Annotated in this window: 73 protein-coding genes, 1 rRNA gene and 1 pseudogene (1 of these 75 running past the window's edge); 9 read left to right on the forward strand and 66 right to left on the reverse strand. The window is 65.1% G+C overall.

All coding sequences use genetic code 11. The annotated features are described in order from the left end of the window. Positions 1–61 (reverse strand): 16S ribosomal RNA (locus AB1824_03450); the annotation flags it as partial. Positions 62–478: 417 nt separating this feature from the next. Here AB1824_03450 and AB1824_03455 point away from each other — a divergent pair. From AB1824_03455 to AB1824_03480, 6 genes are all read left to right on the forward strand, one after another. Continuing rightward, complete coding sequence (locus tag AB1824_03455; protein ID MEW5764011.1) at positions 479–949, forward strand: bifunctional nuclease family protein; 471 nt, start codon at positions 479–481, stop codon at positions 947–949. A 26-nt stretch (positions 950–975) separates the two neighbouring features. Beyond that, positions 976–1,518, forward strand: coding sequence for a DUF4416 family protein (locus AB1824_03460; GenBank protein MEW5764012.1), 543 nt, complete (start codon positions 976–978; stop codon positions 1,516–1,518). Position 1,519: 1 nt separating this feature from the next. After that, a complete protein-coding gene (locus tag AB1824_03465; GenBank protein MEW5764013.1) occupies positions 1,520–1,795 on the forward strand; it encodes a hypothetical protein in 276 nt (91 codons plus the stop codon). A 440-nt stretch (positions 1,796–2,235) separates the two neighbouring features. Next, complete coding sequence (locus AB1824_03470; GenBank protein MEW5764014.1) at positions 2,236–3,132, forward strand: DmsE family decaheme c-type cytochrome; 897 nt, start codon at positions 2,236–2,238, stop codon at positions 3,130–3,132. Between the two features lie 16 nt (positions 3,133–3,148). Beyond that, entirely contained in the window at positions 3,149–4,879 is a 1,731-nt protein-coding gene (locus AB1824_03475; protein ID MEW5764015.1) for a GSU2204 family CXXCH-containing (seleno)protein, read from the forward strand. Positions 4,880–4,924: 45 nt separating this feature from the next. After that, complete coding sequence (locus AB1824_03480) at positions 4,925–5,293, forward strand: MtrB/PioB family outer membrane beta-barrel protein (GenBank protein MEW5764016.1); 369 nt, start codon at positions 4,925–4,927, stop codon at positions 5,291–5,293. A gap of 179 nt (positions 5,294–5,472) precedes the next feature. Here the strand turns inward: AB1824_03480 and AB1824_03485 are convergent, their stop codons facing one another. The 4 genes from AB1824_03485 to rpiB form a co-directional block, all read right to left on the reverse strand. Further along, positions 5,473–6,510, reverse strand: coding sequence for a DNA polymerase III subunit (locus AB1824_03485; protein MEW5764017.1), 1,038 nt, complete (start codon positions 6,508–6,510; stop codon positions 5,473–5,475). Between the two features lie 87 nt (positions 6,511–6,597). Continuing rightward, positions 6,598–7,659, reverse strand: coding sequence for an Mrp/NBP35 family ATP-binding protein (locus AB1824_03490; GenBank protein ID MEW5764018.1), 1,062 nt, complete (start codon positions 7,657–7,659; stop codon positions 6,598–6,600). 100 nt (positions 7,660–7,759) lie between these two features. Further along, positions 7,760–8,401, reverse strand: coding sequence for a hypothetical protein (locus AB1824_03495; GenBank protein ID MEW5764019.1), 642 nt, complete (start codon positions 8,399–8,401; stop codon positions 7,760–7,762). Continuing rightward, entirely contained in the window at positions 8,398–8,847 is a 450-nt protein-coding gene (gene rpiB, locus AB1824_03500; GenBank protein MEW5764020.1) for a ribose 5-phosphate isomerase B, read from the reverse strand. The genes AB1824_03495 and rpiB overlap by 4 nt, the downstream gene beginning before the upstream one ends. 632 nt (positions 8,848–9,479) lie before the next feature. Here rpiB and AB1824_03505 point away from each other — a divergent pair. From AB1824_03505 to AB1824_03515, 3 genes are all read left to right on the forward strand, one after another. Then, positions 9,480–11,147: a methylmalonyl-CoA mutase family protein gene (locus AB1824_03505; protein MEW5764021.1), complete on the forward strand. Its 1,668-nt coding sequence runs from the start codon at positions 9,480–9,482 to the stop codon at positions 11,145–11,147. A 112-nt stretch (positions 11,148–11,259) separates the two neighbouring features. Next, positions 11,260–11,814 carry a DUF4126 domain-containing protein gene (locus AB1824_03510; protein MEW5764022.1) on the forward strand — a complete coding sequence of 185 codons (555 nt, stop codon included), beginning with the start codon at positions 11,260–11,262 and terminating at the stop codon, positions 11,812–11,814. 85 nt (positions 11,815–11,899) lie between these two features. Next, on the forward strand, positions 11,900–12,319 hold the full coding sequence (locus AB1824_03515) for a cobalamin B12-binding domain-containing protein (protein ID MEW5764023.1): 420 nt from the start codon (positions 11,900–11,902) through the stop codon (positions 12,317–12,319). A gap of 74 nt (positions 12,320–12,393) precedes the next feature. Here AB1824_03515 and AB1824_03520 read toward each other — a convergent pair whose 3' ends face one another. The 61 genes and pseudogenes from AB1824_03520 to AB1824_03820 form a co-directional block, all read right to left on the reverse strand. Beyond that, the gene (locus AB1824_03520) at positions 12,394–12,696 is read right to left on the reverse strand and encodes a hypothetical protein (GenBank protein MEW5764024.1); all 303 of its coding nucleotides are present in this window, start codon (positions 12,694–12,696) and stop codon (positions 12,394–12,396) included. Positions 12,697–12,846: 150 nt separating this feature from the next. After that, positions 12,847–13,056, reverse strand: coding sequence for a TOBE domain-containing protein (locus tag AB1824_03525; protein MEW5764025.1), 210 nt, complete (start codon positions 13,054–13,056; stop codon positions 12,847–12,849). A 25-nt stretch (positions 13,057–13,081) separates the two neighbouring features. Continuing rightward, a complete protein-coding gene (locus AB1824_03530) occupies positions 13,082–13,480 on the reverse strand; it encodes a DUF2177 family protein (GenBank protein ID MEW5764026.1) in 399 nt (132 codons plus the stop codon). A 70-nt stretch (positions 13,481–13,550) separates the two neighbouring features. After that, positions 13,551–14,006 (reverse strand): thioesterase family protein, encoded by a 456-nt coding sequence (locus AB1824_03535; GenBank protein ID MEW5764027.1) that lies wholly within the window; start codon positions 14,004–14,006, stop codon positions 13,551–13,553. A gap of 16 nt (positions 14,007–14,022) precedes the next feature. Further along, positions 14,023–14,658 carry a hypothetical protein gene (locus AB1824_03540; GenBank protein MEW5764028.1) on the reverse strand — a complete coding sequence of 212 codons (636 nt, stop codon included), beginning with the start codon at positions 14,656–14,658 and terminating at the stop codon, positions 14,023–14,025. 34 nt (positions 14,659–14,692) lie between these two features. Further along, entirely contained in the window at positions 14,693–15,226 is a 534-nt protein-coding gene (locus AB1824_03545; protein ID MEW5764029.1) for a hypothetical protein, read from the reverse strand. Positions 15,227–15,242: 16 nt separating this feature from the next. Beyond that, on the reverse strand, positions 15,243–15,530 hold the full coding sequence (locus AB1824_03550) for a hypothetical protein (protein MEW5764030.1): 288 nt from the start codon (positions 15,528–15,530) through the stop codon (positions 15,243–15,245). Positions 15,531–15,604: 74 nt separating this feature from the next. After that, positions 15,605–16,276, reverse strand: coding sequence for a class I SAM-dependent methyltransferase (locus AB1824_03555; GenBank protein MEW5764031.1), 672 nt, complete (start codon positions 16,274–16,276; stop codon positions 15,605–15,607). Further along, a complete protein-coding gene (locus tag AB1824_03560; GenBank protein ID MEW5764032.1) occupies positions 16,273–16,626 on the reverse strand; it encodes an MGMT family protein in 354 nt (117 codons plus the stop codon). Before AB1824_03560 ends, AB1824_03555 begins: the two co-directional genes overlap by 4 nt. 559 nt (positions 16,627–17,185) lie before the next feature. Then, entirely contained in the window at positions 17,186–17,515 is a 330-nt protein-coding gene (locus AB1824_03565) for a DUF2007 domain-containing protein (protein ID MEW5764033.1), read from the reverse strand. Positions 17,516–17,532: 17 nt separating this feature from the next. Next, the gene (locus AB1824_03570) at positions 17,533–18,081 is read right to left on the reverse strand and encodes a CoA pyrophosphatase (protein MEW5764034.1); all 549 of its coding nucleotides are present in this window, start codon (positions 18,079–18,081) and stop codon (positions 17,533–17,535) included. Next, positions 18,078–19,142, reverse strand: a complete 1,065-nt coding sequence (locus AB1824_03575) for a TerC/Alx family metal homeostasis membrane protein (protein ID MEW5764035.1) — start codon at positions 19,140–19,142, stop codon at positions 18,078–18,080. The genes AB1824_03570 and AB1824_03575 overlap by 4 nt, the downstream gene beginning before the upstream one ends. After that, positions 19,139–19,705 (reverse strand): DUF1697 domain-containing protein, encoded by a 567-nt coding sequence (locus tag AB1824_03580; GenBank protein MEW5764036.1) that lies wholly within the window; start codon positions 19,703–19,705, stop codon positions 19,139–19,141. The genes AB1824_03575 and AB1824_03580 overlap by 4 nt, the downstream gene beginning before the upstream one ends. After that, positions 19,702–20,085 carry a hypothetical protein gene (locus tag AB1824_03585; protein ID MEW5764037.1) on the reverse strand — a complete coding sequence of 128 codons (384 nt, stop codon included), beginning with the start codon at positions 20,083–20,085 and terminating at the stop codon, positions 19,702–19,704. The genes AB1824_03580 and AB1824_03585 overlap by 4 nt, the downstream gene beginning before the upstream one ends. Positions 20,086–20,093: 8 nt before the next feature. Continuing rightward, positions 20,094–20,423, reverse strand: a complete 330-nt coding sequence (locus AB1824_03590; protein MEW5764038.1) for a DHCW motif cupin fold protein — start codon at positions 20,421–20,423, stop codon at positions 20,094–20,096. Between the two features lie 39 nt (positions 20,424–20,462). After that, the gene (locus AB1824_03595; GenBank protein MEW5764039.1) at positions 20,463–20,843 is read right to left on the reverse strand and encodes a VOC family protein; all 381 of its coding nucleotides are present in this window, start codon (positions 20,841–20,843) and stop codon (positions 20,463–20,465) included. Beyond that, complete coding sequence (locus AB1824_03600; protein MEW5764040.1) at positions 20,843–21,280, reverse strand: PaaI family thioesterase; 438 nt, start codon at positions 21,278–21,280, stop codon at positions 20,843–20,845. Before AB1824_03600 ends, AB1824_03595 begins: the two co-directional genes overlap by 1 nt. Positions 21,281–21,314: 34 nt before the next feature. Continuing rightward, the gene (locus tag AB1824_03605; GenBank protein MEW5764041.1) at positions 21,315–21,566 is read right to left on the reverse strand and encodes a hypothetical protein; all 252 of its coding nucleotides are present in this window, start codon (positions 21,564–21,566) and stop codon (positions 21,315–21,317) included. Between the two features lie 25 nt (positions 21,567–21,591). Further along, positions 21,592–21,990: a hypothetical protein gene (locus AB1824_03610; protein MEW5764042.1), complete on the reverse strand. Its 399-nt coding sequence runs from the start codon at positions 21,988–21,990 to the stop codon at positions 21,592–21,594. Positions 21,991–22,047: 57 nt separating this feature from the next. Beyond that, on the reverse strand, positions 22,048–23,049 hold the full coding sequence (locus AB1824_03615; GenBank protein MEW5764043.1) for a dienelactone hydrolase: 1,002 nt from the start codon (positions 23,047–23,049) through the stop codon (positions 22,048–22,050). Between the two features lie 48 nt (positions 23,050–23,097). Next, positions 23,098–23,490: a nuclear transport factor 2 family protein gene (locus AB1824_03620; protein MEW5764044.1), complete on the reverse strand. Its 393-nt coding sequence runs from the start codon at positions 23,488–23,490 to the stop codon at positions 23,098–23,100. Positions 23,491–23,521: 31 nt separating this feature from the next. Continuing rightward, entirely contained in the window at positions 23,522–24,142 is a 621-nt protein-coding gene (locus tag AB1824_03625; protein MEW5764045.1) for a carbonic anhydrase, read from the reverse strand. A 126-nt stretch (positions 24,143–24,268) separates the two neighbouring features. Then, positions 24,269–24,511: pseudogene (locus AB1824_03630) on the reverse strand (GlsB/YeaQ/YmgE family stress response membrane protein). Positions 24,512–24,906: 395 nt separating this feature from the next. After that, positions 24,907–25,524 carry a DUF3592 domain-containing protein gene (locus tag AB1824_03635; GenBank protein MEW5764046.1) on the reverse strand — a complete coding sequence of 206 codons (618 nt, stop codon included), beginning with the start codon at positions 25,522–25,524 and terminating at the stop codon, positions 24,907–24,909. Positions 25,525–25,586: 62 nt separating this feature from the next. Continuing rightward, the gene (locus AB1824_03640) at positions 25,587–26,168 is read right to left on the reverse strand and encodes a hypothetical protein (protein ID MEW5764047.1); all 582 of its coding nucleotides are present in this window, start codon (positions 26,166–26,168) and stop codon (positions 25,587–25,589) included. Positions 26,169–26,212: 44 nt separating this feature from the next. After that, complete coding sequence (locus tag AB1824_03645) at positions 26,213–27,061, reverse strand: MBL fold metallo-hydrolase (GenBank protein MEW5764048.1); 849 nt, start codon at positions 27,059–27,061, stop codon at positions 26,213–26,215. Between the two features lie 70 nt (positions 27,062–27,131). Then, positions 27,132–27,572, reverse strand: a complete 441-nt coding sequence (locus tag AB1824_03650) for an N-acetyltransferase (GenBank protein MEW5764049.1) — start codon at positions 27,570–27,572, stop codon at positions 27,132–27,134. Between the two features lie 144 nt (positions 27,573–27,716). Beyond that, a complete protein-coding gene (locus tag AB1824_03655) occupies positions 27,717–28,100 on the reverse strand; it encodes a sulfite exporter TauE/SafE family protein (protein ID MEW5764050.1) in 384 nt (127 codons plus the stop codon). A gap of 30 nt (positions 28,101–28,130) precedes the next feature. Continuing rightward, positions 28,131–28,502 (reverse strand): VOC family protein, encoded by a 372-nt coding sequence (locus tag AB1824_03660; protein MEW5764051.1) that lies wholly within the window; start codon positions 28,500–28,502, stop codon positions 28,131–28,133. A gap of 71 nt (positions 28,503–28,573) precedes the next feature. Continuing rightward, a complete protein-coding gene (locus tag AB1824_03665) occupies positions 28,574–29,437 on the reverse strand; it encodes a hypothetical protein (GenBank protein MEW5764052.1) in 864 nt (287 codons plus the stop codon). Positions 29,438–29,530: 93 nt separating this feature from the next. Beyond that, positions 29,531–29,977 (reverse strand): SRPBCC family protein, encoded by a 447-nt coding sequence (locus AB1824_03670; protein ID MEW5764053.1) that lies wholly within the window; start codon positions 29,975–29,977, stop codon positions 29,531–29,533. A 163-nt stretch (positions 29,978–30,140) separates the two neighbouring features. Beyond that, the gene (locus tag AB1824_03675; protein ID MEW5764054.1) at positions 30,141–30,518 is read right to left on the reverse strand and encodes an SdpI family protein; all 378 of its coding nucleotides are present in this window, start codon (positions 30,516–30,518) and stop codon (positions 30,141–30,143) included. Between the two features lie 28 nt (positions 30,519–30,546). Next, a complete protein-coding gene (locus AB1824_03680) occupies positions 30,547–30,834 on the reverse strand; it encodes a superoxide dismutase (protein ID MEW5764055.1) in 288 nt (95 codons plus the stop codon). Between the two features lie 87 nt (positions 30,835–30,921). Further along, positions 30,922–31,992 (reverse strand): ribosome small subunit-dependent GTPase A, encoded by a 1,071-nt coding sequence (gene rsgA / locus AB1824_03685; GenBank protein MEW5764056.1) that lies wholly within the window; start codon positions 31,990–31,992, stop codon positions 30,922–30,924. A gap of 100 nt (positions 31,993–32,092) precedes the next feature. Then, positions 32,093–32,866: a hypothetical protein gene (locus tag AB1824_03690; protein MEW5764057.1), complete on the reverse strand. Its 774-nt coding sequence runs from the start codon at positions 32,864–32,866 to the stop codon at positions 32,093–32,095. After that, complete coding sequence (locus AB1824_03695; GenBank protein MEW5764058.1) at positions 32,764–33,516, reverse strand: hypothetical protein; 753 nt, start codon at positions 33,514–33,516, stop codon at positions 32,764–32,766. The genes AB1824_03690 and AB1824_03695 overlap by 103 nt, the downstream gene beginning before the upstream one ends. Positions 33,517–33,597: 81 nt before the next feature. Continuing rightward, entirely contained in the window at positions 33,598–33,993 is a 396-nt protein-coding gene (locus AB1824_03700; GenBank protein MEW5764059.1) for a GFA family protein, read from the reverse strand. Between the two features lie 171 nt (positions 33,994–34,164). After that, a complete protein-coding gene (locus AB1824_03705; protein MEW5764060.1) occupies positions 34,165–34,701 on the reverse strand; it encodes a DUF6144 family protein in 537 nt (178 codons plus the stop codon). A 102-nt stretch (positions 34,702–34,803) separates the two neighbouring features. Next, the gene (locus AB1824_03710; protein MEW5764061.1) at positions 34,804–35,235 is read right to left on the reverse strand and encodes a PaaI family thioesterase; all 432 of its coding nucleotides are present in this window, start codon (positions 35,233–35,235) and stop codon (positions 34,804–34,806) included. Between the two features lie 67 nt (positions 35,236–35,302). Beyond that, positions 35,303–35,668: a hypothetical protein gene (locus tag AB1824_03715; protein ID MEW5764062.1), complete on the reverse strand. Its 366-nt coding sequence runs from the start codon at positions 35,666–35,668 to the stop codon at positions 35,303–35,305. Between the two features lie 436 nt (positions 35,669–36,104). Continuing rightward, positions 36,105–36,842 (reverse strand): hypothetical protein, encoded by a 738-nt coding sequence (locus tag AB1824_03720; protein MEW5764063.1) that lies wholly within the window; start codon positions 36,840–36,842, stop codon positions 36,105–36,107. 164 nt (positions 36,843–37,006) lie between these two features. Next, positions 37,007–37,732 (reverse strand): hypothetical protein, encoded by a 726-nt coding sequence (locus tag AB1824_03725; protein ID MEW5764064.1) that lies wholly within the window; start codon positions 37,730–37,732, stop codon positions 37,007–37,009. A 420-nt stretch (positions 37,733–38,152) separates the two neighbouring features. Beyond that, the gene (locus AB1824_03730) at positions 38,153–38,677 is read right to left on the reverse strand and encodes a DUF1697 domain-containing protein (protein ID MEW5764065.1); all 525 of its coding nucleotides are present in this window, start codon (positions 38,675–38,677) and stop codon (positions 38,153–38,155) included. Between the two features lie 175 nt (positions 38,678–38,852). Further along, on the reverse strand, positions 38,853–39,401 hold the full coding sequence (locus tag AB1824_03735) for a flavin reductase family protein (GenBank protein ID MEW5764066.1): 549 nt from the start codon (positions 39,399–39,401) through the stop codon (positions 38,853–38,855). 50 nt (positions 39,402–39,451) lie between these two features. Next, a complete protein-coding gene (locus tag AB1824_03740) occupies positions 39,452–39,892 on the reverse strand; it encodes a hydrogenase (GenBank protein MEW5764067.1) in 441 nt (146 codons plus the stop codon). A gap of 334 nt (positions 39,893–40,226) precedes the next feature. Next, on the reverse strand, positions 40,227–40,997 hold the full coding sequence (locus AB1824_03745) for a hypothetical protein (protein ID MEW5764068.1): 771 nt from the start codon (positions 40,995–40,997) through the stop codon (positions 40,227–40,229). Positions 40,998–41,237: 240 nt separating this feature from the next. After that, entirely contained in the window at positions 41,238–41,723 is a 486-nt protein-coding gene (locus AB1824_03750) for a DUF3124 domain-containing protein (GenBank protein MEW5764069.1), read from the reverse strand. A gap of 156 nt (positions 41,724–41,879) precedes the next feature. Continuing rightward, complete coding sequence (locus AB1824_03755; GenBank protein ID MEW5764070.1) at positions 41,880–42,107, reverse strand: GDCCVxC domain-containing (seleno)protein; 228 nt, start codon at positions 42,105–42,107, stop codon at positions 41,880–41,882. A gap of 78 nt (positions 42,108–42,185) precedes the next feature. Next, entirely contained in the window at positions 42,186–42,554 is a 369-nt protein-coding gene (locus tag AB1824_03760; GenBank protein MEW5764071.1) for a hypothetical protein, read from the reverse strand. Positions 42,555–42,719: 165 nt separating this feature from the next. Beyond that, complete coding sequence (locus AB1824_03765; protein ID MEW5764072.1) at positions 42,720–43,256, reverse strand: DUF6794 domain-containing protein; 537 nt, start codon at positions 43,254–43,256, stop codon at positions 42,720–42,722. Between the two features lie 251 nt (positions 43,257–43,507). Beyond that, a complete protein-coding gene (locus tag AB1824_03770; GenBank protein MEW5764073.1) occupies positions 43,508–43,879 on the reverse strand; it encodes a VOC family protein in 372 nt (123 codons plus the stop codon). Positions 43,880–44,049: 170 nt separating this feature from the next. Then, a complete protein-coding gene (locus AB1824_03775) occupies positions 44,050–44,958 on the reverse strand; it encodes a hypothetical protein (protein MEW5764074.1) in 909 nt (302 codons plus the stop codon). Between the two features lie 208 nt (positions 44,959–45,166). Next, positions 45,167–45,898, reverse strand: a complete 732-nt coding sequence (locus AB1824_03780) for a hypothetical protein (GenBank protein ID MEW5764075.1) — start codon at positions 45,896–45,898, stop codon at positions 45,167–45,169. 346 nt (positions 45,899–46,244) lie between these two features. Beyond that, entirely contained in the window at positions 46,245–46,409 is a 165-nt protein-coding gene (locus tag AB1824_03785; GenBank protein ID MEW5764076.1) for a tyrosine-type recombinase/integrase, read from the reverse strand. 39 nt (positions 46,410–46,448) lie between these two features. After that, a complete protein-coding gene (locus AB1824_03790; GenBank protein MEW5764077.1) occupies positions 46,449–47,231 on the reverse strand; it encodes a hypothetical protein in 783 nt (260 codons plus the stop codon). 185 nt (positions 47,232–47,416) lie between these two features. Then, a complete protein-coding gene (locus AB1824_03795) occupies positions 47,417–48,748 on the reverse strand; it encodes an alpha/beta fold hydrolase (protein ID MEW5764078.1) in 1,332 nt (443 codons plus the stop codon). A 163-nt stretch (positions 48,749–48,911) separates the two neighbouring features. Then, positions 48,912–49,670, reverse strand: coding sequence for a nucleotidyltransferase domain-containing protein (locus tag AB1824_03800; GenBank protein MEW5764079.1), 759 nt, complete (start codon positions 49,668–49,670; stop codon positions 48,912–48,914). 152 nt (positions 49,671–49,822) lie between these two features. Next, positions 49,823–50,668: an alpha/beta hydrolase gene (locus tag AB1824_03805; protein MEW5764080.1), complete on the reverse strand. Its 846-nt coding sequence runs from the start codon at positions 50,666–50,668 to the stop codon at positions 49,823–49,825. Between the two features lie 707 nt (positions 50,669–51,375). After that, a complete protein-coding gene (locus AB1824_03810; GenBank protein ID MEW5764081.1) occupies positions 51,376–51,966 on the reverse strand; it encodes a hypothetical protein in 591 nt (196 codons plus the stop codon). Between the two features lie 135 nt (positions 51,967–52,101). Continuing rightward, a complete protein-coding gene (locus AB1824_03815) occupies positions 52,102–53,082 on the reverse strand; it encodes a DUF3644 domain-containing protein (protein MEW5764082.1) in 981 nt (326 codons plus the stop codon). A gap of 198 nt (positions 53,083–53,280) precedes the next feature. Continuing rightward, positions 53,281–53,684, reverse strand: partial view of an integron integrase gene (locus AB1824_03820; protein MEW5764083.1) — the final stretch only. It continues 754 nt past the right edge of the window; only the last 404 of its 1,158 coding nucleotides appear in the window; the start codon falls outside the window, past its right edge; it ends in the stop codon at positions 53,281–53,283.

Raw genomic sequence — 53,684 nt, forward strand, 5'->3', positions numbered from 1 at the left:
CTTGCATGTGTTAAGCACGCCGCCAGCGTTCGTTCTGAGCCAGGATCAAACTCTCCAGTTGATTTTGGAGGTTTGAATAGGTTCGGATTCGGTCGTGGACTGTTTTATGGTCCGCACGATCTCGCGTCTTCTGCCACCTAGTTTTCAAAGAGCCGCGCCAAGTCCCCGCGTTGGGGCCGGCAATTTTATAATTTAGCAACTTTTGCCCGGCTTGTCAACCCCTCGAACCTTCCGGCGGGGATTGTCGCCATCGGCCGCCCGTTGCCCACTTCCGGCCGACGAATAGAGATTGTATTCCAAACTCGCTCCCGTGTCAAGAGCCCTTGGCCCCTCGGATCGGTGGCTTGCCTCGAGCGCTCCGATCCGGCCGATCTCGGACTCACTTGACTTGGCCCGGATGGGGAGATGTTGAATCCGGTTCCTTGACGCGGACGGAAGCCGGTTCCTATATTGGAACCTGAAGGAGGGGGCGCCGGACATGCTCCAGAAGGTCGTCATCCACGGTCTCGTCCTCGATCCCATCACCCAGTGGCCCATCCTCGTCCTCAAGGAAGAGGCGGCCAGCCGGCTGGTTCCCATCTGGATCGGGACCTCGGAGGCCAACGCCATCGCCCTGGAACTGGAATCCATCAAGGTCCCCCGCCCCATGACCCACGACCTGCTCTGCGGCATCCTGGAAAAGGTGCACGCCCCGATCAAGGAGGTGAGGATCACGGACGTGCGGGACAACACCTATTTCGCCGACCTCGTCCTCAGCCCTTCGGCGGGCGAACTTCACGTGGACGCCCGACCTTCGGACGCCATCGCCCTCGCCCTGCGGGCGCACGTACCGATCTTCGTAGAGGAATCCATCTTCGAGAAGTGTTACGAGCTAGAGGACAACACGGAAGCCCTCCGCCAGTGGCTCGAAAAACTTTCTCCGGAGGAGATGGGCCGCTTCGAGATGTGATCACTCCGCCAGAACGGAGGTTGGGGATGGGATCGGTGGGTCCGGAGTCGCCGGCAGCTCTGGTTTGCGCCATCCTCTATAAAGAAGACTCCTTTCGGGACCAGGCCCTCGAGGGGCTCAAGGAGGATTTCGGGCCCGTCGCCCGGGTGCAGTCCCCATTTCCCTTCGATTTCACCTCCTACTACCATAAAGAGATGGGCGCGCCCCTCTTCAAGCAGATCGCCGTTTTCGAGGAGCTCGCGCCCCAGGGGTTCCTGGCGGAGATCAAGCACCTGACGAACCGGCGGGAGGAAAACCTCTCCCGCTTCGGCGCTCGGACGGTCAACCTGGATCCCGGACTGCTCCTGCCCTCCCGGCTCGTTCTGGCTTCCACCAAGGACCGAGCCCACCGGATCTACCTGTCCGGTGGGATTTATGGGGAGGTGACCCTCCTCTACCACGAGGACGCCTTCACCCCCCTTCCCTGGACCTATGCCGATTACCGCCTCCCGTCCACCCTGACCTTCCTTCGCGAGGTCCGGGAGTGGTACCTTGGCCGCACGAAACGTCTGAAGGAAGCGGAGGGGTGACATGGCGTTCATGGGTGGATCCGCTCTCGCGATGGCCTCGTCCCTCATGGAGGGATACCTTCTGCCCTCGCCGACGAACCTCAAGCGCCTCACCGTGGAGGAACTTCGGGCGCTCCAGTTCGAGGTGGAGAGGCTCTTGAGGGACCAGAGGGGAATCGTCCCCGACCAGTCCGACACCCTGGCCCTCCAGAAGCGAAACCAGCGCATCCTGAAGCTCTCCCAGTCCCAAACCGTACTCGGCAACTTCCTTTCCTTGAAGACCAAAGGTCGGGTCTGACCGCCTTCACGGGCGACCGTGGGAAATGCCCCACGGGCCTCTCGTGTCCATAGATGGACGTCCAGGCCGCGGACGGAGGTCGAACCATGGATGGAGATGCGATCCAGAGATTTCTTGGTGTTCAGAGAGAAGAACCTTAGCGGAATGCTGTGGGAAAAATGCCCCTTCATAGATACCACCATGGTTTAAGGCTGGCAGACCACGGTGCACCGAGGTATATTCCCGTTCGACTGGGAATCAGGGGGTAATGCCATGGACGCAGATTTGAGGATCTTTCGCCGCCCGCGCTGACCGCCCGGCGCCCGGAGAGTCGTGAACTCTCGAGGGTACCGGAGCGGAGTTCCGCTCCGGGGACGATCGCCGTGGAGTCCCATGGCCGATGGTTCCCCAGATCGAACTTCCTCCAGACGAACTTGAAGCTGAATCGAGTAGGAGAGGGTATGAAATCCAAGTGCCTGACGCTGGTACTCGCCGTGGCACTGGGGTGCGTGGGGGCGTGGGCGGCCGATCCGGGCGCGTGCGTGGCCTGCCACGAGGGAATCGCCATGGGCGCCCTCGGACAGTCGCACATGCGGCTGGAGCCCTTCGAAGTGATGGGCCATTCGGTCGGCTGCCTGGGCTGCCACGACGCGGGCAAGGCGGACGCCCACGTGGACTCCGGCGACGTCGAGGCCATCCGCGCCTTCGGCAAGGACGAGGCGGTGGACAACGCCGCGTGCATGTCCTGCCATGCCGCCAAAGGGATGGGCGAATGGCCCGCCTCGCGCCATGCGGGTGAGGACCTGGCCTGCACCACGTGCCACCAGGTCCACAAGGCCTCCCGTCCCCAGGACGCCTGCGCTGGCTGCCATGCATCCGTGGCCGCCAGCTTCCGCCTCCCGTCGCGCCACCCCGTCGAATCCGGCAAGATGTCCTGTGCGAGCTGCCACGACGTCCACGCCTCCACCGAGGGCGCCTTGAAGGTGAAGACCCGCAAGAACGACCTGTGCCTGAGCTGCCACCCTGCCCAGGAAGGTCCCTTCATCTTCGAGCACTCCCCCGTGAACGAAGACTGCAACCTCTGCCACTCCCCTCATGGGGCCGTGGCCAACAACCTTCTCGTGGCCAACGAGCCCGCCCTGTGCCTCCAGTGCCACGAGTTCCATTTCCAGGCCAACCACGAGGGCCAGCCCTCGGGACCGCAGACCGTCGGCGGCCGGGTCTTCCGCAACCCGTACGGGGAGTACGGCATGAACCGGGCCATGACCACCAAGTGCACCACCTGCCATCCGCGCGTCCACGGCAGCGACCTGCCGTCCCAGGGCGTCCCCACCAGCGGATGGGGACTCACGCGGTAGAGGGAGGGAAGACGCCATGAGAACCTTGACCCTCTTCGCCCTCGCCTCCGTCCTGATCCTCCTTCCTTGGGCCGCGGCCCGGGCCGAGGAGGCTCCGCCCGCTGGATCCGGCTCTTATGTAGCCGTGGGCGCGTGGCACTCCGAGGACAGCGGGAACCAGGAACAGGTGAGCGAGTATTCCCCCATCGGATCGGGCCCCGAGTTCGACCTCAGGCTGGTCAACGCGGCTCCCGGCTCTCACTTCCTGCTCTCCGCCCACACGGTAGGTGGAAACACGCAGGACATGACCCTGACCTTTGACGTTCAGCGAATGCTCAGGAGCCGCACGGAGTACACCAAGTTTGTCCATCGGCTACCCCACGATCCGCTCTCTTACATGAACGCCGTGGCCTCCCCAAAGGTGCTCCAGGGCACGGACCTGAGCCCCAACGACGAATACAAGATCAACTACTCGCTTCTGGAAAGCCGCCTCGAATTCCAACACCCGGACATCCCCCGGCTCACGCTGGGTCTGCTGGTCCGCGACCAGCACCGGGACGGTACCCATCAGTCCCTGTCCCTCGGCCACTGCTTCGGGTGCCACGTGACGGGTCAGACTCGCGGCGTGGACGAGCACACCTACGACCTCGGATTCAAGGCCGAGATGAACCTCACCAAGGCCGTGGTGGCCCTCAGCTATACCGAGCGGTCCCTGGCCCAGGGCGTGGACAGCGCCTTCCTGCTCTATCCCCGCGCCAGACATCCCGTGCTCCGCACGGACATCTTTTCCAATAGGGTCCAGTACGACGCCCGGAGTGGGATCCTGCCCTCGGACCTCCAGCCCGAGTTGGACAAGCGGACGACCAAACTCGACGTGACGGTCCCCAGCGCCTACGGCTTCGCCCTGGACGCCGGCGGCGTCTGGTCCACCACGGAGAACCGCCGAACCGACATCTCCTACGACTACGAAGGGTATCGGCTCTCCACGGCCCGGCGCTTCGGGGGACACAAGAAGTGGTCCTTCCGCTGGCGCAGCAACTACTACACCCTCGACAGCGACCCCTACTTCATCGACACGGCGGAGCCCGTGGCCGCCGCGGGTCCCCACGTCGGGCGGACTTACCGGGACGTGTACGGAGTCAATCCCGACTACTGGCGCTACTCCTCCATGGATCGAAGGGTCTACGACTCCAACCTGAACCTCGGGTACCGCTTCGGCAAGAAGGCGGGAAGCCTCGATCTCGAGTGGCTTTACCGAATCGAGGACCGGGACACCTTTACGGTGCTCGGCGATTCGACGAAGACCACGACGAACCGGTACCGCCTCACCTACCGGGCAAAGCCCTGGAAGGGAGGACAGGTCCGCGGCACCTTCGAGCGCCTCGAGGCCAACCACACATACGGGAACCCCAACGGGACCTGCACGACCTACGAGGCCCCTGGCAACCCGAGCGCCTTCGCGGCGACCCAGTACTACCAGTGGCGAGCGGCCCGCGTGTCGGATCCCTCCATGTCCCCCGAGACTCAGGACCGCTACAGCCTGTTCCTCTCCCACAACTTCGGGACCAAGGCCTCCCTGACCGCCGCCACCCGCTGGAGTTCGGCGGACAACCGCGAGGGCGACAACACCGACTGGTCCCGCGATCAGATGGCTGCGGATCTCACCTTCTGGCACGCGCCCCTCCCGAAGCTGGAGTGGTTTGCGAACGTGGCGATTCAGCGCGTCAAGTCGGACTTCCCGACCTGCATCGCGCTGATGGATGGGTGAGCGGCGGGGGCCACTGGGGGCCTGTATGGCTCCGCGCGGAACCTGCTGCACTACGAGACCCGCAACACCTCCTACTCGGCCGGCCTCACCTACAAGCCCATCGAGGAGCTGGCCCTCAATCTCGAGTACGTCTACTCCGATTCGGACGGGGGCCTGGACCTCTTCGAACTCCTTCAGCCCTCCGACTTCAACATCCCGGGGATCCACTTCCTGCCGATGACCCGCGTCTACTCCTACTCCGACCTGGACATGTCCCAGGCCTGGCTTCGCTTCGGGGCCCGCTACACCTTCACCGACGCCTGGTGGCTCCAGGCCCGTTATGAATACGGCGACTACTCGGACAACGATCCTTACCTTTACGACAAGGCCGGACGGTCGCACTTCTACAGCTTGATGGTGGGCCACTCCTTCTAGGACGGCCCGCGAATTCCCCTCCTCGGCCCCGCCTTCGGGCGGGGCTTTCTTTTTGGGCTCCGCTTGGGAGTTTCCGCGCCCGGTGGGGTGGGGCCGGCCTGCCGAGCGCTCGCCGCGCCTGGCCTCGGGCGGAAGGCGCCGGGGAGGGATTCCAGGGCGGGCCCTGGAGGGGAGATCCGTCAGGGAACGAGGAAGAGCCGATCGAGGAGGAGCCGGGGATTCACGTTGTGCGCGAGCTGTGCGGGGGCCTGGGCCAGACGCTCGGCCAGTTCGTCCAGGCCCGCCGCGCCCCGGGCGGCCACCGCGGCCCTCAAATGCGCGGCGACATCGCGATGACGGAGGGGCTCTCCACCCGACGCGATTCGCGCGGCGTCCCGCACGAGCCCGACGGCCATGGACACGACTTCACGGGGGTTTTCCTTCGCCAGGGTTTCGAGGATGGGGTGAAGGGACGGGTACGAAGACAGGTTCAGCCCCTCGGAAAGGAGACGGAGGACGACCTCCCTCCGGGCCGCTCCCTCCCCTCCCTGCAAGGCCAGAAGCTGGCCGGGGGACCCTCCGGCGGCGGCCAGGGCCGGCTCCTCGATCCCCTCCAGGCCCGCCCTTTCGCAGAAGGCGCGCATTTCCCCGGGATCGAGGGAGGAGAAGACCACCTCGTGGCATCTCGATCGAACCGTGGGGAGCAAGCTGGACAGATTTGACGCGATCAGGAAGAACTGGGCGTAAGAGGGGGGCTCCTCGAGCGACCGGAGCAGGGCGTTCTGGGCGTTGGCGTTGAGGGCCTCGGCGGGATCGATGAGAAAGACGAGCCGCCTCCCTTCGTACGGGGGCAGGGCCAGGGGCTGGAGCACCTGGGTCCTCACTTGCTCCACGACAATCTGCGTCCGCGCTTTGCCCGAGCCTTCCACGAGCTCCAACCCGACCTCGCGCACGTCCGGGTGGATGCCCCGGGACACCTTCCGGCAGGGAAGGCACTCTCCGCAGGGTCCCTGGTTCCCCTTCTCGCAGAGGAGGCCCGCCGCGGTCATCATGGCCGCCGTCGCCTTCCCGACACCCCGCGGACCGGAGAAAAGCAGAACTTGTGGAAGGACGCCCTTCTGGAGAGCCTTCCGGAGGAAGCGGAGGGCGGCGGCCTGCCCCACGAGGCCCTCGAAGCGGACCTCCAGGTTTCGGCGGACGACCTGGGGCTCCTCTTGCCTCTCCCTTTTGCGCGCCATGGTTACCCCCTGGACCCGGGCGCCCTTCCGGGGGCGCACCGGGAACTTCCCCGACGGCACTCCCGGCTTTCCCCGTCCGGACGCCGGCTAGCCCTGGCGGAGGGCCGCGATGCTGGATTGCTGGGCGACCCGCCCGGCGAGGTCCCGGAAGGCGCGCGCCACCGGGGAGTCCGGCGAGCCGATGACCACGGGAGTGCCGCCGTCTCCCGCCTCGCGCACGCTCGGGTCCAGGGGAACCTCCCCGAGGAAGGGCACGCCCATCTCCCGGGCGCAGCGTTCTCCTCCTCCGCGGGAGAAGATGTCCGACACACCCTGGCAGTGCGGGCACACGAACCACGACATGTTCTCCACGATCCCCAGCACGGGCACCTGGACCTTCTGGAACATGGCGAGGCCCTTTCGAGCGTCGATGAGGGCCACCTCGTTGGGCGTGGTGACGATGACCGCGCCGGTGAGCGGAACCTTCTGCGTCAGCGTCAGTTGCGCGTCCCCGGTGCCCGGCGGAAGGTCCACGACCATGTAGTCCAGCTCCGGCCAGGCCACGTCCTTGAGGAGTTGTTCGAGGGCCTTCATCACCATGGGGCCCCTCCAGATCACGGGCATGTCGGGGTCCAGGAGGAAGCCGAGGGACATGACGTGCATGCCGTGGGCGAAGATCGGGAGCATCTTCTCCTGGGCCTCGTCCACCTTGGGCTTCTCCGTGACTCCGAGCATGATTCCCATGGAGGGCCCGTAAATGTCCGCGTCCAGGAGCCCCACCTTGGCTCCCGTCAGGGCCAGCGCAGCGGCGAGGTTCGAAGCCACCGTGGACTTGCCCACCCCGCCCTTTCCCGAGGCCACGGCGAGGGTGTTCTTCACCTGGGGAAGGAGGTTCTCGATGAGCGGCCCCGTGGTCCCGGCGGCAACCTTGGCGTCCATGGTGACGGCCACCTCCGTCACCCCGGGGATGGCCCGGACCGCCTCCTCGGCCTGCTGTCGGAACCTCTCCCGCACCGGGCAGGCCGGCGTCGTGAGCACGATCCGGAAGGAGGCGCGCCCTCCTTCCACCTTGAGGTCGTGGACGAATCCGAGTTCAACGATGTCCTTGTTGAAATCCGGGTCCACGACGGCCCGGAGGGCATCGAGGATTTGCTGTTCCGTCACAGCCATGGTGTCTGCTCCACGTGAAGGGCGTCCCGGCGGGCCGGCACCTCCGTGCCCGCCCTGGAACCGGTCGCCCGATGGGTTGCGTTGGGTTCCTCCACGGGCCTCAATCCAGCGACCGCGTCGTGCTCCCCACGATTTTCTGGGCCATGGCGCGGGCCCGGTCGTACTCGCCCCTCACCAGCAGGGACAGGAGTTCCGGGTTGGCCAGTTGGGCGGCCACCTTCCGACGGAATCCCTCCTCGCCCTCTCCGGCCAGGATCCACTGCCGGATTTCTCCGGCGAGCCGCAGGAACGAACCCGCGAAGGACTCGTGGGCCCTCAGGAAATCCTCGGCGAGGTCCTTCTCCCAGCCCTTCAGGCCGCCCGAAGACCACGCCGCGAAGGAAAGGACCTCGCCCGGCACCCACATGGGCAGGGCCAGGCTCGACCCCTTCGGGTCCGCCTCGTCCCAGAAGGGGATGCCCGCCCCCTTCAGGTCGGACAAGGCCTGTTCCCGCCAGTCCGGCGGGCAGGTCGCTCCCAGCAGGACCAGGGACGACTGGCGGAGCCCCGGACCGGCCGGAGGATAGTTCACGACCTGGGCCCCGGGAAGGCCGGCCAGCTGGGCCTGACCTGCCGGCTCGTGGACGACCACCGGCCACGAGGCTCGCACCAGCCCCTGGACGGCGGCCCTCAGGTGCGGCCCTCCCCCCAGGGCCCGTGCGGGCCGCCCCGACGGAGCCTCCAACAAGACGGGGATTTTCATGCGGACCCTCCGCGATTCAGATCGTCCAGCTTGGCCACCCGCCGGGCGTGCCGCCCGCCCTCGAAGGGGGTTTCGAGCCACACACGCAGGACTTCCTCGCAGAGCCCCTTGCCCATGAGGCGCCCCGGCAGGCACAGGACGTTGGAGTCGTTGTGCAGGCGGGAGAACCGGGCGAGGTAGAGGTCCGTGCAAAGAACGGCCCGGATCCCCCTGAACCGGTTGGCCGCCATGCTCATCCCCACGCCCGAGCCGCAGACGAGCACGGCCCGGTCGGCCTCGCCCGACAGGACCTTGGCGCACGCCGGTCCGGCGAAGTCGGGATAGTCCACGGAGGCCTCCGAGAAGGCCCCCACGTCCGCGACGTCGTGTCCCGCCTCGGCCAGCCAGCGCCGGACGAACTCCTTCATCTCGTATCCCGCGTGGTCCGCGGCCACCGCGATGCGCATGGGTCGCCTCCCGAGGGGGGAGCATAGCAGAGAACCCGGGGCCGGGGCCAACGAGGAGCAAGAAACGGGGCCCGCCTTTCGGCGGGCCCCTTCTGCCGCGCGGATCATGAGGTGAAGTTACGGGGTGGGCGCGGCAGGGGCGGACGCCGCCGGGACCTGAAGCGTCTCGGGCTGGGGTGCACGGGGTCGGGGTCGGCTCCTGTCTCCGGCGGCGTGGGTCGATCGAAGGGGAAAGATCGGGCAACCATCCGGAGGGACCCATCGCCACGAGGCCCTCCGCGGAAGACTCGGAGACAGGAAAGCGGTCAGTAGGGAAGCCATCCGGACCACCGGGCGGATTCTCTTCATGGCCGAACCTCCTTTCTCCGACCCTCCGCCCAACGCACGGTCCGTGCCAAGTCCCCCTGGCCGGCTTCGAATCCTCTGCGGGAGCCGCCCGGCGCGGGAATGCATGCTTTCTGGTCGGGAGGTCCGCCCCATGCCGCCTTGGCGCGCCGCGCCGTTTCGGCCTGCCGATCGGGCCCGCCGAGGGCCCGCTGCCCCGTTGCACCGGCGGCGCCCACCATGGAGAATGGAAGCGTGGCGAAAAAGGGCGCGGACCGCTCCGTCCGGCCCTGGGCCAAGGAGCGACCATGGGCGATTCTCGCACGGCGGGCGGACGGAAGCGATGGGAAAAGGAGACCCTTGAACCGCACCTCAAGAAGCACCCGGAGCGGGAGGTGGACTTCTCCTCCGTGTCCTCGCTCCCCTTCGACCGCATTTACGGCCCCGAGGATCTGAAGGACCTCGACTACGACCGGGACCTCGGCTGGCCCGGCGAATACCCCTTCACCCGCGGCGTCCAGCCCACCATGTACCGCGGGCGCCTCTGGACCATGCGCATGTTCGCGGGGATGGGAACGGCGGAGGACACGAACGCCCGGTTCAAGTACCTCCTGAGGGAGGGCCAGACGGGCCTCTCCACGGCCTTTGACCTTCCCACCCTCATGGGCCGCGACGGGGACAGCCCCCTCGCCGACGGAGAGGTGGGCAAGGAGGGCGTGGCGGTCTCGACCCTGCGCGACATGGAGATCCTTTTCGACGGGATCCCCCTGGGCGAGGTCTCCACCTCCATGACCATCAACGCCCCCGCCGCCGTCCTCTATGCCATGTACCTCGCGGTGGCCGAAAAGCAGGGCGTCCCCTTCAAGAAGCTCCGGGGCACCATCCAGAACGACATCTTCAAGGAGTACATCGCCCAGAAGGAGTGGATCTACCCGCCGGAGCCGAGCGTCCGCCTCATCGTGGACACCATGGAGTTCTCGGCCCGGGAAGTGCCCCAGTGGAACACGATCTCCATCAGCGGCTACCACATCCGCGAGGCGGGCAGCACGGCGGCGCAGGAGCTGGCCTTCACCCTCGCCGACGGCATCGGCTACGTCCAGGCCGGGATCGCACGGGGCCTGCCGGTGGACGAGTTCGCCCCGCGCCTGAGCTACTTCTTCAACTCCCACAACGATTTCTTCGAGGAGGTGGCCAAACTGCGCGCCGCCCGTCGGATCTGGGCCCGCCAGCTGAAGGAGCGCTTCGGCGCGAAGGACCCCCGCTCGTGGATGCTCCGGACCCACGTCCAGACCGCCGGGTGCTCCCTGACCGCCCAGCAGCCCCTCAACAACATCGTCCGGGTCACGGTGCAGGCCCTCGCCGCCGTTCTCGGCGGGTGCCAGAGCCTTCACACCGATTCCATGGACGAGACCCTCTGCCTGCCGTCCGAGCAGGCCGTCACCGTGGCCCTGAGAACCCAGCAGATCCTCGCCGAGGAGAGCGGCGTCGCCCACACCATCGACCCTCTGGCCGGGTCCTATTTCGTGGAGTCGCTCACGAACGAGATGGAGCGCCAGGCCCTGGCTTACATCGCCAAGATCGACGAGATGGGCGGAATCATCCGGGCCATCGAGCAGGGCTACCCCCAGCGGGAGATCGCCGAGGCCGCGTACCGGTACCAGAAACAGGTGGAAAGCGGGGAGAAGACCATCGTGGGCGTGAACAAGTACGTTTCCGCCGACGAGGTCCCCATCCCTCTTCTCAAGATCCCCCCGGAGGTGGAGGCCCGCCACAAGGCCCGCCTCGCCGAGGTCAAACGGACCCGGGACGGAAAGGCCGTTTCGTCGGCCCTCCGGGACCTCACGGCCAAGGCTCGCACTTCCGAGAACCTCATGCCCGCCCTCCTGGACTGCGCGCGCGCCTACTGCACCCTCGAGGAAACTTGCAACGCCATGAAGGAGGTTTTCGGCGAGTACCGGGAGGAGAGCGTGATCTGATTTCGGATTCGAGATTTCGAAATTCGGATTTCGGAACTCGGGTGTCGGATCTCGAGATTCGTATTTCGGAGCGAGGCCTGGATCTCCTGAATCCGTGTACGAGGAGACAGACATGGAAGCGGCGTTGAGCGTCCTGCTGGGCATCGGGCTGGCGGCGGCCTGCGGCTTCCGCGTCTTCGTGCCGCCCCTCGTCCTCTCCATCGCCGCCCTGTCCGGCCACCTGACCCTCGCCAAGGGCTTCGCGTGGATGGGCACGTGGCCCGCCCTCCTCGCCTTCGCCACGGCCACGGTCCTCGAGGTGGCCGCTTACCACGTCCCTTGGCTGGACCACCTCCTGGACACCGTGGCCTCTCCCGCCGCCGTGGTGGCGGGGACCGCCGTGGCGGCTTCAGCCATGGGAGATTTGGATCCCTTCCTCAAGTGGACCCTCGCCCTCATCGCCGGGGGCGGTGCGGCGGGCCTCGTTCAGGTAGCCACGGTGAAGGGCCGGATCCTCTCGGCCCTGACGACCCTCGGCATCGCCAACCCCCTGGTGGCCACGGTGGAGACCGCCGCCTCCGTCGCCGTGTCCGTCCTGTCGGTCCTGGTGCCCATCCTGGCGGGCCTCCTGCTCCTGGGCACGCTCTCCTTCGCGGCCTGGCTCCTGCTCCGCCGGCGAACCGCCTGATCGCCGCCCCTCCGGGGCCGCAGGTTTCGCACCGCTGGCCGGCCCGCCCGAGCACGGTGTATACTTTTTCCTTGCGAGGTGGTTCATGAGCGAGCGGAAACTGCGTCTCCTGATCGGCAAGGTCGGTCTCGACGGCCACGACCGCGGCGCGAAGATCATCGCCCGGGCCCTGCGCGACGCGGGATACGAGGTGATCTACACGGGCCTCCACCAGACTCCCGAGCAGGTGGTCGCCACGGCCATCCAGGAGGATGTGGACGCCATCGGGCTCTCCATCCTATCCGGCGCCCACAACACCCTTTTTCCCAAGGTCATCCGGCTCCTCAGGGAACAGAACGCGCAGGACGTGGTGGTCTTCGGCGGGGGCATCATTCCGGACGAAGACATCCCCTTCCTCCAGGAATCGGGGGTGGCGAGGCTCTTCACGCCGGGGACCCCCACGACGGAGGTGGTCCGCTTCCTCAAGGAGGAGGTGGAGCCCCGGCGCATGGCCCTGGCCACCTGATTCTCGACCTGCTCCAAACAACACGGCGGGCGCCCCGAAGGGCGCCCGCCGTCTTTTCTCCTGCGCCTGCTCCCTCAGGATTCCCGAAGGCGGTAATGCTCCGGGTGACGCCAAACGTGGGCCGCCCAGGCCAGCCAGGCCAGACCGAAGAGGACGCGAAACAAGGTCCGGATCCACGAATCTGGCCCCGCCGCGTCCAAACCCGCGGCGAGGAGCCAGAACAGCCCGAGGCCCGCGTACACCCCGGCCATGGTCCCCTTTCGGAAGCGTAAGTCGAAAGACCTTTTTGTCCAGAGCAGGCCCAGGGTCACGAGGACCGCCAGGGCGGAGACCCCGAACCCGATTCCCAAAAGCACCTTCGCCGTTCCCGGTTCCATACGGTCCCTCCCCTGCGGGCCGATCTTTCCCCCGCGCCCGGTGCACCGGTCTTCTTGCGGGTTTTCTACGCCGGCGGCCCCGCGCCTGTCAAGAGGACCCCGGCCGCAATCTCCGGCTCGTTTCCCTCGCACGGGAGACGAGCCGGAATCTCACGCCTTGACCACGAGCACGTGCACGGCCTTCACGATCAGCTCCACCCGGTCGCCGGGCCGGAGGTCGAGGTCGCGCACGGATTCCGTGGTCAGGACCGAGGCCATCTCCACGGGCCCCTCGGTCTGGAACTTCGCCAGGGACATGATGTCGTCGCTCTTCACCGATACCACCTTCGCCAGGATCCGGTTCCGCGCTCCCGCTTTCATGGTCCGCCTCCCCTGCGCTCCGCCGTTATCGCGAGGCCGCCCACGCCGCCGCCAGGCTGGCGAGGGCCGTGACGGCCGCTCCCCATGTCATGTCCACCACCGTCACCACCACGGGCCAGCGCGCCACCGTGGCCTGATTGGTCAGGTTGTAGGCCCCGTAGGCCAGGAGCCCCAGGAGGGCCCCCTTGAGAAAGGCCCCCGTCAGGTCCCCTCCCCGCGAGGAGGGGCCGGCGGTGAGGACGGCGATCCCCGCGGGATAAAGGGCGTAGAAGGCCGCCACCGCCCACCAGGTGAGCCTCTCCCCCATCAGGTAGCCGATGTGCTTGACATAGAACGCCCGGGCCACCACCCCCAGCCAGAGACCGTCGAGCAGGAGGAGCACCGCGAGGGCCGAAAGGTAGAGGCGCCAGAAAGGGAAAGACATGGGCGATCTCCTTTTCCCGCGGCCGGGTCCTGCCGTGACCGCGATGCCCGGAGGGTCCGGCGCCGGCGGGTTAACGGCTCTTCTTGGTTGCCAGGACCTCGAAGTCGTCGCTTCGCGGAAGTCTGGCGACCAGATCCTTGAGCGCCTCCGGAGGGGTCGTCCATCGGCGGGCCCCAAGGTCCATCCAGCCTCCCGTGCTCGTCAGGCGGGCCGCCGGCTGTCCGTCCTCCCGAAGGAACTCGTTCCTCAGCCGGAATCGGGACCCGTCGCCGCTGGCGCCCGCCAGGAGGAGCGCCACCGTGAACGGCTCGAGGAGCCTCAACTCCCGAAAGTACTCCACCTCGTCCCGCACGATGACCGGGCCCAGGCGGAGGCGCTCGAACTCGCGCATGGAGAACCCCCCCGCTTCGAAGTAGAGCATCCGCGCGTCGCCCGAGACGTCCAGGTAGGCCGTGTTGCGCATGTGGCCGTTGAAATCCACGTCTGCCCAGCGGACGAAGAACGACCTTTCGATGTTCCCGGCCATCGCGATCCTCCGCCCGTCAGATCCAGCCGAGCACGGCGCCGAAGAGCACGAGGCAGGCCGCGTCGAATCCAAGAATCCCTCCCGTCACCGCCGCCTTTTTCCCGAGGCTCTCCATGTCGTGGACCCAGTAGGAGACGAGGAAGAAGGGCAGATAGCCCACGAGGAAGATGAGCCACGGAGCGCGGGCTCCCCACCAGGGCCAGTCCCACGTGAGGGCTCCTGCGGCGTTGAGGAGCACTTCCACGAAGACGCAGAAGATCGAGTTGGCGACGGCGAAGAACAGGCGGTTGGGCACGCCGAGCACCTTCCACTTCCGATCGGCGGGGAGGAGCTTGGCGAAGGCCACGCCCGCCACGGCGAACATGAAGCAGATCTCGATGTTGAGCCCCACCAGGAGCAGGTAGGCGGTCTTTCCCGGCGCTCCCCAGACGGGGGCCCTGTCGGTGAAGTGAAAGACCAGTCCGTTCCAGATCTCGTTGAACCAGTCCATGCCCCAGTAGGCCAGGCCCGCGAAGAACACGTTCCAGTTCCGGCGCTCGACCTCCGCGGCGTAGACGTACACGACCAGGGCGAAGAGAGCGATCACGTACCACTGGAACTGGCTGGGATCCCTGAGAATGGATGCGGCCTGGGCCGCGGCCTCCGTGTTCATGGTCCCTCCTCCTCCGGAGCGCCCCTCGGGCGCGTCACTCGTCCTTTTCCGCCCGTTCCCGCGCCAGCTCCCGCTGCCATTCTTCCGACCAGGCGGCGTTCGGCCAGAGTTCCAAGCCCCCGACGAAGATGGCCTTGGGGTTCTTCTTGTCCACGCCCGCCACCCGAACGCCGCCCTCCCCCTCCCGGAAGGGAGCGGTGACCGGCCGCTCCTCCTCTTCGTCGATCTCCGATTCGGCGGGAGGCTTCAAGCCCATGGCTTCGAACGCTTCCTCCTCGGTCATCAGGCCGTTGAAGCGCACCCGAAGCGCCACGAGACCATCCTTCCAGAAAACCGCCGTGACGGTGTAGTCCCCGCAGGAAGCGGTCAGGCTGGTTTCGGTCGCCCCAGTCGATTCCTCCACTTCCGCCCCGCATTCCCCCTCCAGAAGCGCCCGCGCCTCCTCCGGCTTGCACCGAGCGAGGTCGGACACGGGAAAGGGCCCGGTGTCGGCGCCGAAGGCCGCCGATGCGCCGATCAGTGCCAGTGCCGCCGCGCCCGTCCAGATTCGCCCCGCCTTCATTTGCATGCCCCCCTCCGCCTCTCTAGCCTTTAGCCCGGCCGCCTCGCCACACACCCAAGGCCGCCCCGATTCCCCTGGACAGGAACACCAGGAAGACGGCGCCCGCCAAGGCAAGCGCCATGAGGGAGCCGGTTCCCGTCTTGGGAGCGAAGGCGTACACGAGAAAGGCCGCGATCAAGGCGAGCCCGAGGCCCAGGAGCGCGTGGCCGATCAAAAAGAAGACCGCGAGGGCAAGCCGCACCCAGGCCGGGGCCGCCTCTCCCTCGGATGCCGTCCTTGACAGACCGAAGAACTCCTTCGGATCCCGCATCGCTTCCTCGTCCCAGCCAGAACCTGTCACCCGCCCCCCATGGTCTCACGCTCGGGGCCTCGAGGCGACCGTCTTCACTTCCCCCGAGCCACCGCGAAGATCCTTCCCTCGGCGATTTCGAAGTCGTAGGGATCGCGCCGTTCGAGACGCTCCACCCGGAACCCTCCTCCTTCCAGCACGCGCGCCATTTCCTCCAGGGTGAATCGGGAGAAGTAGATGGGGACGGGTGCGCCGAGCAGTTCCGGCTCGTACCCCTCCGATGTCCCCTCCTTGACGGCCAGGAGCAGGCGGCCACCCGAAGCCAACGTCCGGCGGAACTCCTGAAGGAGGCGGCGGAGGAAGCGCTTCGGCGTATGGATCAGGGAGTAGTAGGCCACGACGCCGGCGAAGACCGAGGACCCGAAGGGCAGACGGGCAAGGTCTCCCGCCGCCACGGGGATGAGCGGCTGGCACCGTCTGGCCGTTCGGAGGCAGGAAACGGAAAGGTCCACGCCCACCACCGCCAGGCCGCGATTCCTCAGGTAACGGCTCACGTGGCCGCAGGGCCCGCACCCCGCATCCAGAACCCGCCCGCCGACGCCGAAGGACCTGGCGAATTCGTCCAGAAGGTCCCGGTCGTATTCCTTTCCTATGAGTTCGTCGCGGAAGAGCTCGTGGTACCGGTCGGCGACGGCGTCGTAGGCGCTTCGTGTTCGGCCATGGACCGACTCCAGGGAGCCCTCGCCGGTGATTCGAATCTCGTTCATGTCCTCTCGCCCGTCCTTCCGCCGTCCGGTTGCCACTGGAACCGGTTCAGGTCCAACCGGCCGTCCTCTCCGAAGGACACTCCCTCGCACTCCAGGAGGTGCCTCTGAATGGCCCTCAACGTGGGCCCCGAATGGAGGCTGATCCGACCGCCGGCGTTCACCACCCGGTGCCAGGGCACCACCGAATCGTCTGGCAGGACGTGGAGCGCGTAGCCCACCTGACGCGCGCGGCGCGGGATGCCCGCGAGGAGGGCCACTTGGCCGTACGTGGCGACCCTCCCCCGTGGGATCCGCTTCACCACGGAGTAAATTCGCGAATAGGCGTCTCCGACTGTGGGTCCATCCTTCACGGGTCCACCGCCCGAGCACGAGGAATCGAGGCGGTGAAACCTCCGGCCGCATTCCAGGCAAAGGTCCCTCGCCGGTCGGTGGGCTCGGAAGTCCTTTTCGGATCGGCCTGTTTGGAACTTGTCCAGTTCGGTTCGGGATGTGCCTTCGAGTTCACACCTTCCTCCCTTACCACGGTGCTGAAACTCCATTGAAACCTGGATCAAGGCGCTCTCTCTTTTCCACCGAGGCTGTGGAAAGTCCTGTGGAAAGCCCTGTGAATAATTCATGAAGGTCTTGAAATAGAAAGGCGATCGAGCGCTTTGCACGGCCGTTCAGCAAGTGCGCGTTTTAGCATTCTAATTGAATGCAGTTTAACGAAATCGGAGGAAAAATATGGCCGTTTTTGGACCGAACCCGGACCGTCGTACTCTTCCGAACCCCATGTGAAAATCTTCGGGAACACACGGCACCAAAAGGTTTCACTTGAACGATCTCCGTGATCTTGTTGAACTTCCCGGGCGGCGCTCGGGGTCCGCGGACACCCGGGGCCCGGGGCGATCGCCGCCTCTCCGGTGCGGGCTAACGCGCCAGTTCCCCCAAGACCTCCCGAGCGAAGTCCGCATCCTTTTCTTTCACTTGAACCTCCACCGGCCCCACGAGGACGTTGAAGCCGCCCAGCTCTCCCGCCCCGAAGAGGCCCTGCACTCCCTCGTTTCGGACGACGAAGGGCACGCCCGCGTCGGAGAGGAGCGTCTTGGCCAGGCCGAGCCGAAGCGGATCCGCGGCCGTGAGGACCGTCACCAGGATCAGCGGCGCGCCGGGGTCGCGGCCCGAAGGAGGCCCCGCGCCGCACCGGGGGCACTCGCCCAACTCGTCCTCGAAGGGACCGCCGCATTTCGGACAGAACACCGCCTCCTCCTTTCGGGTCAGACTTCCCATTCCATGGACAGGAGCCGCGGGAGAAGGGGCTCCAGAATGCGAAAGGTGGCCCCCCAGAGCTTGTGGGGGCCTATCCGGATGAATGCGAAGCGCCGGGCCTCGGGCCACTCCGGCCACGCGAACCATTCCTCCCCCCGCGCCGACGGGTCCGACAGATCCGTCAGGCGGACCTCGATCACCTCCGACACCTCGGCCGGGTCGGGTCTCCAAGCAGGCGGCGGCACGATGCGCGCGAGGAACGGATGGACGCGGTAACCGCTCACCAGCGTGGTGACCGGAGGCAGGACCGCGAGAAGAGACACGGATTCGGAAGGGAGCCCCACCTCCTCCCACGCTTCGCGGCGGGCGGTTTGAAAGAGGTCTTCGTCGTCGGGCTCCCACCGCCCTCCCGGAAAGGCCAGCTGTCCTCCATGGACGCCGTGCGGGGCGCGCCGGACCAGCACCACTCGCGGCTCCCCGTCGCCGCCCCGGAAGACGGGGACGAGGCAGGAGGCCAGGGCCGGGGACCCAGGCGGCCCGATCTGCTCCTCGCTCACGCCGATTCCTTCTTCGGGGGAAACAGGAGCGAGGCCGCCACGCCCGCCGCCAGGAGGAGAAGCACCGCGCCCAGCAGGTAGAAATTGAAGGCCTTGCCGAGAAACGACTTGAGCCAGGTCGCGCCGAGCATCTTGCCGCCCACGAGAACGAGAACTAGGGCCAGGGAAACCTTGAGGTAGCGGAATCGGTCCATGAGGCCCGCCAGGGCGAAGTAGAGGGACCGCAGTCCCAGAATGGCGAAGACGTTGCTCGTAAAGACGAGGAAGGGGTCGGCCGTGATGGCGAAGATGGCGGGGATGGAGTCCACGGCGAAAATGAGGTCCGTCGTCTCCACGAGGATCAAAGCCAGGGCCAGCGGCGTGAGGAGAAGCGCTCCAGGGCGCGCCGCCGCCACCACCTCGTCCGCCTCCTCCCGTCCACCCGGCAGTTCGGCCTCCCGCGAGGCCGGCGAACCGGCGCGAACGAGGAAGTGCTCACCGTGGTACCTCGCCGTCACGGGGAAGAGCCTCCTCGCGAGCCGGACCATCGGGTTCCGGTTCAGGTCGCCGGCGTGGCTCTTCATCAGCAGCATCTTGAACCCCGTCGCGACGAGGAAGGCGCCGAAGATATAGAGAATCCAGTGGAACTGCGCGATGAGCCTCGCCCCCACGGCGATCATGAGGCCCCGCATGACCAGGGCCCCGAGGATCCCCCAGAAGAGGACGCGGTGCTGATAGAGGGCGGGGACCCCGAAGAAGCCGAAAATCATGGCGATGACGAAGATGTTGTCCACGCTGAGGGACTTTTCGACGATGTACCCCGTCACGTATTTGACCGCCGCCGACGGGCCGTCGTTCACCAGCCCGTCCACGGCGTCCGGCGAGAGGCCCAGCCCGAACCAGTGGCCCTCGTAGCCCATATAGACCAGCCCCGCGAAGGCCAGGCCCAGCGTGATCCAGAGCGCCGACCAGAGGAGGGCCTCGCGGACCGAAACCACGTGCGCGTGGCGGTGGAACACCCCCAGGTCGAGGGCCAGCATGAGGAGCACGAAACCGATGAACCCCGCCCAGATCCCGATCATGCCCGCCGCCCTTTCTTCTCCCTCGATCGGTCGCCGGCCACACGCCGCACCGTGTTCCAGTTGCGCGTCGTGGCCGGCACGCCAAAGACCGACTCGACGAACGCGTTGGGAAACCCGTACATTCCCCTCGGGAGGGGGCGGCTCACGACGAACACGTCCAGGTTTCGCAAGGCCAGGACGTCGAGACCCTCCTTCTCGGAAGAGATGGGAAGGGCGGGCGGACTCCGGGGCGGCTCGGCGAGGAAGGTGACGTACAGCTTGGCCCCCTCCGGGAGGAGCGCCGCCGAAAAGGAGGAATCCGAGAGGAGGTTTCGAATGGCCTCCAGGCTCCGGAAGCAGACGGCGGCCTCCGGCCCGACCAGCCCGCGGACGCCCGCGAGGATCGCGCCTTCCAGCCTGGGGGTCAGGCCCCGGGGTGCCTCGAAAAGGACGTTCCCGCTCTGGATGACCGTCCGCACCTCCTCGCACCCCGCCTCCGTAAAGGCCCGGCACAGGTCCGCCATCCCCACGGATGCGCGGCCTCCCACGTTGACGGCGCGCAGGAACGCGGCGTATCGGCTCACGGCACCGCCTGCGCGCGGCGCACGTGAAGGAACCAGTAGGCGGGCATGACGAAGACGCCCACCGTCACGTTCAGGAGGGACCAGAGGATCTTCCTCCGTTCGGACAGGGACGGGTTCTTCAAGATGTGCACCTCGAAGTAGAGGGTGGTCACCGCCAGGGCCACCAGGGTCACCCCGTTCAAGACAACCAGGAGCGAGAGTTCCGCCACGAGGCGCCAGAGTTCCGCCTCGGTGAGCAGCGCCAGGCGCGCCGGCGCCGTGACCGCGGGCGATCTCCACAGCCACACGGCGAACCCGACGACGAAAAGAGGGCTCCACAGGGAGAGGAGACCCATGACCGCCCGCGTCCGGCGGCCCGGCCTCAAGGGCCGCGCGTCCATGGAGGGCGTCAATCCACGATGAAGAGCCGGGCGCCGGTCTCCGTCCTGGAGCGGTGCGGTTCGTCCCCGTCCGAGGCGGAATAGCCCATGCCCGGGCCGAGCACGAAGGAACGGCCGTCCTGCAATTCCGTCACCAGTTCGCCCTCCAGAACGAGGAGCACATGGCCCTTGGAGCACCAGTGGTCGGCCACGTACCCCGGGGTATACTCCACCATCCGCGTCCGGATGGGGCCGCACTGCACGGTGCGCCAGAAGGCCGTGCCCGGCGCGCCCGGGTGCTCCGTCGGCTCGACGGCGGCCCAGTCCGTGGTCCGAAAGGGGAACCCCTTCATCTCCATTGCCGGCTCCTCTCCCCCGTCCGACACGGCGCCGCGCCGCTACGTCGGGGGCTCCCACAGCTCCACGCGGTTCCCCTCGGGGTCGTAGCACCACCCGAAGCGCCCGAATTCGGACGTTTCCGTCTCCTCCGCCACCCGGACCCCCGAGGCCCGGAGGTCCGCCAGGGCCTCGTCCAAGGATTCCACGATGTAGTTCACCATGAAGGACTGCTCGCGCCGGCCGAAGTAGTCCGTGTCCGCGGGAAAGGCCGACCACACCGTGCACCTCTCCCTCTCCGGCGCCTCGTGGTCCCTCCACCTCAGGACCGCGCACCCATCCGCCGAGACGGGGACGCCCAAGTGGCGCAGGTACCACTCGTTCATCGCCGCCGGATCCTGGACGCGGAAGAACACGCCTCCGATTCCCTTCACGCGCGCCATCACGGCCCTCCTTTCTCTCCCCCTCCGCCTCGCGCGAGAGAGAAGAGGCACTGGCTCGCGGCCCGTGCCGCCAGTTCTCCCGACGGCGTGAGAAGGTCGCACTCGGCGTACCCCGTCCTCCGTCCCCTTCGCACCAGCCGGGCCCGCGCCCTCAGCACCCCCTCGCGCACCGGCGAGAAGAGGTGCACCGACAGGTTCGTGGTCGTGAAGGTCTCCCCTGGGGCCGCCCGCGAGGCGATGGCGGCGCCCATCGTGGCGTCGGCGAGATCGCCGTACACCCCCCCGTGGAGGGTTCCCATGGCGTTGTGCAGGTTCTCGCGCACGGTCAGTTCGGCCTCCGCGACCCCCTCCCCCGCGCTCAGAAGCCGCATGCCCAGCCACGACGCGATGGGCGGAACGGTTTGCCCACTGAGCCAGGCTTCCAGCGGACTCATCATGCGATCGCTCCCCTCGGAGCCCATTCGACTCCTCTCAACCGGGCGGCGCCCCGTCGCCGCGTTCCTCTCGTTTCGCCTTTTCCCGCTCCTCGAGGACGTACCGCTTCCCGGGCTCGAACAGGGCCTGGACCCTGAAAGCCGCATCCCCCACGCGGTCCGCGTGGCCCCGCCGCTTCCGGTAGTAGATCCATCCGCGCTCCTCCATCCTCAGGAGGAACCGGTCCAGGAGGAACAGGAGAGCCGCCGACGCCGAGGCGACTCCAAGCAGGAGGAGGATTGTCCTCATGGGAAGGACGCCCCGCGAATCGCCCTCATCGCCACTGCATGGGCTGGTCCTTGCGCACCCACACGGTGAGCGGCCGGCCCTCCACGGTGATCTCCACGAGCGCCGTGGGAGCCGCCGCGTCGGGCAAGGCGGTGACCTTCCCCACGCTCCAGGAGCCGATGGGCGCCTTCAGGGACTTCTGGCCGAGCCACGCCTCAAACTCCCCCAACGCCACTTCGAGGTCCCCCTGGTTCATGGCGTACGTGCCGTCGAACCACTGGCAGATGGCGGTCTGGTACTCGATGGACTGGTCGTCCTTCGAGAGGCCGCTCAGGACGTTCTCCACCCGGGTCCGGGCCGCGTCCTTCGCCAGCGAGCATCCCGCCAGGCCCGCCGCGAGCGCCAAGGCTCCCAAAAGAATCCACGGACTTCTCCGGTCCTTCATGGCCGATTCCTCCCGGAGCCATTGTAAGGGGTTTCCACGCATGAGGGGGGCGCGCCATCACTTCCTCTGCCAGAGGTCGTCCTTTTCCAGAAGGGAGGGGGGGCCGCCGCCGTCGAGCCAGGCCCTCGCCGCCGGATCTTCGCTCAGGTAGGCGTCCCAGAAGGCCGTCGTCAAGGCCAGGACAACGCGGTGATGGTTGGGGTTCCTCTTTTCCCGGTCTCCCGGGAGGGCCCTGTCCGCGAAGGCGCTGTGTTCCGCGCCGGAGAGCACCAGTTCGTACTTTCCACCCGGGGGAAGCGCGGGGAACACCTTCCGCCGCGAGGCCGCGTCCGCCCCCCCGATCAGCGAATCGTCACGGGTTCCCGTCATCAGGAGCCAGGGGATGGTCACAGAACCGAAGGCCTTTTCTGGGGCCACGCCCAACCGGGGCGCGCTGGGACTCATGAGCACGGCGGCCTGGATCCGTGGGTCCGCGTAGGAGCCGCGCGGGCCAGGGTGGGACTGGCCGCCGAGGGCCTGGGCCGTCACGGCCCCGAAGGAGTGGCCCGCCACGCCCACCCTCCGGAGGTCGAAGCGCCCCCTCAGGGGGTGGCCCTCCGCCCGATTCCACCGCTCCATCTCGTCGAGGACCGCGGTCACGTCCTGCACCCGCAGGAGGAAGTTCTCGGCGCTCGCGGCCCGCTTCATCCGAGTCATCCGCAGAGCCCGCGGCTGGCCCTTCCACACGGCCTCGTCGCTACCTGGATGCTGGAGGAAGACCGCCGCGTAGCCCCGGTCCGCCCAGTGCCGGCCGAGGTAGGCCGACCCTTCGCGAGACCCTCCCAGACCGTGGCTGAAGAGGACGACCGGGGCGGGCGAGGGCGTTTCGGGCAGGTAGATCCTCAGCGGGATCTCCCGATTCCGGCTCCCATCCCGGATCGTGACGTCGCGGACGTCGTCCGCCTTTCTTGAAGGCGCGGCCAGCGGATCGTACGGGGCTGGCTGCGCGAGAACCGGCAGGAGGCCGCCCGCCAGGAGCAGGGCCGGGACCGTCGTCTGGAGCGTTCGCAGGGGATTCATCGCCGTCTCTCCTTCCTCCGTCTCGGACAGGATGCCCGGCGCGGGGGTTTACCCACCTTCGCCGAGGGCCTTCCGAATGGGCTCGGGGTTGACGTAGACCTGCCAGAGGGCCACGCGGTCCCCTCGGACCACCGCCCTCCACGCGGCGGGGACCTTCCAGGGTCTCCCTCGCCCGGATGCTCCGCCGCAGGTCCCCGAGGCCGTCCCCAGCAGAACCACCGTGTCGCCGTCGGAGAAGGTCCGCTCGACGTTCAAGCGATAATCCCGGACCATGTGGAGGAAGCCTTTCCAGGCCTCGGTGACCGCTTCCCTTCCCTCCACGCGCCCTCCATCCGAATCCACGAAGACGTGGTCCTCCGTCATGCAGGCCGATAGCGCGCCCACGTCGGCCCGCTCCACGGCCTCCACGAAGCGCAGGACGATTCCCGCCGTCGCGTTCATGGGTCCATCTCCCTGCACGGCGTTCTCATTCTCACGGCTCCACCGATCCGTCCAGCCACTCCACGAGGCCGGTATCCAGGCGGTACAAGGCCCCCACGACCTGGAGGCCGCGTGCCCGCATGGCCCGCGCGATGCCTTGGGAACCGGTCCGTAAGGCCCGTTGCGCGGCTCGCACGTTTTCGAGGATGGACGCCTCTTCGACCACCTCCCGCGGTTCGCCCGAAAGGGAGGCCGAGACGTGCTCCACGCAGGGCCTTATGCGGTCCAGGATGGCGCGCATGGAATCCTCCCCGGCCCGGGGGACCTCGCCGTCGAGAACGGCGCGGACGGCCCCGCAGCCGGAATGTCCAAGGACCACCACGAGGCGTACGTCGAAGCGCTCCACGGCGAATTCGACGCTCCCCACCTGGGACGGGGCGGCCACGTTCCCCGCCACCCGAACGACGAAAAGGTCCCCGAGACCCTGGTCGAACACGATCTCCGCGGGCACGCGGGAGTCCGAACAACCCAGCACTGCGGCGAAGGGCTCTTGGGCCTCCGCCACGTCCCGGATCCGGTCTCCGTACCTTTCCAGCCACCGTCCGGCCCGCCCTTCGGCGAACCGGAGGTTGCCCTCCCGGAGCCTTTCCAGCGCACGGACCGCGGGGATCATGAACGTGTCCCCTTCTCTCCCGCGAGCGAGGTGATCTCAAACCAGATCATGTCGAAGCCGCGTCCAGACTGGAGGAGCCCGACGTGAGGAGCGCGGGCGATGTCCAGATCCAGGGGAACCTACTTCTTTAAAGAGGCGATAGACGATCAGCAGGAGGATCGCCCCACCCACGGCCATCAAGAAACTTCCCAGATTGAAACCGGTGACCTTCCCAAGCCCCAGGAGAGACTCCACGAATCCGCCCACGAACGCGCCCGCGATCCCGAGCAGGATGGTCACGATGATCCCGCCGGGGTCCTTGCCCGGCATGAAGAACTTTGCGACGGCACCAACGAGGAGCCCCATCACGACCCAGGACAGAATACCCATCTGGCACCTCCCGATCTTCCGTTCTGCCGCCACCCTCGGACCCGCCGTGGCGGACTCCCGCAGGATACTGCGGAAAGCAAAGGGACGTGGGCCCGCCTTGGCGCACGGTGACGATCCTCTTCGTCTCGAAGGTCCTCTTCACGGAGAGAGCGAAACGGAATACGGCGGCATCGGGTGTCACGGGCGGAGGCTGGACCTTTCAGACGATTCATGTGCGGAGAACGCCCCGCACTTCGTATTCCAGCTCGAGGATCGCACTGCGGATTTCTTTCCATGACACCCCTGTTAGACCAAGAACACCTCGTCCCAACAGGACTCGCGCGCGCAGCGGACGTTCGCCTTCATCGGATCTCTCGGCTTTTCATGGCCGGCTCCTCGCGCCTTTCTGGCGGGCGTTACGGATGGGGGTAGAGGGTGTTGAGCCTTGGGGACGCCGGCAGGTACAGCACCCGGACGGGCCATCCCGGCCGCAGGGCGGGCGGATTCAGCGTCGCCACCCGGCCCTCGTAGTGACTTCCGCCGACTTCGAACCTGTATGCGATCGTCCACGGATGCCGCCGGTTCACGCGCACCATGGGATTCCTTTCCACCGTTGCCACGCGGCCGAGGACAGGCTCCCCGACCCGAAGGACCTCCACCACCCGTCCCGCCACTCGGTGTCGCCGGGACAGGCCCGCGACGCCGAGGGCCAGGAAGAGGATGCCGAGGACGAGGAAGGGAACTCCCACGAAGGCCGTAGGAATCGCCAGCGCCAGGAGCGCGCCCAGGAAGGTGAAAATCCCTCCGAGGAGGGTGAAGATCCCCGCCCCGATGGCCCAGCCGTCCGAGGCCATGAGGCGCCAGGCGTACCGGCCCGAAATGGCCCGAGGGGGTGGAGGCGGCATCGGCGGGTCCCCGCCCGGCCCCTCGGAGGGAGAAAGGCCCGGTTCGACCAGGGGTCCCCCGCATTGGCCGCAGTTCGAGCGGAATGCCACGTAGCCCGTGCCACACCAGGGACACACGATCCGACTCATGGGGGCTCCGGGGCCTGTGGCCCTCTCCGCCGCATGGGCTCTCCTCGGGGATCCGGGCACCCTCAACCCGGAGGGAGGAGTTCGGGCGGAATCGGGTTGCCCTCCCGCTCGGTCTCCCACACGGCCGCGGCGATCCACCAGCGGGAGCCGTCCCAGAAGAGTTCCATGGAGTTCACTCCCCGGCCCAGGACGGGCCCGTCCTTCGCCCTCCTGATCTCGTAGGTCGAGAAGACGTGGGCGATGTTTCCAAAGCGCCTCGTCACGCGGTGGATCTCCGTTTCGTAGAAACCCCGCTCCACCAGCCCCGCATCCGTGCGGTCCACGTACTCCTGGTGCGAGGTCACCTCGGGAACGGGAGTTCCGTCCCGGTTCGCGGTCATGGCCACGAATCGGACACCGGGGATGTACAGCGTCCGGTCGCGTGCCCACTCCCGCGGGCGGCCGGCGGGCCCGCTGATGACTTCGTAGAAGGCCCCGATGATGCCGTCCAGCGTGGACACGTCGCCGGGCCGCGCCTCAATGGCGGGGACGCGGACCGCCGCCTCCTCCTCCGGAGCGGCCGACCGCAGCGGCGCGCAGGCCGCCACCAGAGTCAGGACCAACGCCGCCGCCGCTCCCCGATCAAGACGCCCCATCCCGCTCATTCCCGGCCTCCCATTCCGTTGCGCCTGCCTGCCAAGGCGAATCGTCACGCCTCGAAGCAGGTTCCCGTCCTCAGGTCCGAGATCCGCCCGCCCATCGTCTTCTCGAGGATCTCGAAGGCCCAGTCGCCGGTGCAGTGCCCGGTGTAGGTCATCCCGACGGGATGGTCGAGCACGGCGCGGGCCAGATCCTCCACCGCGCGCCGGCTTCCCGCAAGGAGCCGCAGGGGAGGCGCGGTCACGAGGTGGAAGCCGCCCACCACGGCCCGGATGGGGATTTCAGGAAACGCCGCGGCCACGGTCTCGATCATGTTGAGGATCCCGCTGTGGGAGCAGCCCGAAAAGATCACCAGGCCCCCCTCCTCTTCCATGGCCGCGACGATCTCGTGGGCGAAGTCGTCCGGCCGAAGGGCTCCGTCCTTCTCCACGAAGAGCCGCCGGTTCCCCACCGGCCGGGGATGCCGCCCCGAAATACGGGGAAGGAGGTGGACGCCTGGGAGAACCTCGCTGCGCTCCGTGACAATCTCGAAGCGTTCCGGATATTCGCGCACGAGCGCCGCGTCCAGGCCCACCCTCTTTTTCAGAAAGCCGTACAGCCGCCCGACGCACTCTCCATCCGGCGGGGCGCCCATGTAGACCTTCGCCCGCTTGTTGACCTCGAAGAAGCGCCTCAAGCCCCCGCCGTGGTCGTAGTGGTGGTGGGAGAGGACCGCCGCCTCCACGGAGGAGAGATCCACCGAAAGGCGCCTGGCGTTGTCGGCGAAGGCACCGGAACTTCCCGTGTCGAAGAGAAGGCTCCGCCCGTTCACCTCCACGTGGAGCGCCAGGCCCCATTCCGAGGCCAGGCGCGCGTCCGTCGCGCTCGGCCGGTTTTCGATCAGCGTCGTCACCTTCACGGCAATCTCCCTCACTCCCTGGCGGAAAAAGCAGGGTGAAAAGCCACCCTGCCCCGCAAAGGACCCTCCCTCAGCGGCAACCCCCGGGACACCTCCGCCGAGTCCCTTCGGGGACGAGAGCCGGCAGAGGGCGGAACCCGAAGCGCCCGTGACAGACCGGCTCTCCCACCCCGAAGCACCCGAGGGCGCCCGGGGCCCTCAACCGGTCCAGTCCCTCGCGGACGAGGGCCCTGCCGATTCCGCGGCGGTTGAGGTCGGACAGAACGGAGACCGACCCCAGTCCTCGCCTGCGGGGCGTGCTGTCGGAGATGGAGCCGGGCGAAAAGGCGATGTGGCCCATCACCCGTTCCCCTTCCTCCGCCACGATCCAAGGCATCAACGCGCCGGAAGCCCGAAGCGCGCGGACCATGAAATGCTCCGTGTGCCCGCTGATGGCGAGGGAATCGAAGGCCGCCGCGGTGACCCCGGTGATCGCCTGGTGGTCCGAAGGCCGATCGTCTCGATGAAACACATTGCGCGCCGATGTTTGGACAGGTTTCTCGGTTCAGGGTTTTCCGCCTGGCTGCGCCGCCGCCAAATCCTCAGGCCCCGGTCTCGAAACAGGGAGCCAATCTCGACGCCCACGAGCCGCGCCGCGGGCGCAGTCGGATCTCCGTCAACCCGCCTTCCACGCCTCGTAGATCATGTAGGCGCCCGTGAGCAAAACAAAGACGCCAAAGGACATCTTCAGGGCGGGTCCGGAGATTCGGACCGCGAAGACGGATCCGACCCAGGCCCCCAAGATGCACGCCAAGGCGATGATCGCCGCGGCCCTCAAGTCCACGAAGTCGTGGTGGTAGTACTCCAGAACCGCCGCCAGACCGATGGGGGGAAGGAGCACCGCCAGACTCGTGCCTGTCGCCTTGTGGGCGGGGAAGCCAAGGATGTAGATCAGCGCCGGGACGATGATGACTCCGCCTCCGATGCCGAAGACACCGGACAGTACGCCCGCCAGAAGCCCGACCAGAAGGAGCAGGAAGAACTCCGGAGATGCGATCATGGGTGCGACCCTCCCGGGCGCGCTCCCCTCCTAGCGCAAGGAGTGGAGGCCGAAGAGGTTTCCCTCGGTGTCATAGGCCAAGGCGATGAACCCGTACTCGCCGATGGACATCTTCGAGCGCTCGACGCGTCCCCCGTGGGCGGCGATCCGAGCCTCTTCCACGGCGCAGTCCTCGCAGCTGAAGTAGACGAGGACGCTGTTTCCGCCCGAGGGGCACCCGGCCATCCGGACGAGGGCGCCGCCAGCGCCGTTCGCGGCCATGTCCATGTCGAAAGCCCACATTTCCGGCTCGGGCATGTTCAGGCGCTCCAGTTTTCTCTGGAGGACGCCCTCGTAGAAAGCCTTGGCCCGGGCCATGTCCTGCACGTAGATTTCAAACCAAACGACGGGATTCCCGCTCATGGAGTCCTCCGTGGGTCAGGGCGCGACCGTACATGAAACGCCCGGGGGAGACGGCGGCTTCCCCCTTCGCCTCACACCGTGCTGGGGGAACGTTCTTCCCTTCGCGCCTCGGCTTCCATCGCCGAGGCGATGTCCACGGGCACTTCGGGGAGGCGGAAGAACTCCACGAGGGCGAAGAGGGAAAAGAGAGCGAATCCCGCACGGAAGGTCGCGGCGTTCTGGTGGAACCCGGCATCTGTGGCCACGAGCACCCAGGCCATGGCCACGACCTGGAGGGTCCACCTCAGCGCCAGGCGGGGCCGGGCCGCCTCCCTCGTGTCCTTCCACATGAAATACAGGAGATCTGGAAAGGCGAGGTACAAGAAGGTCCACGCGCCAAACGGCTCACCGGCCACGTTTCGGGCCGCGGCGGAGTACATGAACAGCAGGAGGGCGACGAGGGCCAGGCCGGAGGCCGTCCGCCTCCATCCCGGCTGGGTCGCCAGCCGAGCCGACAAGGCCAGGAACGGCGACCCGTGGATGTAGAGGCACTGGATCTGAAGCACCTCCACGAGCATGGCCTCGGTGACGCCGGGAACGACGAGGAGCCGGCTTTCTCCGAGCTCCAGGTATTGCGCCGCCAGGACCCCGAAGGGCGCCGCGGCGAGGAGGGACCGCCACTTCGGCCGCTTCAGCAGCAGGGTAAGGAGACGCCCCGCGAGCTGGACACCGGAGAGGGACCGCGCCAGCCCGGTGGCCCTTAGAATCTCCCGGCCAAGACTCAGGCCCACGCCGACCATGATCAGCGAGAAGGGAAGCCCCACCAGAAACCCGGCCACCGGATTGTGCCCCTTCATGGAGGGCAGAAGCCCCACAGCCGCGGCGAACACCAGGCCCCCGCCGGGGATCAGTACGAGGACCAGGATGAGCCGGCGCGTGATTTCCTTCACCGACAAGGTTCGGTCCTCCCCCTCCCGCCCGAGCGCTCCACGCTCGGCGGGCGACCGCTCCCGGAACCTCTTGGATGGAGGCCCTTCCCAGAAAGGACTTCAGGCCGGGCCGGCCTCGCAGAGGGCCTTGAGCCTGGCCAGGGCGCGGGGCCAGGCGTCCTCCATGAACTCCACGAAGTCGCCCGGGACGTCCAAGTCCACCGTCAGGTCCGTCGAGGACCCCGCGGGGGATAGGGTGTAGTTCTCGTGGGCCGGCACCCAGGCCGCGGCCTCTTCGCCATCCGTGACCTCCACTCCCTCCTTGAGAAGCCCGACGTGACGGATGGAGAGGAACCGGTGGGGCCGGTTCTCGGCGATGACCGACACGATACCGCTCCCGCCGGGACCGAGGAAACGCATGCGCGTCCCTTCCTCCCAGGAGCCTTCGAAGGTGGAGCCCTCGCAAAACTCGCCCGCCCAGACCCGGTAGGTGGGGAGGGAGAAGAGGGTGTTCCAGACCACCTCGGGAGAGGCATCGAACCGGGTGCTGTATCGCAAATGCTTCATGGGGGGCCTCCCGGGGCGGGCCGTTCCCGTCGGAGGGGCCCGAGCGGGCCGGCGCTCGCCTCGCCGCGCGACGCGCGCGGCACTACCCAACCCAACGGCATCCCTCCGAGGAAATTGCGCGTCTCGGGTTCATGTCACGGGAACACATCTTGCGTTGCAGCCTCTACGGTTCAGCCGCTCCCCCTCCGCGGTCTGCCCGGCTCCGATCCGGCAGAGTCGCCCCGAAACGCCGGATCCTCCAGAAGACGGGGACGAGCCCCAAGAGGGGGCCTCCGACGTAGACCGGCGCCCAGGGGCTCTCGGGCGGAGGCGCGACGGGCCACGTGGCCAGCGCGAAGGCCGTGAGAAAGAGGCCGAAGAGAAGGAGCGCCTTCCCCCCGTGGGCGTTGACCGCGAACCAGTTCTCCTCGGAGACGAAGGCCTTCCGCGTGCGGACCCCGTACCAGTAGTTCATGGGGACCTTGCGGAGGACCAGGGGCACGGCGAGGGCCGACGTCATCAGCCCGATCCCCAGGTGAACGACCTGCACGGAAACCGCCATGACCTCCTCCTGACGCCCGATCGACCGCCTACTCGAAGAGGCGGGCGTACCCAGAGTAGGGCAGGAGGGGGACGAGGTCGAAGCGGATGAGCCCCCGCCGCGCCAAGGGAAGCCCGCCCAGTGCGGCCTCGGCCTGGTCCCGGCCCTCGCACTCCAGCACGAGAACCGCCGTGCGACGATCCGCCCGGAAATAGGCCTCCCGCACCACGCCCGCCTGCTGGAGGTCCCAGAGGCTCCGCGCCTCTTCCTTGAGGTGCGGCGCGAAGTCCTCGGTCCGCGCCCCCTCCGATTCCACTTCCATCGCGAGGAACTTCACTCGGGCCGCCTCCCTGACTCGTGGGCCATCCTGGCCGATTTCCGTCTCACCGGGCCGCGCCACCGAACGGCGGGCCGAGCGATCGGGCTATCCCCGCCTCAAATCCTTCTTGGCGGACTTGAGGAATTTGCCGAAATCCCGGTCCTTCTGCCGCTTTTCGGCGCGGGACAGGGCATAAAATTCGGATTCCTCCCGGAGCTGGATGAAGTGGCCGTACTCCTGAGGGCTCAGGGCGCCCTCCTGGACGGCCTCGCGCACGGCGCAGCCGGGCTCGTTCTCGTGGCGGCAGTCCCGGAAACGGCAGCGCGAGGAGAGCCCGGTGATGCCGGAGAAGGTGTCCCCGATCCCGCCCTCGGCCTCCACGACTCCGAATTCGCGCATCCCCGGATTGTCGATGACCAGGGCGCCGCCCTCCAGGAGGACCAGCTCGCGCCGCACCGTCGTGTGCCTCCCCTCCCCCGTGGCGCTCACCTCCGCGGTGGGGAGCCTCTCCCTTCCGACCAAGGCGTTGAGGACCGTGCTCTTCCCCACCCCCGACGAACCGACGAAGCAGTAGGTCCTCCCGGGAAGCAGGGCCCGTTTCAACTCCTCCACCCCTTCCCCGGTGACGTGGCTCAGGGTCCGCACCGGCACCGCGATCCCCGCGGATCGGATCTCGTCCACCTGAGAGGCCAGGACCTCGGGCTTCACCAAGTCCGTCTTCGTCAGCAGGACCCACGGCTCGGCCCCACCTTCCCGGACCATCACGAGGTAGCGCTCCAGCCGGTGGAGGTTGAAGTCGTAGTGGCAGGACTGGACGATGACCACGGTATCGACGTTGGCCGCGATTTCCTGGGGCTCGCCGGAGCCGCCCGCCGCTCTCCGGCGCAGGACGGTCTTTCTCTCCAGGAGCGCGCGGACCAGCCCCACGTCGTCCTTCGGGCTCTTCTCCGCGCACACCCAGTCCCCCACGCAGGGCCGCTCCCTGGACGCCGCTTGTTGATAAAGGAACCGGCCCGCCAGTTGTGCCCGGAAGGTCCCGGACGGGACCATGAGCAAGAGCCGGTCGCGGTCCACCGCCGCCACCCGGGCGAGGGTGTCCCCGGGCTCGCACGACGCCCTTTCCTCAAGCCACTCGTTCCATCCCAACGGGATCAGGTCGGTGCGCCGGATCGCCATGCCTTTCTCCGGAAGCCTTCCTCAAAGAGGCTCCTCGGCAAGATGCACATCCTCCCACGAGTTCGCTACCGACCGCCACCAACGTGCCACGGGACGCACCCTACGTAAGGGAGCCTCCCGCGCCGTCGGGCGGTGCAGCGACTACGCCGCCTCCCAAACGTCCGTCAAACGGTGGGTACATGGACGGTGGGCGGTCCAGATCGATCCGTTCCACATCGGCCCAGGGCACGTAGGCCGGGCTCGGGCGACCCTCGACGAAAACCAGCAGGCCCGCGTTGTTCTCGCCGAGGTCGCCGGCGGGCTCGAGGGGCAGGACCTCGCCGCTCCAGAAGGTCACCCTGGCGCGGGCAGGGCCGGCCTCCCCGCCGCCCGCCTTCGCGATGGAGGCGACCAGGCCCAGGGGGATGAGGTAGTCCACGCCCGCCGACGGGGCGTCGAGGGTCTCGGTGGTCTCGCTTTCGTCGAGGTCGAAGACGATCCGGCCCGTCAGGCGCCGTGCGCTTCGGGTGGTGACGGCGCCCGTGAGCGGACGACCCGGCGGAAAGTCGCCGTACGCCGGACCGCTGCCGCCGGGGTTGAAATCCACGCGCTCGAAGGCGTCCCAGGAGACCAGCACCCGCCCGTAGCGCGGGTCCTCGACGTAGACCCCGCGGTTGCCGGAATCGACGTCTCCCGCGCCCGAGAGGTCCACCTCGCGGCCGTCCGCCCGCGTCACCCGGGAGCCGCCGCGCGGGAGGCGCGCGATGGAGCGGATGGAGTCGAAACGCAGGCTCAGGGAGCCGTCCGCGGCGCGGCCGTCGAGCGTGTCGGAACCGGTGCACTCCTCCCTGTCCCACTGGATGAAGCCCGCGAATTCGCCCGTCCGGGCGCGCACCGTTCCGCGCAGGCGCGAGGGGACGGCGTCGGAGGGGGGGCCGGGAGGAACTCGACGGCGCGGATCAGCAGGCTGTCCAGTTGGACGATTCCGCGGTCGCGGTCCCACACGCGGAGTCCGTCGTCGAAGTCGCTGGCCTCCATGCGGTCGAGATCGAAGGCGCTCCCGCTCTTGAGGACGACCTGTACGATTCGTCGCCGCGCCTCGATGCGCGCGATGTCCCCGAAGCGCGCCATGAAAGGCCGGAGGAGACTCATCGGACGCTCGCGCCGGAGGATCTCCAGACCGAACACCTCGATGGCGCGGTGCTCCCTGGGCCGGTTCTTCGACGGAACGTGAACCAGCCAGGGGTTCTCGCGCTTGGAGCCGTTGAAGGTGTCGCCCCAGAACGCCTCCTGGCCGCCCCCCCAGCGCATCCGGCCCTCGTACACCGTGCCCCCGACGGTGGTGATCCGGCCGTACAGGAACCCACGGGCGTCCGCGTCCACCTCGCGGGCCCCCGGCGAAGGGCCCGGAGAAGCCGCCGATGTCGGGACCCCGGAGCATTTCGCCTGCTGCCTCCGATCGCACCGCGCCGCCGCCAGGACGAGCAGGGCGAAGAGGACGGACGCGATGCCCAGGATCGCCCACGCGAGGGAGGCTCTTTTCATCGTCGGACCTCCGCAGAAGTCAAGCGCTTCCCGCCCGGAATCGGGCCGCCCCGCCCGCCCGCGGGAGAGCGAGTCCGGTCCTCACGCCTCGTGTTCGATCTCCGGGGGCAGCAACACCCACGGGTGTTTGCGTTCCACATACACGGTCACGCGGGGAGCCGGAAAGGACGGGTCTGCGAAGGCGCCCACGGGGATTCCGAAGTACTCCTCGAGCCCCTCCGTCTCGTAGTACACGGTGGCCCCGCAGCGGGGACAGAAGTGAAAGGTGATGGTGCCGCCGTCGTCGGGCTCCCTCGTGAACGCCCTCGATTCGCCGCTCGGGGCCACGTCTTCCTTGCGGAAGCGGGCCTGCACGCCGAAGACGCTTCCGGTGCGACGCTGGCAGGCCAGGCAGTGGCACACCGAGATCCGGACCGGTTCCCCTCGGACCCGGGCCGTCAGCCTTCCGCAGCTGCAGGAAGCCAGCCTGTCCCCCATGCGCTCTCCTCGGGCCAGCGAGCCGGGCCGGTCCGTGGAAGAAACCGAAGCGCGCCGGCAAGAGGCGGGGTCCGCGTCGGAGGGACGCCGCCTGCCGGCCCTCGGCAACCCCGAACGACCCGACCCCATCGAGCCGGCCCCTCCGCCGGCCGTACTTTCGAAGACCCGTCCTTACGCGGGGCGCACCTCGAAGACGCACCGCTTGCTTCCGGAAAGCTTCGATTCCAGAAGGGTCACTTCGACCGGTTTTCCGAAGACGGCCTCGAAGGATTGCTTTTGATACCCCACGGAGCACTGGCACCACACGGCCGGCATGCGGCGGCTGTCCACCAGGGGGCAGCCGCACTCACCCTCGGCCACGGAGACGGTCAAGACGCCCTTCTCCTTGTCCCAGGAGGTTTCCGTGCCCCAGTTCTCTCGGATGGCGGCCCGGTACCCTTCCAGGTTGCCCTTGAATCGCTCCCCCGCCTGGCCCAGCTTGGCGCACTCCCGGCCGGTCTTCTGCAGGATCCCCGCGCAGGCGGCGGCCGGCGCGTCCTCGGCCATGAAGCCGATCATCTTGGCCAGCTCGTACCGGACGAAGGCCAGCCGCTGGTCCGATCCGGCCGATTCTCCCGCGAACACCGCTCCGGAGATGGGCAGGACGTTCAGCACACACCCGCACGCGCCCATTCCGCACAGCCCTTTGAGGAACTCCTTGCGGTCCACCTGTCCTCCCTTCCGGATGGCGCCATCCCCCCCCCGCATCCGTTCAATTCTTTACGCGGGCGGTCCGAAGAAGGTTTCCCCCCGAGCCGCCGCCGGGCGCGCTCAGGGCGTCCTCTCCTTCGCCACGGTCGCGAGGGTCGCCATGGCCTTGGACACGAGGACTCGGCCGGAATCGGAATGACACCATACCTCCGATTCGACCACCGTGAGCATCCGGCCGGGCTTGAGGACCTTGGCGACGCACTCCAGCACCCGGCCTCGCGCGGGCCGCAGGAGGTGGATCTTGAATTCCGCCGTCAGGACGATGTGGCCGGGCGGCGAGAGGGTGGCCGCCGCGCCCCCGGCGGTGTGATCCGCCAGGGTGGCCTGGACCCCGGCGTGGACGAAGCCGTCCTGCTGGAGGTGCCGAGGCTGGAGAACGAGGCGCGCGGCGCACTCGCCCTCTCCCGCCGAGACCGCCTCGATCCCGAGGTCCGAGATAAACGGCGCGGACCCGAAAATGCGCTTGAGTTCCTCGACCTGCTCGTCTTTCACTGGAGCCTCCCAGGAACCACGGAACGCGGCGCGTCGCCGCAGGCGGTCGGCGGGGCGCCCCCCTTGTTCAATTGCTCTTCCTTGGACCCTTTATGCTCCGGGTTCTCTTGAACTCGCGCTCTTGAGGAAACCAAGTGTACGTGTCCGTGCCCTCCCACGAAGCACAGCACGTAGGATCATTCGGAAGATAAACGTTGTACTGGATGGTGAAGGTCTTCTCATCCAACTTGGCGAGCCGGATCCCGTACAAGTGGCCCACCGTCTCGAACACCCTGCGCAGGCGACCCTCCTTGCATCCGTACATCAGCGCATGCCCCCAGGTTCCAGTGCCCGTCAGGTGGCTGGCGTTCAGGTTCAAAAGACGGAAGGCAACACCGGGCTCTGGATGCAGCGTGAGGTCCTGGTTGATCGTGATTTCCCAATCGCTGCGCAACGGCTGTCCATCCACGACTTCTCCCCGGGGTATAGCCCTTTCCCGCCGAGAGCTGGATGGGGCCGAACTCAGGTACATGGATCTTCCTATTCTCGAAGTCGATCTTCTCGATGTCCGCGCAGGCCGGGACCGCACCCCACGTCACACCGGCCGGGATGGAAAAGAGAACCATACCCAAGAGCAACCTAGCCTTCACACAGTGCTTGATCAAGCCATCCCACCCTTCCCGACCCGTTTCCAAGAATGCCATCGAGCGCCGCGTGGCCCGCGCCAGGGCCCCATGTGCCAGGCGACGCCACGCCCTCCATGCCGGAGTGCTTCGTCTGGGAGGGACGGCGGCCCGCACGCCGCAATCCTTCGCGGGCACGGCCTTTTCGGCCTCCCTCAGGCAAAGCCGCCCGCCCTCCGCTCCGGTGCGACATCTTGTTTGGCCCGGCTATTCTCCTGGTGCATTGAACATCAGGCTTTCTTCCGGCACGACGCCGTTTATCGTCGGATTGTAGGTCGTCACCGTTTTCGTGGAGAAGCTCGGGAACGCCATCGTCTTTTCAATCTTCAACACGAGGCGGCGGCTCTTGCTGATCCAAATGCTGAGAGGAATGCGCCGATCCTGGGCATCAAAGTACCCGTTGATTTGATAGCAGTCTTCCCCGGCCACCGCTTCGTCCGCGCCGCGCCGGGGTTCCAAGAGATCGGTCAGTCGTCTCCCCATTGTCTCGTCAGGAAGCAGGAGAACAGGGATCGTATGCGCGGAACCGGAAGACACGCCCGTGGCACGAGCGAGAGCGAGAGCGAGGGAGTCGTTTGTCTTGATTCCAGGCATGACGTCCCACCAGGACTTCACGTCGCCGGCCTTGCGCCATATTATGTAGCTGCGTTCTTTCTTGAACTGGTCCTGATCGGTGTATTGGAAGCGAAAGCGATCAGGACGCACGAAGGCCGTCTTGAACTTGATTTCCACCGTTCTCGTCCCATCGGTCTCAAAAAAGGTCTTGATCACACGTCCCTCATCTTGATACGACTTGCAGGAGGCATACGTCTGCGCCATGGCCGCCAAGATCTCCTGGGCACTTTCCGGATCTCCACCCCTCGATTGCCCAAACACCGAGGAGGTTGCCGCGACCAGGAAGGCCGCGAACGGAACGAGCGCCTGCAAACCACGAACGAGGGTCATGAAGGGTCTCCTCTTGAAAAACCTGCGGCTTCGACTTCAACGGATTGGAACAGCGGGCTCAAACGGACAGCGGAGACGTTCCCATGCGACACCCAATCAATATGCAGGTCCTTCCTCGTAATGCGGCCCCGCCCCCGGCGCCAGGGCGCGCAGATGCGGGGGCTTTACCTGGGAACCAACGCCCTCACGGTCAGGTGCCAGCTGCTTTCATCGAACCATGCGTACGGTCCGGGCATTTGGACATCCACTTCGCGGCAGAAGGCACAGACGAGATCCCGCGCCTTCCCCGAGAGCGAGACGTCAGCGATGAGCGTGGCCTCCGTGTGGGGCTGGCGGTAGTAGGTCTTGAGGATACGCCCATCCGGCTTCAGCTTCGGGTAATACCTCTGGTGCTCTGCCGGAGCAAACTGGGCCATCACTCTCTGGACTGCGTCCACGTGTTCCTGGGGCGGACCGTCGTCGCCTGCAACGGCAGCGTCAAGCCGAATCCCGAGGGAAAACAGGCGCTTTTCGAGCGTCCGGCACCCGAAGACCACGACTTTCAACTCCCCGATGGGCACGCGCCTGTCGTCGTCCGACAGGCTGCGGAGTTGTCCCGTGAAGTCGCAACAGATGGCGCGCAGCGTTTTGATCTGGGATGAACGAGGCGTCTTGTTCTTCACGAGACAACCCAACGTTGTCTTGGGCCACTTGCTTCCGGGGTTCTCCGGCCGCAGAACTCCGTGCATGGCTGACTCAACGTGGCGTTTCACGTCCAAGAGCGTGCGACTGAAGCCCTCGTAGGCCAAGGTTAGAACGCTGTTGTACGAGACGAAGAACTGGCCCGCCTGGACTTGCGTGGGTCCGTAGTGCCTCGACACGGCGCTGAATACCGCCAGGTCACTATTCATGCCACCTCTCCCTGTCTTGTCACCTGACGGCCGGTTCGGGAACCCGACTCCCTTTGCGAAGGACCACCGAACGATGGAGCCCTCTCAAATCTCCGCCCCCATTGAGCGTCTGGTGCCGAGTGAAACAGGTCTCGAGGCTGGCCATTGACGGATGGCTCGGAGGAGCGATCGCTGTGACTACGGCGCAAGGCAACCATCCTGACACGCCCACGCACTCCGACCGCACGCTCGCAACATGGGCTCCCCCAGCGAACCTATGCGCCTCGAAAGGCGGGGCATGGCTCCCAAGCGCCTGCCGCGCTTGGCTTCGGGCGGGAGGCGCCGGGAAGGGAGAAGGCTCTCGAAGCGGTTCGATCCGGATCCCGTCCTCGGCCGAGCGAATCGGGCCTTTCTCCCGCAATGGCTCGTGGCGTCGGCCCCCTATGCGTCGGCCAGCACTCTGGTCATTGCCAGCACGGTGTTCCAGCTTCGCGTGGTCAGCGACACGCCGACGACTTTCTCAAGTTGCGAAAGGAATCGGATCGCTTTCATCTCACGGCGGTACAGCCCAAAGAGGAGGTCGCCGCGCAGCGCCAGCACTTTCACGCACCACCTGCCACGAGAAGGCAGATTCATGGGAATCGTGGGGATGGCCTCCGGGCGCCTGGCCGCGACACTTGCGAAGCGCACTACATCTGGACCCGTTGGTTGACCTGCGAACGGGTCCTCGGAGGACCATTGCAGAAACTTGCGGGCATCGCGAATCATGACCTCGGCATCGAATGGAAGCCGCCCCAGGATCTCCTCCTCCAGTCTTTTCCTTGGGACGCGACTCCTGACCACGAAGGTGCCGGCCGCACCGATGTTCACCACGTCATATGGCCGCAGTTCCTCCGCAAGCGCACTGGGGCGGAATGTCCTGTGGCCACCGACATTGACGCCCTTCAGAAAAACGACCCAGGCCATTGATTACGATCTCTTGTGGCGAACACCGTGGGCCACCGCTCCCACAGCGGATCGCGGATGCCAGCCGGTGCTCCAGCGGACACCCTTCGTGCACGACAATTCGACCATCCAGAGCTTCATCCTTCACGCCCGAATCGCGTCTTGCGTCCTGAGAATCCGATTGCGGGCGGCCCTGCTACGCCTCCAGGCCCGCCGGAATCTTGCCGGCCATGCGCGCGCGGCGGTCCAGCCTCCGGCCGTCTGCGATGAAGGTCCCGTCTCCGACCGCGTGCAGGGTTCGGGTCTCCTTGCGCCCCACGGTCTGGTGCGCGGCCACCGCTTCCAGCACGACGATGTTGTGGCGCTTCACGAAGTCCACGACCCGGCACTCGATGTTGGCCAGACACTCCCCGATGAGCGGGGCCTGCACGACCGTCGCCGGAACGGGCGTCAGCCGGAACGCGGCGAACTTGTCCGTATCGGCGCCCGAACAGGTGCCCACGCCCACGACCACGTCCAGCAGATCCACGCCCGGGATGCCGAGGACGCACTCCCTGGTCTTCCGGAGGGCCTTGAACGAGTAGTTCCACTCTCCCGTCGTGATGGCCAGCCGCGGCGTGAAATCCACGACCATGGTCCAGGAGATGGTCATGACGTTGTTTCGGTTCCCGTGCCGCGTGGCCACCAGGACTACGGGGCCCGGCTCCAGGAGCGTGAAGACCCGGCTCAGACTCATCGGCCGCATGGGATTCCCTTCTCCGAACTCCCCCCGCCCCGACCTGGCCGGCTTCCTCATCACCCTGCCTCCTCGCCGCGCAGGCCCCACAGAACCACGCCGGAACAGACCAGGATGGAAACGGAAAGCGATACGAGGCCGAACACGAGGAGGTTCTCCTGCAGGGGCGTTCCCCTGCGGCCGAGCGCCGACATGGGCATCAGGGTCGCGCCCGCGTTGAGCGCCGCGGCGGCCAGCGTGGTCGCCCAGTTCGCGTAGGTTCCGTACAGCGCCGACCAGAAGGTGAGGCGCGACAGGCCCGGGGAAAGCCTGAGCCGGTGCCACAACAGGCCCAGGATGACCAGGAGCATGCCGTTCATGAGCCCCTCGAGGTGGCTCGAAAGGCCCATGCGCGGATTGCCCAACCCGGGCACCGCGAGCCCCGTCAGGAGCCCCAAGAGAAAGAGGAGGATGCCCAAGCGCATCAGGCGCCGACCGACCTGCCGAGGGGATTCGTTCATGGGCCCTTCTCCTTTCGACACCGTCCAGACCGCTTGGCCGGCGCCATGGCGGACACCATCGGCCGACGGCCGTTTTGAACCGTCACCGCAGAGGGCCCTTTTCAGGCCCTCTTCCACCCACGCGCCAAAAAGGGCCCGAAGGCCCTGCCATCCATGGCGGAGAACAGCCGCCCACCTTCCCCTGCACCGTGATGCCCCCGCCCGCTTCCTTGGTGCTGTTCCGGTTCCATTGGCCGGAGACGGCCCGGGCAAGCGGGCATACGCCAACCCGGCCGGCGGGAAAGGGCGCCCGCCTCACCCAGGCCGGATCGGCCGGGCAGTCCCCGGTCTCCCGTCACCTTCCCACGGGGCCGAGGAGCGCCTCGAAGGCCCGGCGGTCGATTCTGCTCTTCAGGGCCAACACCTCGGCCCGGCTGGGGGCGGTGAGGTCCAGCGCGATGCACGCCACGGGCGCCAGGCCCGCGGCGGGACTCTCCACCCGCAGGGTCTGCTCCTCCCGGCAGGTCCGCGCCCCGAAGACCACCCTGAGCGCCGTCCCGTCGCTGTGGAGGTAGGAGAGGAAAGTCGCGGTCTTTTCGACGTCGGTCGCGTCCGTTTCGGTGACGTCGACGCACCGGCCGCCCTCTTCGCCGACGAGATAGGGGTGCGGCAACAGGCAGGCGATCACCTCGACGCGGTCGGCCAAGGCCGCCTGCATCTCCTGCGCCTCCTCCCAGGGATTCTTGGCCTTGCCGGATCTCGCTCCGGGCTTGGTCTTGCCTTCGTAAAGAAGGTGGACCTCGCCGCGCTCCGTGAAAGCCCCTCCGGGCCACGACCGGGAGAGCAACGGTGCTCCGGCCTCCATCTCGGCGACGAAGGGCATCGTGAAGGCCGTCCCGACATCCTTCGAAGCCGCGAAGCGCGCCGGATCCGGTACCGGCATGGCAGCCTGGAGGGCCATAAGACGCGCCTTGATCGAACTCGCCTCGGCCGCCGTCAGCGGACGGCAGTCGGCGCCCTCCTCGGCGCATGGATTCCCCTGAGCCCGGACCGGCACCCCCGTCGACATCGCCAGCCACGCGCCCGTGAACACAACCGCCGCCTGGAACAGACGAAGACCTTTCATGGCCGCCTCCTGGAAAGCCACGCTTGGCCTTGATCTTCCGCTCTGGCACTCGTCGAGCAACTCCGAAGGGGCTCTTGCCGAGCCGACGACCCGCGCCGTCGCCGGTTCGGGACTCCGTCCAACCTCCGGCCAACACATCCACATCCGCACTGTACGCGGATCCGAGGGACTGTTCGGGACTTGAGGCACGGACCCTTTCCGGGGGAATGGCCCCGCGCGCACCGGCCGGTCCGATGGCCGCTATTTGTCGTATTCCGCGATGGCGCGTCCCTCGCATGTGAAGGATATTCCCTGGGCCGCCTCCACGCCGATCATGACGGTCTGAACGATGGGCGCGTTCATGGATTCCTGGGAGGTCCAGCGTACGATGAAATTCGCGCCGGAACCGCCCTGGGTGTCTTTCTCCTCAATGTAGTATTCCAGCGTCCCCAGAGGCGGGATGCGGGCGGGTTTCTCGAGATAGGACCGGATCTTCTTGCCGCCTGTATCGTGGTAGTCCACGTGCGTGACGACCAGAGAATGCCTCGGGTCGACGTTCCGGATGCTCAAGGTGCAGGCCAGATTGTATTGCCTTTGCGTCGAACCCCAGTAGATGTGGGAGTAAACGGGAACGTAAAGACTCTGGCCCTTCGACAGCTCGATCGCCTGTCTGGCTGAAAGGCTCAAGCCGAGCAGGAACCAGAGGGAAATGAAAAGACTTCCTCGCCTTTTCGCGTCCTTCCTCATTAGAGCCTCCATGAACTCCCCGATCCAACTGACTCCAAACACCCGCGCCGAAGGGCCGACGGCGAGCGCAGCGAGAACGGAACCCCAGCGAGCGAAGCGCGCTTGCGGCCGAGCGGACGAAGGCGTGGGTGGGCGTGTTCGTTCCGCTCGCGACCTTCAGGAAGTCGCGGAGGAGCCCTTGCAACAGCCCGATTGGCGCTGCACCGGCGGACACTTGACGCTTCCGTAGGAACAGAAGACGCAACAGTCGCCGGGTTTCGGCCTCAGACGCGCGCGGCAGGCCTTGCACTCGAAGAAGTAAACGCACGCGTCGGCGGGCATTTCCTCTACCGACTGAGCGCCGCACGACGGGCACGTGAGAACTGAACGGGTGACTGGGTCCATCGGTCCTCCGATTCCCCCCGACGCCGGGAGGGCCGAAACTGGATCCGCGAGCCGCCGGGAAGGCCCTCGGCCATCGCTTCAGCCATGCTCGGCGTCCCTGGGCGGGTTCAGCACCCACAGAAGCTCCCGAACGAACAGGCCGGCGGTCGCGAAGGCAAGCAGCCCAAACCCGGCCATCATACCTCCTAACGGATACAGGGCCAGCACGCCGAGGGTGCCACCCGCCCAAGACCAAAGACACGCGCGGAGAAAACCCCACTGGCGACGGCGGGTGAGACGCTCACCTGCGAGCATGCCCAGGCCGAAACCCGCGGCGACGGCGACTGGAGCGGTGAGCGTGGCCGCCAACGACGGCGGCACAGGGGGACGGGGCATCCGGATGAGCACAACGGCCAGCCACACCGCGAAGGCCAAGACACCGCCGACCCAAGCGCCGACTATCCGCAAGCACGCTCCCAGCATCGTCCGTTCACCCTCTTGCCAGCATCGTCCGCCTTACGCCGGCAAGGACCGAATCCGCACTATTTTTCCGAAGGACTCGCGAGCCAGCCCGCTTCAAGGGCAAGTACGCCGCAGCGAAACCGGGGCCTGTGCACTGCGCGGTCGAACCTGTTACGGGTTGTTCTCATAATACTCTTGTTGCGAGCGCCAGTATTCCTGATAGAATTCAACCTGATCCTGTAGACATATGTCGGAGCCGTTGAGGTAGCGCCAGTAGGAGTCTAGGATAATCCCAGACATGTCATCAGGATGGTAAATGCCGATTCCCGCAAAAAACTCGGCCAAACGTTCACCGGTCCACAACCCCCAGTTGTTCCGCAACCACATACCCAGGCCAAAATGGTACTTTATGGTGTCTTCCATGGGCGAGTTGGCATAGTAGTCACGAAACTCCTTCGTAAGCATTCGATCCAGCTCGGCAAAGGCGTCCGAAAGATCCCGGGGAATATAGACTTCTGTAGGCGACTCCGCATCGCAGGTCGGTGAGAGCCAGTACGCTGCCTCGGGCAGAGGATACTGGATCTTGATCATCTCGATAACATCCTTTTGGATGTCCTCTTTCTGGACTTCTTCACCATCCTGTGAAGCCACAGGAAGCCCGAGAGAAAAGGCGCCCAGGATCACGGTTGTCAGGAGTGCCTTGTACATTCTCACACCTCGAATGGCCTGACGCTCAGCCTCTGCGGAGGCGCGAAGCTCCGCCAGCCAACAACGGTTCTTCGATTACCTCACTCGGGCTTGAAAGATCACTGCCCCCCCATCTTCTCCTTCCACAGCCGGTTCAGATCGCCGGCTTCCTCCCGAAGATACCGGCTGGAAGATGTTTGGAGAAATCGCGTCGTCAGGGCCAGCGAACTTCGAGCCGATTCAGCCGAGACCGGGTCCGGTCAGCGGCCTTGCTAGGCCACGCTTTCGTGGCACACCGCTTCGATGTTGTGCCCGTCCGGACCGATGACAAAGGCCGCATAGTAGTTCCCGTGGTATTCCGGGCGCAGACCCGGCGCACCATTGTCTTGGCCACCCGCCTCAAGCGCCGCGCGGTAGAAGGCTTCGACTTGCTCGCGGTTTTCGGCCGTGAATGCCAGGTGCAGATGCGCCGGCGTCTCCTCGGTTTGGAAGAGGCACAATGAACAGATCCCGCCGGGAGCGCTCAGCTCGATGCCGAGCGGCCCCTCAGCGGCTTCCGTTATGCCGAGCGGCGCGAGGGCCTTGACAAAGAACGCCTTGCTCGCCGCATAGTCGCTGACCCCGAACACTACGTGATCGAACATCTGTTCTCCTTTGCTGGGTGCGCCTGCAAGAGGCCTGACGCCAGCGGTCACCGGACCCGGACTTCTTTTGCGAAGGGCATCCGAGCAAGCCCGCTTCGAAGGCCACCTTGCCGCAGCGTAACTGGGTCCGGTGCACTGCGTTGTTAGCCGCCCCCGCGTTACCTTGCAAACTACCTGTGAGTAAGGGCCTGTAGGTGCTTTGCAAGCGTGCTTTCAATTGCTGATTTCCCTCCAATAGTGTTGTCGTAGAACAGCGTGCGGAAACCGCTGATGTCGAAAGGTAGTCTGTCTCGCTTTCTGTCGCACAGCAAAATAGTAGCCTTACCCATGCCATGGGCGTAGCCAACTTCGTAGAATACGTTTGGATTGTTGGGAGTCACATCGGCGATTATTACAAAGCACTCTTGGATTGACCGCACGATATCTTCTAGAATCTGGCCGGTCGAGTAAATGTCGGCAGCTCTAATGGCCTGCAGACCGTAGCTTTCGCATGTAGGCCGAATCACCTCATTGTATAGTGCGTTGAACTCGTCAGTGTATTGAATGACAATGAAAGCAGTTGGTTTTTGAGGACGAACAGTGATCCCGCGAACCAACATTTCCTTATTGCCCTGCATAAGCAGCGCAACCTGACAAGGTCTAATCTTGTAATACGCTGTGCAGACGATAACGCTATTTATGAGGAGATCAATTCGTGATCCATTGACTCGCACCTCTACATCTATATCTGTATCAGCTGGAGGCCTTTCCCCGAAGCCAGCCCCCGCCAGAGGTTCCCACTTGTTATTGGAGAAAAGACTAATAACATATGCTGTAGCCCCAAACCCAATGCCGGCGTACACTTCTTCGCCGCTCCCGTGGTTGAACCCGACCATTAGCTGACTGTCGCGATCTTTCAATTTTACTTTGAATTGGACCGTACCGCTTTCAAATTCGTAACTGGACTTCGCCAGGCAGATCGAGAACTGCCCCTTGTTCGGACCCTCCGTTATCTTTACAGGAATATATTTGAGACCCTCAGCGGTATGGGCTATCCTGCCCATAAGTGCGATCCAGTGGGTTTGCTTCTTTCGGCTCATTGTACCCTCCTTCTCTATGCCCTATAAAAGTAACCTTCCAAGTAAGCAGGACACCAGGGCTGTTTGAATCGAATGGCGGCTAACGCCCCCGTTCAGGGGACCCAGACTTCTTTTGCGAAGGGCAGCCAAACGCGAGAGCACCTTCGAAGCAAGGCCACTCTTGCGTGCCTGGGTCCACTGCAACGGGCTGTTAGGTGTCGTGTGCCCACTACTCTTGTCTTGTGTCTTCACCGATTCTAGAGCCATCCGCAAAAATGATGGTTTGAGGAGCCCATATTACCTTGAGGTCTTTCAATTCAGCATTTTTCAGCTTATTGTGTTCGTCGGAGAACTGATTATATTTTATAGTTCCTTCCCAAGTGGCTTTTTCGCCTGCTTTTATAGGATCTGTGATCTTCAGGCGCGACTTAAATATTACATCGCCGAACAAGTCCTGAAAGATGACAGTGCCCTGAAATGCACGAATGTCCTTTGTTGACGTGTTTTGATATGCGGCCTTGATGGTAATATAGTCGTCATACCTGCTTGCGTACATGTTACTAGGTATAAAGCCTTTTTCATAGATTGCCAGTGAAAGGGACTTGCGAAGTTCAGCAGCAAGTGCCTCTTCTTTCTCTTTTGCTTCTTTGGCCAATAGTTTCTCCATATCCTCTTTGACTTTCTCTTCCGCTACATACGCCTTTTGCTCTTCAATGATCTGCTTGACGGTTTTTCCCAAAGGATTAGCTGGCATGACACCAAAGATGCCGCCAAGCTTACTGCGCATAAAGTAGCCTACTACCATTTCCTTTTCTTCAGGTGTCATTGATTTGGATTCCGCAACCGCCTTTAGAACTTCTTGCTCATTTGTCTCTGTGACCTTCATTCCTTTAGCACTCGAACAGGCAATGAATATTGCCAACAGACCGATTGTGATGACAAATACTCTTTTTCCTTTCACGGGACCCTCCCTATGAGATACTGTATCAGACACCTAACGCATATTAGGCCGACGAGTTAGGCCGTGGGGCGGCGGGTTAGCGCGATCAGCGGCGGCCTAGCACAACCGGTTTCCGTTACCATCTTCACCGACAATCCCCTGCCAATCCTACCAAAAACTCGATACACGCGTCAGGCCGACGTGTTGGCCCGACGCGTTGGCCCGCTCAACTTGGTTGGTCTTCCTCGGGCGTCACCTCCGCCCGTCCCCCTCGTGTCTTGCAAGGTCCACGGCTTCGGGAAAGACCCCCCAGATCGTCGGCGGGGCTGAGACCCCCCCCCGCCCCAAGTGAGGACATGCGTGGAGATCATCGTCGTTGCCACTCGGAGCGGCCGGGCGATTCCTGGATTTTGGGGATGTCCTGGCCGCGCTCCAGAAGGTACGTGGCGAAGCCGTGCCGAAAGATGTGGGGCGTGACGCGCTTGGCGATCTTCGCGTTCCTCGCCCCACGGCCTACCGCCTTCTGGAGCACCGACCGTGCAGGGGATAGCGCACGAGACGGCCGCTCCGGTCACTGCGCGTCGCGCTCCAGACTTGCCTGAAGCCGGACCAGGCTGTCCTGAGATACTTTGATCAAGCCGCGTCGCGGCCGGTCGATATCCAGAATCGTCGTGAGCACCAGGACAATGAGCACCGCAAAGAGGGCGTTCGAGGCAAATCTCCGGCGCCGCGTGAGTCCGCAGCGGTAACCCAGCAGGCCGAACGACGCCACGGACACCGCAAGCAAGAGAGACAGCACTGTTTCAGGCACGTGGTTGTCGAACGCGACCTGGCGCTTTTCGTGCAAATCGATGACGTTGTTGAGGGACTCCACGAACAGACCCACCGGCACGGACCGTGGCTCCTGGCTGGCCGCTTCAGCCGCCAACGCCCAGAGCCTTCGTTCGATACGTGTGGTGGCAGTTCTCGCTTGGTCAAGGCGCGCCGGATCGATGCCCGCCTCGTAGAACGCAAGTCGAGATGATACGTACTCTCGAAGCAACGCCTTGGCCTCACGTCGCTGGTCAGCGGGCAGAAACTCGGAGCGAAGAAAGGTCGTGCCGATCGCATTGGCCTCTTCGAGGACGAGCGACTTGCGGACGTCGAAGCGCGATGCCGCCATGAAAAAGGTGAAGCTCAGCAGCAGGGCGAGAAGACCCAGCAACGCGGCCTGCAGAGAATCCACATGGGCCTTATCCGACTCCTCTCCCTTGTCGCCGTGGCGCACGCCCAGGCGAAAACCCGCTTCGACCGCGACAAGGAAGCCAGCGAGGGATGCGAACAGGAAGACGATTTCACCAAGTCTCCACAGCATGTACTCTTGCTCCCGCAAGATACCGACGGCCTAACCTTGGGGCTCTCGGCGGCGCGCCGAAGCGAAGTGCAGGCGCGTCGGCCGCTTCCTGTGGTTGAGCCGTTTTGCGAAGTGACCCGCGGCCGCACGCCATCGCTGTTCGGGACCACCGTGGCTCTCATTGGGCGACGTGGTCCGTCTCACCCTCACGGTTCCCGCCAGCGGTGCCGGTCGGCGGCATCGAGGACCGCCCCATATTCGGAGGATCCAGCGCCGGACGCAAGAAACGAGCGCACAAGGGCATCGTACGTACCGTCGCTGGTCATTCGATGAAACTGGTGATCATCGTCCACAAGGAGCAGATGTCCCCGTGGGTATAGGTACGCCAGTGCCACCGAAGAACGGTAGTCCACGGTATGGTCGCGTACGCCCGCGAGGACCAGGACCTCGGTATCCAATTGATGCAGCGCGGCCCGGTCCCAACGCGGAGCACAGATGCGGCGCTTGTCGTGGAGATCCAGTAAAGGGGCCGCGAAGTTCCTCTGGTTTTCAAGGTCTGGATGGAGCTTGTCGCCTGCCAGCCGCGCGAGGGCCTGGGATGGGAGGAGAAATTCGAAGAGACGGACCCGGATGGGGATTCCCTCAGGGGAATTGAGAAAGGCGCCAACCGCTTCAACCTGATAGTCCTGTCGTGCCTTCCCATAGGCTTCGGTGTCTCCCGAGGCCAGGGCACGGATGAGACTTGCCCGCTCTTCTGGCAGCCGGTCGGGCGGGACGAAGAAGTTCTGCCTCTGCAGGGTCATGACGAGCCGCGCCCTGTCCGCCGCGTGCCTTTCCAGTGCCTGACGGAGCAAGGCGTGAAGCCGCGGATCGAATGCGCCGACTTCCTCCCAGAAGCGATCCGTATTCAGGCCCAGCTCCCCGACAAGGAATGGGTTCAGCGCGGCGGGTGTCGCCGCCCGCGCGACGTGCTGGCCGTATTTCGCGAGGTATTGATGAACGAGAAAGGCACCTCCCGACTGTCCATAGAGCAGGATCTTGCCTTCTGCCCCGACGATCGTCCGCCGGACCGTTTCGATATCCTCGACCCACTCGTCCGCGGAGAAAACGGCCCACGCTTTCTCCCAGTCCGGCTCTCCCCCCGGCCCTTGTGCCGCCCTGATGAACTCGGGAGTGAAGCCGCGCCCGATGATTCCAACAACGTTGAATGCGCTGCCGAATCGCCTCTTCTGCAGCTCGGCCATGGCGCCTTTCCGCACATAGAACTGCTGCGCGTCCGCGATGACGAACAGGACCGGCTTGGCAGGGTCGAACGAAGCCCCGAACTCGGCGTGGATCGAAGCGCGGCCCAGCGCTGGATTCTCGCGGTCGAGCGGCACCTCCACCGCGCGGTCAAGACTCATCTCGAGCGGCTGCTCCCCTTGGGGTTCGACCGGTTTCGCCGTGGCGCTCGCCCATGCGGCGATCCACGCGAACGTGAGCAATAGGCTACAGAATGCGAAGCGAGTTCGATGAACCCTTGTTGCGCCGTGAATCATGGACCCTGTCCTTTCTCCAAGCTCGTGCCTACCGTCTCGCCCCAACGCCCGGCAGTCACCGGACCCAGATCGCCCTTGCGAAGAGCATCCGAGCAGCCCCTCCGCGACGCTCGAACGGACGGCGGCGGGGCCGGGTGTTGCGGAGCATGGTTGGGCGTTTGCACTACTTCCAGGGAGAATCCTCGCCCTTCGGGACTCCCAGTCGATCGGCGATCCGATCGACCCACTGCACGAGATTCGCAGATTTGTTGGATACTTGCGAGAACAGTGCTTGCAGATCCGCGAGACCCGCCGTTTCGATCAGACGCTTTTCGTTACACACCCATTCGCTGCGCTGGCACATGACGGCGTGCGCCTCTTGCATCACTGCCGCCGCCGCTTGACCCAGCGCTCCCGCGGCGTTGCGGCGCTGCGCGTACATACGCGCATAATCCAGACTAAACGATCGGCAGAAACGCCACACCGGAGGTGCGGCGGATGCAAGTTTTGCGGGAAACGGCGCCGCTGGGAGGTGGCCATGGAGCGGACGGCACGAGGCGAGTTCGGCACTCAGGGTGTAGGTCGGAATGCCGGCCAGATAACCGAGCAGTGCATCTCTCTCGAATTCACCGTTCTCGGCACGACGAGTCCAATACTCGACTACGTCGAGGTCACGCAGGATCACATCCACTTTATGGCCTCCGCACCGAAGCCAGGCTCCGCCGTTCATCAGGCGTCCCCAGGAACCTGGAGGGAAGACGGTGCCGCGCGCCGCGAGGGCCGTGAGATCTATCGCGCCACGGTAATAGAGGCCGAGGTCCCAATCACTTCCTGCATCGCTGCACCCCAGCGCGCGCGATCCACCCAACGCCACAGCGATTGTGCACGGCAGGGAAGCGAGCAAGTCCACCAGTTCAGCGACAGGTTGCGGCAGATCATCCATGGTTCGCCCCGTGGCAGTCATAAACATCGTTCACCTGCCGCGGCGGCTGGTGAGACGTTGAACCGAGAAAAACCCTGATGCGGTCCGGTGCAACGGCTGGTTCGGCCTGTCTGCCAGGAGCGCGTGGCAGCACCTTTTCTTTCGGTTTCTCTTCATGGCTTGGCGTCAAGAAAGTCGTTCACCATGGGAACGATCACGCCCTTTCGCTGCATCAGCGTGACGTGGGTGGCGTCGGGCACTATGGCCAAGCGCGATGCGGAGCGTGGCCCGAGGTCGCCGTGCGTCCCACCGCCTTTCAGGCGGAACATCTCCGCGACGTGTTCGAGCCGGATGCCGTCGGCATCGCCGTGAATGAAGAACATCGGTGCCGTGGTGGCCTTGAGCTTGTCGGCAGTGATGCTGTCCCCTTTGGAAGCCGAGGCAACCATGTGTTCGATGAACGTCGGAAAGTCGTCCGGCGTCGGACTCAGCTTCTTGTACTCAACTTCGAGGGGCGAGCCGACGAAAAGTTCCGCCGAGAGTTTCGATAACGCCTCTTGCCCTTCCTTCACCACGCCGTCGCGCGAGATGTAGGACGAAATGACGACAACCTTTCGCACCCTGTCCGGATGGCGGATCGCGCACTGCATCGCCACGCCGCCACCCATACTGTAGCCGATGAGGTCCGCCTTGACGATCTTGAGGTAATCGAGCAGGGCCGCCACGTCGTCGGCGAGGTTCGCCGGGCTAATGTCGCGGTCGATGTCCGCAGTGCGGCCGTGGCCCTGCATTTCGAAGGCGATCACTTTTCGCGTCTTGGCGAGTTCGTCGATCCAGCCGGTCCAGTTGTTGGTAATGGTCATGAACGAACCGTGGAGCAGCACGACCGGCTCGCCGCTCCCGTGGACTTCGTAGTACATCTTGAGCCCATTGACCGGCGCGTAGCCCGTCGCTGGTTTTTCCTGTGCCGATGCGATACCCGGCACGAGTAGCATCAGGAGTAAAGCTGTTGTCTTCATGGTTGGCGTAACCTCCCTTGCGGCCGAACGCCCCCGTTCAGGGGACCAGGGCCGTACTTGCGAAGGCCACCCTAGCAAACCTTCTTCGAAGCGAAACTTGCCGCAACGAGACCGGGTCCGGTGCACTGCGTTGTTAGGGGGCGCTTCACTCTTGCGTTTCAAAGCAGCCCCACTTGTTGCGATAGGGTTCGGCGTCACGCTTCTGGAACGATGGCCACCTCGAATTTGACACGGGTTGTTTGTTGGTTATCTGGGACAGGGTCTTTGAAGGTACCACGTAGTAATCTGCGGACCCATCCTTGCGGAGATTCACAAACACGTAGATGTGGCTCGTAGAGGCTACGGCCTTCGCTTTGTTGCCCAAGAGCCAGAATGATGCAGGTCTACCGTTGGTCTTTACTTGGACCGAAAATGCTCGTTTGCACTCTTGGTCAGTTACAAGTAGATCGGCACCCATGGCGTTCCGAGAAGTGGTCGAAACAATATAGCCTTGTGCCACGAGCTCGGCTGCGACCAGGAACACGCCACGCATACCGGTTTGCTGACCTTTCGAAGCCATGCGGGGCACCCCCTTAGCTGGTAAGCCAGCTAATGCCGCGTGCACCGGCCCGGGCAACCAGGTTCAAGTTTGGCAAATGGGTCAACGGACTTCCCCCAACGGGCATTGCGTGAAGCAACCTCAGGGACCGGTCTGCTGCAACGCCTTGTTAAGGTGGGCATGCGTCATAGCCATGGACCTCGCAAAAGGCATAGTCGTTCAGGCACCAGCCTTCGGCGCCGTTTGCGCCTTTTACTCTGACCCACCACGATGATTCCGGATGTTTTTCAACGATGGCCCAACAATCGGGAGGGTCCTCCATCCATCGATAACATTCGATTCCGTTGATGCATTGCGCGTTGCACAGCGTAAGTGTATCAATCTCGCTCATCTGGCCCTGGTACCAGATCTTCACTACGCCTTCACCCTCGTAAGTGTAAATTAGAAAGCGCTCACCCTCCTTAAAGTCATCCTTGTTTCTTAATACTCGCGCGACGCCCGGTCGCGTCATTACCACACCGCCAAGCGCGAGTACGCCATCGCCTTTGTGAAGAACACACACGACATTTGAAGATGTGTCCTGCTGCTCTCGGACGATGACCGGTTTCTCGGCCCGCCATTCCCCATATTTGCACCCTTCATAGGGGCAAGCACCCTCCACAACATAGATGGTCGGAGGATCATTTTGAGCGGGGGTGGGCAAGAGTCCGCTTGCCACAAAGAGACCGGATAGCAGAACCCATCGCGCCGAGTTCGTCATCTTTCCATACCCACCCTAACGCCAGCAGTCACCGGACCCAGACTTCATTTGCTAAGGGCTCCCGAGCAAGCCCACTTCGAAGCTGAACCTACCGCAGCGAGACTGGGTCCGTGTGCACTGCGTTGTTGGGCGGCCCTACCGATATTTGTCGCCAGCCTGTTTGCAGAGTGAGATGCATTTCTGAACCCATGAGTCATACCAGTACCAGCTGCCCTGTACGTCGACGCCATAACCTTTCGCAAGATTGCGCGCGTCTTCAGACTTCCACATATCCGTATGTTCAGGACAAACGCGGAACTTCGTAAAGCCTGCCTTCTTGACTTCAGCGACAACATCTTTTGCGCGAAACTTTGGACGCTCCACTTCCTTCTTAACCCAGTACTCTTTGTCGATCTGCTTCGCCAAGTCAGAGTCGGGATTTATGAATTCAACAACCTTATCAGCCTGGCCGGGCTTGTTAACCAGTTTCCGCTTAAAAAGCATGCGAAATGAATATCTTTCGCTGTTGTACTCCTCATGCGTGAGTTTGCCATCGAATTCCGCAACATATGCTCTTAGCCGCGCAGGGATTTCGCACTCAGGCCTCTTGCCCGCGATTTGTTCTTCGGATAGCTCAACAAATTGAATCGAGTAACTCAACTGATGATCTAAGCCGTACTTCGTACCGAACAGCGCCTTGATATAGTAATTGAAATTCATGGCGCAGGCTTGATAGCGCCCACTCAAGTAGCTGTCTAGCAGCCGTGTCATCTGGTGCTCGATTTCGTGCCGCAAGCCGATTAGGAAGCGCAAGTTGTTAGCGGTATTTGAGTCAATTGGGCTTTGGTCGGTGTTTAGGCATCTCTCGAGTTCCCAGTACTTGTAGGCCCCATGCTTCGTGTGGTCGAAGATCTTCCTCTTGGGGCCCTGTCGATAGTACCGGTATTCAATACCTTTTCCTCGATAGAATGCGTGCAATAGATAGGTCCAGGCGATGATCATAAGGACTGTGAATGTTTCGGACTTAAATTGGACCTGTGGATCATTGAACACGCGGATCGCAGACAAGGCCGCCTCGCGCGCCTTTGTCACGAGTTCTTTGCGCAACGACCCGATGGACCTGCTTCTCTTAGGCATATGCTGCCTCATGCCGCCTAACGCATATTAGGCCGACGAGTTAGGCCGCAAGGCGGCGGGTTAGCGCGATCAGCGGCGGCCTAGCACAACCGGTTTCCGTTACCATCTTCACCGACAATCCCCTGCCAATTTTACCATAAACTCGATACACGCGTTAGGCCGACGTGTTGGCCCGACGCGTTGGCCCGCTCAACTTGCTCAACGTGCACCCTTTTCCTCCCGCCTCCCCTTTCCCCCGGCGTGCTCGTCTTCGGAACGTTCCGCGGCCTCGGAAAGGACCCCGCTCAAGTCGTCGGCGGGGCTGACAACTCCCAGGCCGCCCCGGTTGAGGACGTGGGTGTAGATCATGGTGGTGGAAACGTCGGAATGCCCCAAAAGCTCCTGCACCGTGCGGATGTCCTGGCCGCGCTCCAGCAGGTGCGTGGCGAAGCAGTGGCGGAAGATGTGGGGAGTCACGTGCTTGGCGATCTTCGCCCTCCTCGCCGCGCGTCCTACCGCCTTCTGGAGCACCGACTCGTGCGCGTGGTAACGCACGAGTCGGCCGCTCCGGGGGTGCCGTGTGAGTGCCGAGGCGGGGAAGACCCAGTACCATCCCCATTCCC

It is taken from the genome of Acidobacteriota bacterium, from assembly GCA_040752915.1.
Classification (GTDB): domain Bacteria; phylum Acidobacteriota; class UBA4820; order UBA4820; family DSQY01; genus JBFLVU01.

Coding starts and splice junctions, on each gene's coding strand:
- AB1824_03795 (MEW5764078.1), bottom strand. CDS start 48,748: ATGATTCACGGCGCAACAAGGGTTCATCGAACTCGCTTCGCATTCTGT.
- AB1824_03460 (MEW5764012.1), top strand. CDS start 976: ATGGGATCGGTGGGTCCGGAGTCGCCGGCAGCTCTGGTTTGCGCCATC.
- AB1824_03725 (MEW5764064.1), bottom strand. CDS start 37,732: ATGAATAGTGACCTGGCGGTATTCAGCGCCGTGTCGAGGCACTACGGA.
- AB1824_03735 (MEW5764066.1), bottom strand. CDS start 39,401: ATGCGGCCGATGAGTCTGAGCCGGGTCTTCACGCTCCTGGAGCCGGGC.
- AB1824_03765 (MEW5764072.1), bottom strand. CDS start 43,256: ATGTACAAGGCACTCCTGACAACCGTGATCCTGGGCGCCTTTTCTCTC.
- AB1824_03770 (MEW5764073.1), bottom strand. CDS start 43,879: ATGTTCGATCACGTAGTGTTCGGGGTCAGCGACTATGCGGCGAGCAAG.
- AB1824_03520 (MEW5764024.1), bottom strand. CDS start 12,696: ATGGAACCGGGAACGGCGAAGGTGCTTTTGGGAATCGGGTTCGGGGTC.
- AB1824_03505 (MEW5764021.1), top strand. CDS start 9,480: ATGGGCGATTCTCGCACGGCGGGCGGACGGAAGCGATGGGAAAAGGAG.
- rpiB (MEW5764020.1), bottom strand. CDS start 8,847: ATGCGCATCGCGGTGGCCGCGGACCACGCGGGATACGAGATGAAGGAG.
- AB1824_03465 (MEW5764013.1), top strand. CDS start 1,520: ATGGCGTTCATGGGTGGATCCGCTCTCGCGATGGCCTCGTCCCTCATG.
- AB1824_03805 (MEW5764080.1), bottom strand. CDS start 50,668: ATGAAGACAACAGCTTTACTCCTGATGCTACTCGTGCCGGGTATCGCA.
- AB1824_03695 (MEW5764058.1), bottom strand. CDS start 33,516: ATGAAAAGAGCCTCCCTCGCGTGGGCGATCCTGGGCATCGCGTCCGTC.
- rsgA (MEW5764056.1), bottom strand. CDS start 31,992: ATGGCGATCCGGCGCACCGACCTGATCCCGTTGGGATGGAACGAGTGG.
- AB1824_03745 (MEW5764068.1), bottom strand. CDS start 40,997: ATGAAAGGTCTTCGTCTGTTCCAGGCGGCGGTTGTGTTCACGGGCGCG.
- AB1824_03790 (MEW5764077.1), bottom strand. CDS start 47,231: ATGCTGTGGAGACTTGGTGAAATCGTCTTCCTGTTCGCATCCCTCGCT.
- AB1824_03670 (MEW5764053.1), bottom strand. CDS start 29,977: ATGAAGCATTTGCGATACAGCACCCGGTTCGATGCCTCTCCCGAGGTG.
- AB1824_03540 (MEW5764028.1), bottom strand. CDS start 14,658: ATGAACACGGAGGCCGCGGCCCAGGCCGCATCCATTCTCAGGGATCCC.
- AB1824_03530 (MEW5764026.1), bottom strand. CDS start 13,480: ATGTCTTTCCCTTTCTGGCGCCTCTACCTTTCGGCCCTCGCGGTGCTC.
- AB1824_03610 (MEW5764042.1), bottom strand. CDS start 21,990: ATGAAGGACCGGAGAAGTCCGTGGATTCTTTTGGGAGCCTTGGCGCTC.
- AB1824_03455 (MEW5764011.1), top strand. CDS start 479: ATGCTCCAGAAGGTCGTCATCCACGGTCTCGTCCTCGATCCCATCACC.
- AB1824_03815 (MEW5764082.1), bottom strand. CDS start 53,082: ATGCCTAAGAGAAGCAGGTCCATCGGGTCGTTGCGCAAAGAACTCGTG.
- AB1824_03675 (MEW5764054.1), bottom strand. CDS start 30,518: ATGGCGGTTTCCGTGCAGGTCGTTCACCTGGGGATCGGGCTGATGACG.
- AB1824_03600 (MEW5764040.1), bottom strand. CDS start 21,280: ATGATGAGTCCGCTGGAAGCCTGGCTCAGTGGGCAAACCGTTCCGCCC.
- AB1824_03535 (MEW5764027.1), bottom strand. CDS start 14,006: ATGGCCGGGAACATCGAAAGGTCGTTCTTCGTCCGCTGGGCAGACGTG.
- AB1824_03470 (MEW5764014.1), top strand. CDS start 2,236: ATGAAATCCAAGTGCCTGACGCTGGTACTCGCCGTGGCACTGGGGTGC.
- AB1824_03625 (MEW5764045.1), bottom strand. CDS start 24,142: ATGATCCCCGCGGTCCGTGCGCTGGAAAGGCTCCGGGAGGGCAACCTC.
- AB1824_03660 (MEW5764051.1), bottom strand. CDS start 28,502: ATGAGCGGGAATCCCGTCGTTTGGTTTGAAATCTACGTGCAGGACATG.
- AB1824_03590 (MEW5764038.1), bottom strand. CDS start 20,423: ATGGAGATGAAGGGGTTCCCCTTTCGGACCACGGACTGGGCCGCCGTC.
- AB1824_03490 (MEW5764018.1), bottom strand. CDS start 7,659: ATGGCTGTGACGGAACAGCAAATCCTCGATGCCCTCCGGGCCGTCGTG.
- AB1824_03755 (MEW5764070.1), bottom strand. CDS start 42,107: ATGGACCCAGTCACCCGTTCAGTTCTCACGTGCCCGTCGTGCGGCGCT.
- AB1824_03555 (MEW5764031.1), bottom strand. CDS start 16,276: ATGAACGAGATTCGAATCACCGGCGAGGGCTCCCTGGAGTCGGTCCAT.
- AB1824_03655 (MEW5764050.1), bottom strand. CDS start 28,100: ATGATCGCATCTCCGGAGTTCTTCCTGCTCCTTCTGGTCGGGCTTCTG.
- AB1824_03485 (MEW5764017.1), bottom strand. CDS start 6,510: ATGGCGCGCAAAAGGGAGAGGCAAGAGGAGCCCCAGGTCGTCCGCCGA.
- AB1824_03575 (MEW5764035.1), bottom strand. CDS start 19,142: ATGATCGGGATCTGGGCGGGGTTCATCGGTTTCGTGCTCCTCATGCTG.
- AB1824_03720 (MEW5764063.1), bottom strand. CDS start 36,842: ATGACCCTCGTTCGTGGTTTGCAGGCGCTCGTTCCGTTCGCGGCCTTC.
- AB1824_03595 (MEW5764039.1), bottom strand. CDS start 20,843: ATGGCGCGCGTGAAGGGAATCGGAGGCGTGTTCTTCCGCGTCCAGGAT.
- AB1824_03510 (MEW5764022.1), top strand. CDS start 11,260: ATGGAAGCGGCGTTGAGCGTCCTGCTGGGCATCGGGCTGGCGGCGGCC.
- AB1824_03740 (MEW5764067.1), bottom strand. CDS start 39,892: ATGAACGAATCCCCTCGGCAGGTCGGTCGGCGCCTGATGCGCTTGGGC.
- AB1824_03635 (MEW5764046.1), bottom strand. CDS start 25,524: ATGAGTCGGATCGTGTGTCCCTGGTGTGGCACGGGCTACGTGGCATTC.
- AB1824_03620 (MEW5764044.1), bottom strand. CDS start 23,490: ATGAACGCGACGGCGGGAATCGTCCTGCGCTTCGTGGAGGCCGTGGAG.
- AB1824_03700 (MEW5764059.1), bottom strand. CDS start 33,993: ATGGGGGACAGGCTGGCTTCCTGCAGCTGCGGAAGGCTGACGGCCCGG.
- AB1824_03545 (MEW5764029.1), bottom strand. CDS start 15,226: ATGCAAATGAAGGCGGGGCGAATCTGGACGGGCGCGGCGGCACTGGCA.
- AB1824_03495 (MEW5764019.1), bottom strand. CDS start 8,401: ATGAAAATCCCCGTCTTGTTGGAGGCTCCGTCGGGGCGGCCCGCACGG.
- AB1824_03775 (MEW5764074.1), bottom strand. CDS start 44,958: ATGAGCCGAAAGAAGCAAACCCACTGGATCGCACTTATGGGCAGGATA.
- AB1824_03750 (MEW5764069.1), bottom strand. CDS start 41,723: ATGAGGAAGGACGCGAAAAGGCGAGGAAGTCTTTTCATTTCCCTCTGG.
- AB1824_03640 (MEW5764047.1), bottom strand. CDS start 26,168: ATGAGCGGGATGGGGCGTCTTGATCGGGGAGCGGCGGCGGCGTTGGTC.
- AB1824_03615 (MEW5764043.1), bottom strand. CDS start 23,049: ATGAATCCCCTGCGAACGCTCCAGACGACGGTCCCGGCCCTGCTCCTG.
- AB1824_03605 (MEW5764041.1), bottom strand. CDS start 21,566: ATGAGGACAATCCTCCTCCTGCTTGGAGTCGCCTCGGCGTCGGCGGCT.
- AB1824_03585 (MEW5764037.1), bottom strand. CDS start 20,085: ATGGACGCGCGGCCCTTGAGGCCGGGCCGCCGGACGCGGGCGGTCATG.
- AB1824_03550 (MEW5764030.1), bottom strand. CDS start 15,530: ATGCGGGATCCGAAGGAGTTCTTCGGTCTGTCAAGGACGGCATCCGAG.
- AB1824_03475 (MEW5764015.1), top strand. CDS start 3,149: ATGAGAACCTTGACCCTCTTCGCCCTCGCCTCCGTCCTGATCCTCCTT.
- AB1824_03730 (MEW5764065.1), bottom strand. CDS start 38,677: ATGGCCTGGGTCGTTTTTCTGAAGGGCGTCAATGTCGGTGGCCACAGG.
- AB1824_03810 (MEW5764081.1), bottom strand. CDS start 51,966: ATGACGAACTCGGCGCGATGGGTTCTGCTATCCGGTCTCTTTGTGGCA.
- AB1824_03800 (MEW5764079.1), bottom strand. CDS start 49,670: ATGGATGATCTGCCGCAACCTGTCGCTGAACTGGTGGACTTGCTCGCT.
- AB1824_03525 (MEW5764025.1), bottom strand. CDS start 13,056: ATGAAAGCGGGAGCGCGGAACCGGATCCTGGCGAAGGTGGTATCGGTG.
- AB1824_03515 (MEW5764023.1), top strand. CDS start 11,900: ATGAGCGAGCGGAAACTGCGTCTCCTGATCGGCAAGGTCGGTCTCGAC.